We start from the raw sequence: 57,671 nt of genomic DNA on the forward strand, positions 1-57,671 counted from the left end.
AAGAAGTGCAGCAGGACAGCCCTTACCTAACGGCTCGCGTCAGCTACTTCCCCGAAACGTTTCCTAACAAGACCTCTAAGGAGGTAAAAGGCTTGGTGGCGTCGCTGAAAGATGCGGCTGCGAAGATGCTTAAGCTCAATCCTGAAATTCCACAGGAGGCCCAGGTAGCGTTGGATAACATCGAGTCGCCGGCTTTCCTTACCCATTTTCTGTCCTCGAATATTAACGTGGAGGTGGGGTTGAAGCAGAAGCTGCTGGAAATTAATGATGGCGTGGAGCGGGGCACGCGCCTGCTGGAAATGATGATGAAGGAGATTCAGCTGTTGGAAATTAAGCACGAGATCCAGAGCAAGGTTCATACAGACATCGATCAGCAGCAGCGGGATTATTTCCTGCGCCAGCAAATCAAGGTGCTCCAGGACGAGCTTGGCTTTGATGGCCCCGACCAAGAGCTAGAGAAGCTGCGTGCTCGTGCGAAGGATAAAAAATGGCCCCCAGCCGTTGCCAAGCACTTTGCTAAAGAGGTAGATAAACTAAGTCGCGTAAACCCCGCAGCGGCTGAGTACCCGATGAGCGTGAACTACGTGGAGTTTCTCCTCGATTTGCCATGGTCGGAGTACACTAAGGATAATTTCAATCTGACTCGTACCCGCAAAATCCTTGACCAAGACCACTATGGCTTGGAAAAGGTGAAGGACCGCATTATTGAGTATTTGGCTGTGCTGAAGCTTAAGCAGGACATGAAGGCGCCGATTTTGTGCCTCTATGGCCCTCCCGGAGTGGGTAAAACCTCTTTAGGACGCTCGGTGGCAAAGGCACTTGGGCGCAAATATGTGCGAATGAGCCTGGGCGGTGTGCGCGACGAGGCCGAGATTCGGGGGCATCGCAAAACCTACGTGGGCGCCATGCCGGGTCGTCTTATTGCCCAGATTAAGAAGGCGGGAGCTTCAAACCCGGTTATTATTCTGGATGAGATTGATAAAGTAGGCGCTGACTTCCGGGGCGACCCGCAGTCGGCACTGCTAGAAGTACTCGATCCGGAGCAGAACTCAACCTTCACTGACAACTATCTGGAGGTGGAGTACGACCTGTCGAAGGTGCTGTTCATTGCTACCGCTAATGCGTTGGACACCATTCATCCGGCGCTGCGCGACCGGATGGAAATCATTGACTTGACAGGCTACACGCTGGAAGAAAAAACGCAGATTGCTAAGAAGCACCTGTGGCCTAAAGTGCTCCACGAAAACGGCTTAACGCCAAAGGATGTGAGCATCACCCAGCCCGCTTTGCAGCGTGTTGTCGATGATTATACCCGCGAGTCGGGGGTGCGTGGCTTGGAGCGCAAGCTTGGATCGGTAGCCCGCAACATTGCCAAAAGCAAAGCTTTGAAAGAGGCACACGTTGCGGTGCTAGAGCCGAAAGATATAAGCCGCATTCTCGGGGCCGCTACTTTCGACCGGGACCTGTATCAGGACAACGAAACGGCTGGCGTGGTGACGGGCTTAGCCTGGACGTCGGTAGGGGGTGATATTCTCTTTATCGAAAGCCTGCTGAGTCGTGGCCGGGGCAAAGTGACGCTTTCTGGTCAGCTGGGCGATGTAATGAAGGAGTCGGCCGTTACTGCCTTGTCGTATTTGCGCAGCCGCGCCGATTCGTTGGGCATCGACCACCGCCTTTTCGACCAATACGATCTGCACATTCACTTCCCGGAAGGCGCCGTTCCCAAAGATGGACCGAGTGCGGGTATTGCTATTTTCACCAGCATTGCCTCAGTGTTTACGCAGCGTAAAATCCGTTCGCACCTAGCTATGACGGGCGAGATTACCCTGCGCGGTAAAGTGCTGCCGGTGGGCGGAATCAAAGAAAAGATACTGGCTGCCAAGCGGGCCGGCATTCGGGATGTTATTCTCTGCGATAAGAACCGAAAAGACATTCAGGAGATTTCGGCCGAGTATCTCAAGGATCTGACTATTCACTACGCTGCCCGCGTCGATGATGTGCTGAAAGTAGCGCTGCTGGACGAGTTGGTAGCTAATCCCATTAAGCTTACCGTGCGCGACGAGCCTGCGCCAGCCTTATATGGCCCAAGCGTAGAGGTATCATAAGAAAATAGAAAGAGCAGTGGCCTCAGAATGCTTCCTTACGATAGTTGGAGATTTTCCCCGACACGGTAAGGAAGCATTCTGAGGCCACTGCTCTTTCCAATTCATACATTGAAGTAAAGCCAGAGTAGCCTAATCGCTGTATCTTGGAACGATGATTCGATTGCTGCCCTCTCGTTTATTGCTCGGCTTCTCTGGTTTGGTGCTGGGAGCAATCTTAGCCAGCCAGCCGGTGGCCGCGCAGATTGGGGGCCAGCAGGCATTCACCTTTCTGAATTTGCCCCCCAGTGCCAAGCTAGCTGGGTTGGGCGGCGTAAACGTCAGCTCCCGCGACGCCGACGCGACCATGATTTACGGCAATCCAGCCCTGCTCAACGCTGACATGGATGGCCGCTTAGCACTCGGCTACGTTGATTACCTGTCTGATATCAAGCAGAGTACGGCCGCTTACGTTTTCAATACCAAATCATTTGGCCGACTGGGCGTTGGGCTCACGTATTTAAACTACGGCAGGTTTGAGCAGTTTGATGCTGCCGGTAATAGCCTAGGTGAATTCTCAGTCAATGAATACGCCCTCGGTGTGTCGGATGCTTACACCAGCGGCAACTTCACGCTGGCCGGTACGCTCAAACTCGCTGTGTCTGGTATTGCCGGCAATCATTCGCTGGCCGCGCTGGCTGATGTGGGGGGCATTTTTAAACATCCATCGCAGGATTTTACGGTCGGCCTCACGGTGCGCAATGTGGGCTACCAACTCCAGCCGTATGCCGGCGCCGACCGCGAACCCATGCCGCTCGATGTGCAGATTGGAGCTTCATTCAAACCGGAATACATGCCCTTGCGCCTCTCTATCACGGCGCACCATCTCCAGCAGTTGGATATTGTATACCTCGACCCAAACCAGCGCGGACAACTCGACGATAATGGCGTTGAAATCAAGCCTAAAAAGTCGCTCGGGGACAAAATAGCTCGCCACTTTGTGGTAGGGGGCGAAGTATTGTTCAGTAAGAACTTTCACCTGCGCGCGGGCTACAACCATTTGCAACGCCGCGAACTGCGCCTCGAAAACACGTCGGCGGGAGCAGGGTTAAGCTTTGGAGCAATGCTGCGTATCAGCGAATTTCAGCTCGACTATACCCGCGCTTACTATCACGCATCGGGGGCAGCCAACTACTTCACTGTGGCCCGTAATCTGGACTCGCTTTTTAATAAGCAGAATAGCAATTGACCTTGTTATCAAATTCTTACAACACCTTTTTATTTGCGCCAACAGGTAGCCTTTGGTCAGTCGGCTCCTGATGCCAGCTACACACTTTGTTCTACGGTAAGTCGTTTGGTAAGCGGAGTAACGCCGATAGCCTAACCCGTTAGCACGACGTATAAGAGTCCCGCTCACAAGCAGCAGTCCAACCTCACCACCTGTGGGTTTACACCTGCCCACGTTTCTTCTATCCCATGATTGAATCAGCTTCTTTTCTTACTCCGGCGCAAATAGTAGCCGAACTCGATAAGTACATCATTGGTCAGCATGATGCCAAGCGCCACGTGGCTATTGCGCTACGCAACCGCTGGCGCCGTTTGCATGCCCCTGCTGATATGCAGCGTGAAATTGTGCCCAACAATATTCTCATGATTGGCTCGACAGGGGTAGGCAAAACAGAAATTGCCCGCCGCCTAGCCAGCATTGCCGACGCGCCCTTCACGAAAGTAGAAGCTTCCAAGTTTACAGAAGTTGGTTACGTGGGCCGCGACGTGGAAAGCATGGTGCGCGACTTGGTAGAGCAATCGGTGAATATGGTGCGAATGCGCCGCAAGGAAGAAGTAAAGGTGCAGGCTGCTCAGGTAGTAGAAGATATTATTCTGGATGCGCTTATACCGCCCATTTCCAGCGGTGCCACTACGGTAGCTAAGCCTTCCGTCGGCTTCGGTGGTGAGGGCAGTGCCATGCCCGACAGTGACCATGAGCTAAACGAGCGTACCCGCGAGAAATTCCGTCAGAAAATTCGAGCCGGTGAGCTCGATGACCGCAAAATTGATATTAAGGTCCAGCAGAATAACACGCCCGGCATCGGAGTAGTAGGCGGGCCCGGCGGCATGGACGAAGCCTCGATGGCTGGCCTTCAGGATATGCTTAGCAGCATGATGCCCAAGAAAACCCGCAAGCGTAAAGTCACTATTGCCGAAGCTCGCAAGATTCTGCTCGATGAGGAAGCCGCCAAGCTCATCGATATGGATGAGGTGAAGGACGAAGCCATTCGCAACGCCGAAAACGCAGGTATCATCTTCATTGATGAGATTGACAAAGTAGCCAGTCGCAACGGCAAAAGTGGGGGCGGTGGGCCCGACGTAAGCCGCGAAGGCGTGCAGCGCGATCTGCTGCCCATCGTGGAAGGCTCGGCCGTCAGCACCAAGTATGGCGTCATCAACACTGATCATATCCTGTTCATTGCCGCCGGCGCATTCCACGTAGCTAAGCCCAGCGACCTGATTCCCGAGCTGCAAGGTCGCTTCCCGATTCGCGTAGAACTGCAAAGCCTCACCAAAGCCGACTTTTATCGCATTCTTAAGGAGCCCAAAAATGCCCTCACCAAGCAATATGAGGCACTCTTGATAGCCGAGGAAGTACAGCTAACTTTTGATGACGCCGCTCTAGAGCGCGTAGCCGAAATTGCTTTTGAAGTGAACGAGGAAGTCGAAAACATTGGGGCTCGGCGCCTGCACACCGTCATGAGCCGCCTGCTTAACGACATCCTGTTCGATGTTCCCGATCGTATCGGCGCCAATGCCCATATCCTCATTACCCGCGAGCTAGTAGAAGAACGCCTCAGTGATATGGTTCGCAACCGCGATTTATCGCAATATATCCTCTGATAAAAGGTAACGCCGACTGGTCAAGCTATCGGCTTCATACTTACTGTAGAAAAGGCGGCTTCCAGGAGTCGCCTTTTTGTTGGGTTTCCTCTGCGGATGATTTGCCCGTATAAGAACTTCCTTTCGACGGTCTCACCTCTACTTCCAATACCCAATGCATTATTACATCATTACGGGCGCAAGCCGAGGCTTAGGCAAAGCGCTGGCCGAAGAAGTACTGCGCCAACCCGATACGACGGTCATAGGAGTATCACGCCATGCTACCATTGAGCACGCGCGTTACCACCATCGCCCCTCGACTTATCGGATAACTTGGCCGTGGAGGCCAATCTGTACACCGTATTTGCCCCCCATCCGGATGCCGCTAGCCTCACGCTGATAAACAACGCGGCGGTATTAGGCCAAATCGGGTACGTGGGCGAACTTCCCAATGAGCACTTCACCTTTGCCTTCGATGTGAACTTGGTGGCCCCGGCTATGCTCATGAACACCTTTCTGAGTAAATATGCTGACATGACGTGCCCGCGCACTATTCTCAATATTAGTAGTGGTGCGGCCCAGCGGGCCGTGGATGGTTGGGCCGCTTATTCGGCCTCCAAAGCGGCCCTCGATGCGTTGACGCGCGCTATTCAGAAGGAGCAGGACTTGCGAGGTACGGGAGTGCGCGTGCAAACTATCTCCCCAGGAGTACTCGACACAGGGATGCAGGAACAGATTCGGAACACCGATAACCGGCAGTTTAGTGAAGTCGATAAGTTCGTAGCGTTTCACACCGAAGACAAACTCGCAGACCCAACCGAAGTAGCCCGCAAGATTTTAGCCTCGTTATAAGTGCACTAGCTTCTGCGTTATAAGCACTACGAATCATCCCTACCACGGCTAAGAGCCGGTTTAACTCAAAGAAGATATAAAAAAGCCCCCAGATATCGTCTGGGGGCTTTTTTGTGACTAGACTTTCAAGCAGCACTACTGAATAGTTACGATGCCCGAGAAAGGAGCATTCAGAAAAGTGGGATTATACTCGATGCGTGTGCCATCTTTCAACAGCAAGGCATACGTGAAGCGGAAGCCTTCTCCAGTCCGCAACGACGCTCGGGTGAGGGCAGTGCGAGCACCTGCTTGTGTAGCGCCCGTAGCCCGCGTCAAGCCTTGAATTACCTCGTCAATTGTCAGTTCAATCGTGCCCGAAGTAGGCGGAACTGTACGAAGCAATACCGTAGGACCACCCACGCCTAGTGCGGGAGCCGTAGTGCCAGCGGGTACGTTGAACCCCACAAACTGGCGGTATACTTGAATGGCTTCCACCTCATTCGCATTGCCGCCTTGTACCTGTATATCGAAACGAGCGGCGGCATTGCCCGTGCCTTGTACCTCTGTGAGCTTAAAGGCATTCCCAGCCGTTACGTTGGTATAGATCTGCGGATATTCCTTGGTTTTCGGGAAAGGTAAGTCTGGATCATCCTCGCAGCCCGACGCGCCTAGCGCCGAAATGACTACCAGCAAAGCAAAAAGAACCTTTTTCATTGTCTTAGTGAAAAGTGGTGATGCTACTACTTTATATAAAAGCAGGAGCTTATCTATCCCAGAAAACTTTGTCTGTGGTTACGTTTGGCTGCGCAGGAGCATTCTGGTTCGTGAGCAGGTCGTTATTACGATACGTGAGCCGAACCGGAAAAGCCCCCGTCTGCACAGTGCCTGGGTACGCAGGCAGGTCTGAATACGGAATGCGTGGGTAGCCCGTACGCCGGTAATCGGTGTACACATCAGTGCCCGTGCCATAGTTGGCAATGTACTTCTCCGTCATGATGACGTTGAGCTTAGCCTCATCCCCAACCGCCGCATCGTACCGAGCCAGCGCCGCCGTAACGTAAGCAGTGATGGTAGCCGCCGGAATTTGAGGTACAGTATAGGACTGCGCCGCATCCTGGGGGTTGGTCGTCGTGATGATAGAGTTGATTTTGTTAAATGAAGCCGTTACCGCGTCGCTAAAGGCCGTTCGGGCAGCAGCTTGGTTACCCAACACCATCAACTGCAACTCTGCCTCGATGAACTTACGCGCGAAGAAGGTGATAAAGCGCTGCGGTACGTTGCCTCTGGCTGAGGCACCCGTAGCACCAGCGGCCAAACCGGCTCCGTTGTCATAGCGGCCACCTATGGGGTACAAGCCCTGCAGTGTGCGCACGTTTGCATTGTTGGTGTTGGCCTGTGGGCCATTACTGCCAAACTGTACCGTAATGAAGCGACCTTCCTGGTAATCCGCAATGGCGGAGGGAGTGTTCAGCGTATACTGATTGAAGAAGTAGTAAGGAATCCGCGGATCTGGCGTAGCTCCTCCGGTAGTTCTCATCAGATCATAAAAGAACCGATTAACCCCATTCTCCCGGCCACTGCCCGCATAATCGCCTTGGAAGCCAGGATGGCGGTTTTCGGGGCCACTACCTGTACTAAAGCGAAACTCAAAATCGTCGGCGGCGGTAATCAGGTTCTGTGCCAGCAAAGGCGTAACCTGCGCTCGAACGTCCTGCACAAGACGCACTTGGTTGTAGAGCTTCAGCTTCAGCGTATTGCCCAGCCGAATCCACTTGTCGCGATTACCTCCGTAAATCAGATCGTCGCCGCCCAAGGGCCGACTAGCATCGGTCCGCTGCAGATTGGCGATGCCCTCGTCGATTAGACGGAACAGGTCGGCATAGATTTCCGCGTCGTCGTCGAAGCGGGGGGCATTAAAATTGGTCGCTGATGTTTGGGAGCCACGTAGCGCTTCAGAGTAGGGAATATCACCCCACATATCCACCATTTGGCTAACTACATGGGCCTTTTGAATCTGCGCTACGCCCACGTGCGTCCAAGCATTGGTAGCGGTACCCTTTTCAATTATAGCCTCATTATTAGACAGCGTGCTGATGTACAAGCCCTGCCAAGAGTTATTGAAGGTCTCGCCCGTAAGGCCATAGGTACCAACCCGACCATTAATAATCTGCTGCATAAGAGCGGAAGTATACTGACTTAGGCCTAGTACATTATGACCCAGGTAAATACCCATCGACGTCTGAGTTGTCGTCATGAGCAGGTCGATGTTGACATCTACCGGGTTGATGGGATCAGTGTTGACATCCAAAAACTTTTCGCATCCAGCCCCACCTGCCAGCACCCCAAGCAACGCCAGGGTGACAGGGATTTTAGATATTTTCATGAGAAGTAAGTTCTAAGTTGAACAGGAGGAAAAAGGCCTAGAACGTCACGCGCAAGTTGACCCCATAGCGCCGCGAAGACGGAGCATTTGTGAAGTCAAAACCCTGCGCGTTGCCAGCACCATACGAGCTGGTTTCTGGGTCAAAATTCATGTACTTAGGCAGGTTAGGTGTGATATAAAACAGGTTACGCCCCGACAAGCTGAGATTGGCCGCCCGTAATAGCTTCGTTTTTTCGAGCAGCTTGCTAGGCAAGTCGTACCCAAGCGTTATCTCGCGTAAGCGAATAGTAGTGGCATCGAAAACGACAAACTCGGATGCTGCACCACTAGCGAAAGAGCCCGCACCGAAATACAAATCGTTATAGGAAATAGCGGTCGTGTTTGGAGTAGCACTGCCATCGCTATTCAGAATAGGCTGGAAGGTGTTTGGGTTGCCGTACACACCATCAATCACTACCGTCTTCTCGCGGTCTTCGGTGTCTTTGGTTACCCCTCGCAAGAAATAGCTTTGGATTGTTTGAGACCAAATGTCCCCACCTTGGCGGTAATCAATAACCCCTTGCAACGACAACCCTTTGTAGGTAAAGGTGTTGGTAAAGCCCAAGGTGAAGTCGGGGTTTGGATTGCCGATAACATCCACGGTGGGCGAAATAATCATTCGGCCCGTAGCCTGGTTGATGAGCACCTTGCCCGACTGCGGGTCGCGGGCGGCCACTGAACCAACAAGCAGACCATAGGGCTGGCCAGGACGATGGATCGATTGGGGATCGGAGAAAAAGGCCCCCGTAACCCCATTCAACTGCTGCTGTACGCCCTCGGCCAGTTCCTCTACAATGTTGCGGTTACGGGTAAAAGCGGTGAACGTATTCCAGCGGAATCCGCCAGCATCAATGGGCACTACGGTCAGCGCAAACTCAACGCCTTTGTTGGATACTTCCCCGGCATTCGTAAGGAAAGAGGTGAAGCCCGTGGCAAAGGGTAGCGTTAGGTTAATGATCTGATCGGTTGTACGACGGTCGTAGTAGGTGCCACTCAGCACGATGCGGTCTGAGAAGAAGTTCAGGTCAGTGCCAAACTCCACCTCCTTGGTAAATTCGGGTGTCAACTCAGGGTTGCTCACTCGTCCGCCCCGCGCTGCACCAGCCACTCCATTGAAGGGGAAGGTGATAGAGGCGGCGTTATTACCAAAGGTTGGGTTTACCGTGAATACATTGTTGAGGGCGTTAATGGGCGCGTCGTTACCTGCTTTGGCCCAACTAGCCCGCACCTTACCCATGTTCAGTATGTTCGACTGGATACCAAAGGCTTCAGTGAAGATCAAGGAGCCGCTGAAGCTCGGGTAGAAGAATGTATTGCTGCCAGGCGAGAGTGTCGATGACCAGTCATTCCGACCTGTCACGTTCAGGTACACAAAGTCTTTATACCCCAGGGTAACGTCTCCTAAGACGCCAAATAAGCGACGTCTTTGTTGAATCGTGCCGTTTTGGGATACGTTACGAGCATTCGTAATATCATCGATATCAAACAGAATGTAATTGGTACCAAGTACGGAAGAGTTGTTGTAAACGCGCTGGTTCACATTGTAGCCGGCAATAGCGCGTAAGCTGATATCTTCCGTTAGGTTGTCATTGAACGTCAGCAACGCCGTGCCCTCGAGCTCAGTGTTAGTGATGTAATCCTGAATGATCTGGCCCGTACCGTTGGCTCCCGTTGAGCCAGGACGAATTACGGAGCGACGCTTATCATTATAGGTGTTCACGCCCCCAGTGAAGCTGAAGCTCAACCAATCAGTGAAGTCATAGCCCAGATTTAAGTTGCCCAGAACTCGGTCAACGCGCGAATTATATGTGTTATAACGTACTGACCAATAAGGGTTGTCTGCCCCGGTTTGTCCTGTTAGCCAGCCTAGCTCGGAGCCACGGGTGATGGGGTTTTCAGACGGTAGCCCTGAGAGGTCAAGGTTGCGGGGCAGGAATAGCAAACGGTTAAGGAAAGAAGCATTACCGACGGCGTTGGCGGCTCCCAGCGTCGGCCCATCCTGTTCGCTATTTACATAGGTTACGTTGGCGCCAATGGTGAACTTATTAAACTGGCCTGAGCCCCCTGTGCTGATGCTGGTGCGGTCAAAACTCGACTCTGGAATCATCCCATCCTGGTCGGAGCGCGATAACACAGCAGAGAACTTCGCGTTTTCACCCGTACCAGCAACGGTGACAGAGTTTTCAAATAAGGTCCCTGTTTTAAAGAAATCCTTAACGTTATCATCAAAGGTCTGATAAGGATAACGTGCGCCAACAAACTCCGGAAATGCCTGATTGAGTCGTGGTACATCAAATGGGTGCGGTACATCAACGGGTGCTTGTATACTGCCAAATGCGGGCCCCCACGAGCCATTCGCTTGAGAGTAGACGCCATTACCGCCTGAGCCATACTTGTTCTGAAATTCCGGTAGGCCCGATATCTGATCGGCGGAAAAAGAGGCATTGTATGTTACCTGCAACCCTTTATCACCGCGGTTCCGACTGCCAGTTTTCGTTGTTATGACAACCGCGCCATTTGCTGCCCGCGAACCATAAAGAGCTGTGGCGGCAATGCCTTTCAGCACGTTGATTGACTCAATATTATTAGGGTCGATGTCAACGGCGCGGTTGGAGTAGGGAGCACTGTTGCCAAGGGAAGCAACCGATTGATCTGAACGGTTGTCGAACGGAATGCCATCAATAACGAATAGCGGCTGGTTTTCATTAAGCAGCGACGAGTTACCCCGAATCGTGATACGGGTCGAGGCACCCGGAGCGCCGCTGGAGCCGCCAATATTGACGCCAGGAACCTTGCCTTGAAGAGTCCGCAGCACGTCCGGCTCCGATTTCTGGACTACTTGCTCACTTTTAACCTCTGAGACGGCGTAGCCTAGTGCGCGCGACTCGCGCTGAATGCCTAGTGCCGTCACCACTACTTCACTCAATTGCTTGGTGTCGGTTGCTAAGGCTACATTAATCTGATTTTCAGTTCCAATTGGCTGGTTGACGGTGACGTAACCAATAGAGCTAAAGGTGAGCATACCACCGCTGGCCGGCACAGTCAACGAGTAAGAACCATCTGCATTAGTTGAGACGCCATTGGTTGTGCCCTGAAGCAGAACCGTAACTCCGGGTAGGCCATCCCCAGATTGTCGATCAGTGACCCGGCCGGAAATGCTCCGGTCCTGAGCCCAAACTTGCTGTAGCAAGCCAAACATGAGCAGTAAGCTCATGAGTAAGGTTTTTTTCATGCACCAAAGAATTTAAAGTGAAAGCCTCTAGTGTGAATAGTATTTTGTTTTAAAAATATTTAAATTTTAGTTGATAATTTTGTGCCTTTTGCATAGCCTTATTACCCATCTTCAAGATGGTTTTTGCAATCACTTTTATTAAATTTTTTTTGTAATACATTAGTGTTCAGCTTGTTTGGTAACAAGTTGTTAGGTTTTGAACCTATATGACACGCAGGATTTCTTACCTGTTGCTTGGCGCGAAGAATAATTTTTGGAAAAAGTTTGGCACAATAAAAAAAGCCCCCAGAGCATTCCGGGGGGCTTTTTTTATTGTGCCGCATTACTACAGAGTAGTTATGTGTGTTTTGCTTGTATTTTAAGGTATCATATAGTTGATTATAAGCGGTTTGATGATTTTAATTTCTATGTGTTGGACTACTTAATTACCGCTTGCAGCCAGCTAATTAATACAGATAAGAAACCAATGAAAATAAAAAAGCCCCGGCTATGTCGCCGGGGCTTTTTGTTGAACCTAACCTGATTAGTACCCAGGGTTCTGCACTAGATTGGGGTTCTGTTGAATATCTACCAAGGGAATGGGTAGAATTGCTCTTTCTGCACCATACGCAATACGGCTGGAGTTACGCTTATAGCGCATCAGGTCGTAGTATCGATGGCCTTCAAAAGCTAGCTCCAAGCGGCGCTCCAACAGGATAGCTTCAATCAAAGCAGCCTTATTAGCAAAGTCAGCAACTGTGTAAGAAGGCGCAGTTGCGGGCTTCGAACGGTTGCGTACCAGATTCAGGAGTGTAACAGCCTCAGCACTTACGCCAGTGGCTGTTTGAGCTAGTCCTTCAGCACGGTTGAGCAAGGTCTCTGCATATCTTACTATCGGCACATAGTCAGCCGAGGCTTCGTTGTACTTCTTGGTAAAGATTAGAGGGCTGCTGGTGGAAGCAGGAATAGTGGTAGGCGTGAGCAACAGCAAACGGCGACGGTCATCAGCAGGAAACTGACTAGTCGGAATCAAAGCATAAGGGTTTACGCTTATGTCTGCGCGACGACCATAGTGCTGTCCCAAGGCGTTGTTCGTATTCGGGTTATCCGATACGTTCATGGCCACCGAGAAAATTGACTCAGCGTTTGAGAAAGTAGCAAGAGTAAACGGCACAGCGGGAGTAGCAGCCAAAGAATGACGTGCTCCGGTTACTACTTCACCTGCCAAGCGAGCAGCATCAGCATACTTACCTTCGTAGAGATACACGCGGGAAAGCAACGAGCGGGCGGCATCCTTAGTGGCACGCGCCGTCTTATCGAAGTTGGTGGTGTAAGTTTCTGGCAGCCCTGCAATGGCATCTGTCAAATCTGCCTCAATTTGAGCATAAACTTCCCGTACCGTAGAGCGAGGCTTGGCTTGGGTTGCATCGAAAGCAGATACAGCATCAGGTGCATCAAGCTGTAGAATTACGCCAGGGTGAGAAGCATCAGCCGTAAAATTGTAGGGTTGAGCAAACAGATTCACTAAGTGAAAATACACCAGCGCCCGAATGAACTTGGCTTCACCTATGTATTGCGCCTCTAGCTCTGGTGCCACTTTGCCCGTGTTCTTCGTCATATTTTGTATGAAGAAGTTAGCACCGTACAGGCTCCGATAACCGCCTGTCCAAGCGTTGGTTACAGTACCATCGTTGGCTAGCGCATTCAAAGTGCCAATACCACCGAAGAAGCCAGTGGGATTGGTGTCATCACTGCGTATATCACTATAGATAAGCGCACGACCACCTAAGAACTCGGCGTTCTGCAACTGGTCGTACATGCCAGTTGCAGTTTTTTGAATGCGATCTGGGTTTGCGAAAGCATCTTCCTGAGTTAATGCTTGCGGTGGAGTTTGTTCTACAATATCCTCACAGCTGGTAGCCGTGGCTAGCAGCAAGGTGCAAAGTACAAGCTGCCGTAGAGTGGAGTTATTAAACATGATTCTAAGAGAGAGCAAAATTAAATACCCAAGTTGATGCCGAAGGTGAAGCTCCGCGTAGGAGGAACAGAGCGGCCATCTGTGCCATAGGCAATGTTGGAAGTGATGTTAGAGTTCACCTCAGGGTCAAGCCCACTGTATTTCGTGAACGTATACAGGTTTTGCACAAGGCTATAAATTCGTACGTTGTTCAAACCTAAACGCTGAGCCACAGAAGCAGGCAAGTTGTAGCCTAAGCTAACCTGACGTAAACGCAGGAAATCACCTTTCTCCAACCAGCGAGTAGAAGCCTGAGTTGATACCACGTCACGTAATACAAGCTTTTGGATATCCGTCTCTTGACCAGGAGTAGTCCAACGATCCTTGATCTCTACGATATTATTCTGGAAGCTATTGCTTAGCATAGCAGAGCGGTAACCATTGTAGATATAGTTGCCGGCACTGTATTGCATGAAAATGCCCAACTCAACGCCCTTGAAGGCAAATGTGTTGTCAAAGCCACCAAAGAACTTGGCATAGCCTGTTTTGCCATCCTGATACTTAAAGTCAGCAGCACCAATAGGAGTGGTAGCCTCGCCATTTGCATCCAGCCAACGACCAGTTGTAAATACAGTACCGTTGCGAACAGTATAAGCAGCATCATACTGCTTAATGTTACCATCCTTATCGTAAAACTGAGCATTACCATTCTCAGGGTTTACACCAGCCCACTCAGGCAGATAATAGATACCAAGTGCCTTATCAACGCTGGCGCGCTGAACACCAGAGATGATATCGTTTGGCGTTGCCAACTCGGTTACGCGGTTCTTGATGATCGAGCCATTGAAGGAGGAACTCCAAGAGAAGCCATTATCCAACTTTACGTTTACCGTGTTCAATGTCAATTCGAAACCACGATTATACATCGAGCCGATGTTCCGGTTGATAGAGGCTCCGGGTACGCCCGTGCTACGCAATACGGGGGCTGCTAAGAGCAGGCCGCTGATATCATTGTTGAAGTAGTCAAAAACGACATTCACCCGATCATTGAATAAAGAAGCATCGAGGCCGATGTCAAGCTTCTTAGATGTTTCCCATCCCAAAGCCGGATTGCCTACCTGCGAGATAGTGAAGCCGTTTACGTCAGCATAAAGACCTCCACCCACTAGGGTACGAGAAGCATAGTTGCCTATACCATTAGAGTTACCTACCAAGCCATAGCTGGCGCGAACCTTCAAGTCGCCAATTGCAGAAATATTCTGTAAAAAGCTCTCTTCTGAAATACGCCAGCCTACAGAACCACCTGGGAATACACCACGACGGTTGTCTTCTCCGAATGCAGACGACTCATCTGCACGTAGTGAGAAGTTAGCATAGTACTTATTGCCGAAGCTGTAGTTTGCGCTACCATAGTAGGATTTGAAGCCAAGATTAGATAGCTGTCCTCCACCAGGAGCCTGTGAGGTGAAAACGTTGTCGATGATAGACTGGAACTTGTCGTCAGAGAAGCCGCCAGCAACCGTGTAAATACGACGGAGCTTCGTTTCTTGATATTCAACACCAGCAATCAATCCAACGGTGTGGTTCTCACCAAAAGTGCGGTCGTAGTTGGCGTAGTTCTGCCAGTTATACTGAGTACGGTCTGTATTGTAGTCCTGTACCAAGCCAAGCTGACCAGCGCCCAGAATGTTCCGGCCCAAGCCACCCAAGATACCGCTGCTATACTGCTCCTCAAAGTTGGTAGTATAGTCAATACCGTACTTTGTGGTTAGATAGAAGCCTTTAAAGGGCTCAACCGTCAGATAGCCGTTGCCTAATGTACGCTGCGACGTGTTGTCGTTTTTGTTTAGCGAAAGCGTACCTGGGATATGATAGTAAGCATTAGGAGCAATAGCAGCGTTTGGAATAGCGTTATTGCCATTGCCTAAGTTGCCCAAGTTGTTCAGATAATAGGTGCCGTCAGGATTGAATACGGGTACGTTTGGTGGAGCAGTGTAGCCCGATACCGTAGCACCTGCTAGAGCACCTTCGCCGTTGATGCCTTGGTTGTACGTCTTAGCATAGCTAAGGCTAACACCCGACTTCAACCATTTCTTCGGGGTTAGATCAAGATTCAAACGCCCGGAGCCGCGACGCAGCCGGTTTTTCAGGATGATACCTTTCTGGTCATTCCAGTCGCCCGAACCGTAGTACTTGGCGAATTCATTACCGCCTGATAAAGCTACTTGATAGTTCTGCTGAGTACCAGTTTGGAAGATCTCATCAATCCAGTTAGTCTCATCATCAATACCATCACCATTTACATCAATGGGTTTTGCAATGTCAATAGGGAAGGTAGTGTTGATAACGCCATTTGAGCTGCCGAAGCGGCTGTTATTAGCCTTTTCATTGCTGATGGTGGCGAAGTCAGCTCCATTTAATACTTCAGGCTTGCGGATAGCTTGCTGAAAACCATAAAATGAGTTCAGCGAAATGCGGTTTTGACCTGCTTTACCACGCTTGGTAGTAATTACAATTACGCCGTTTGCCGCGCGCGAACCATAAATAGCTGCTGCTGAGGCGTCTTTCAATACGTTAACTGACTCGATATCATTAGGGTTAATATCGGCCAAGGGATTGTAACGGGTGCTAAGAACGTTACCATTATTGGAAGTATTCAGAGGAATACCATCAACCACATAAAGTGGATCTGAGCTACCCGAAATAGAGTTAGCACCCCGAATACGGACTGCTGCTTGGTCGCCTAGAGTACCGCTGGTTGTGTTAACGTTTACACCGGCCATACGGCCTTGCAATGTCTGGTCAACACTTTGTACAGGCTGAAGAAGCAATTTCTCTTCTTTGACTTGTGCTATCGATCCCGTGATATCCTTCACTTCCTGCGAACCGCCATAGCCCGTTACAACTACTTCGCTCAGTGCTTTAGTATCAGCGGCCAACCCTACGTTGATCTGGTTGTTGGTGCCAATTGACTGCTCTTGTGTAACAAAACCAATCGAGCTGAACGTTAATATTCCACCTGAAGCCGGAACGGATAATGAAAAAGTACCATCCGAGTTGGTTGAAATACCATTGGTGGTACCTTTAAGTAATACAGTTACGCCGGGTAGACCTTCACCTGTCTGCCGATCTGTAACCCGACCGGAAATGCTCCGATCTTGTGCGCTCACCTGCTGCAACAGAGTGAGAATGAGTAAAAAACTCATTAATAGAATTCTTTTCATGCAATAGGTTTGTTAATGAAGGGTGAATACTAAAGACCAAGATATGCATAATTCAAATCTCATAACATTCTCATAACATGCTTTATGCAGAACGTTATATCGTATATGTTATATTTATTAGCTGCCTATGTATGATATAAGTGCTTTGCTAATCTTGTAGTTAATACATATAGTTGTGATTAACAATGATTTAAACTCATGAATTGACTTCCAGACTTTGGCTAGAATCAAGAATCGCTACATAGAGTTGGGTATAAATAAAAAAGCCCTCCATTAACTTATGGGGGGCTTTTTTTACAATGTGATCAAACTCTAATAACCAGGATTCTGAGTTATGTTCGGATTATTAACGGTTTCGCGGAACGGAATGGGGAAAAGCAATCGGTTAGGGTCTACAATACCTAGTAGCGATTGGGCTCTACCTGTACGCACTAAGTCAAACCAGCGGTGTCCTTCCATGGCCAACTCTACTCGGCGTTCCTGCGCAATAGCATCCAATAGTGCTGGTTGAGCTAAACCGACTCTGGGGGCTAGACCTGCACGTACCCGTACTCGATTTAAGAGTGTAAGCGACCCTGGTAGGTCTCCAAGCCGAGCTTTTGCTTCTGCTCCAATCAGCAGGATTTCGGCAAAACGGATAGCACGGAAGTTATCAGTACCTGTACCTGGGTCGGTATATTTAATACCCACGCCTGCTGCAACAGGTCGTGTGCCTAGTATGAAAGTACCGTTAGAAATTGATGCATCCTTGCGCTGGTCACCGGTTTCGTACGCTGTTGGCAGTGTACTGGCTGGGCCAGTGGGGCTCACCTCATTTCGGCCCCCATTAATACCAGGTAGAAAGAAAAAAGCAAGAGAACTCTGCGTATTGGCATCAAACTGAATTTCCCAAATAGACTCCGCCGAATTCTCCGTTGTGAAGACGCTCCTGTAGCTGGGTAAAAGTTGAAAACGGTTACTAGCTATAATCTGATCAGCTGCTGCGGCTGCACCTTGCCAGTTCTCGCGGTACAGTTCTACACGGGCCCGTAGCGCTGTAGCAGCCGATTTTGTGGCTCGGCCTACATTTGCCTCTGGCAAAGATGGTTCCGCTGCCGTTAAATCAGCAAGAACCTGCTCGTACACAGCAGCACGGGGCGAACGGGCTACATTTAATGTAGCGTCAGGCGTAGAGGTAGGGGTGAGTACCAACGCTACATCACCCCAATAACGAGTAGCATCAAAGTGGGCATAAGCTCGCAAAAACAAGGCTTCAGCCAGAAATGCATTGCGCTGCTCTTCGCTGATACTGGCTATAGCCGGAACCTGAGCGATGACGTTATTGGCGCGGTTGATCGTACGGTAGATGGCGAAGTATATATCCTGATTATTAACGTTATCGGTCAGAATATTACGGTTTTTGGTTTGAGCGTACGTCGGAAACGTACCGATGTGAGCCAAATTATCGGCTGCTAGGTCAGCGAAAACCGGATAAAGAAGGCCTAGGTAGTTAGCGCTCGTCAGAGCACCATAGATACCGATTACTGCCCCTCGCGCACCTTCTAAGTCAGTAAATACATCGTTTCGGTCAACGGAAGTTTGGGGAGTAGGTTCAAGAAAATCAGAGCAGCTACCTGCACTCAGGCTCAATAGCCCAAGCATTGCCAGCGTTGCAAATTTGGAACGAACATTCATATGATCAGAGAGTAAAAACAAGTTAGAGACCCAGGTTAATGCCTACCTGAACGGTGCGGGCTTGTGGGAAAGTGAGGAAGTCAGTACCCAAAGAAGTGTTACTGCCACTGAAGGTGTTGATCTCAGGATCTAGGCCAGAGTAGTCTGTAAAAGTTAATAGGTTCTGGCCTGAGACGTAAATACGAGCAGTTTGCAACCGCATCACTTTAGTAATGCCTTCTGGAATGTTGTACCCCAGCGTCAGCGTCTTTAAGCGTAGGTAAGATCCATCTTCTAGAAAGCGGTCAGAGGTACGACGGTTATTGTTGGGGTCACCCTGAGCGGCCCGGGGCATCGTAGTGCTGGGGTTCGTAGGCGTCCAACGGTCATTCACAGTTGCAAGCTGTCCAAACTGTCCATTCATTCCTTCTGCAAACGAGCGGGTATTGCTATATATCTCGTTGCCGTACTGAAACTGGAAGAAGAAGCCTAAGTCGAAGCCCTTAAAGCTTAACTGGTTATTAATGCCACCGAAAAAGTCAGGTTGTGCTGAACCAATTATAGTTTGGTCAGCTGCAGTAATAAGGCCATCAGGTTGTCCATCTGGACCCCCAGCAATATCGCGGAAGCGAATGTCACCAGGCCGAGTTCCTTGAACCTGATAAAAAACCGTTTGACGACCAGCAGCTTCACGGGCAGCAGCATTGTCAGCATCAATTTCCGCTTGGGTTTGATATATCCGGTCAACCTCATAGCCATAGAAGCTGCCTAGCGGGGACCCTACTTGGACGCGGTTAGCAAATCCAGAGAGGAAAGGTGCGTTATTCACCAACCCTGTTACTTCGTTACGAATAAAGGAAAGGTTGAAATTGGTAGTCCAAGAAAAGGCATCGCTTTTTACGTTCTGCGAGGTCAACTCAAGTTCCAGTCCTTTATTCTCAAGACTACCTATATTCTGGGTAACATCAGTAAAACCAGAAGTTAGCGGTAGCTGGCGGTTGAGTAGCAAAGCATTTGCCTGCTTTTTGAAAACGTTAGCTGAAAACATCAGGCGACTATCCAAAAAGCCTACGTCTAATCCAACGTTTGTTTCTTTCGACTTCTCCCAAGTCAAATCACTTACGCCAATTTGCGTGGGTACCAAACCAGCAAGCTGGTTGTAGTTGGCTAGGTTACCAGAGCCTACACCGTAGAGATTGCGCGAAGCAAAATTGCCAATTTCGAAGTTGCCTGTCTCACCATAGCCGCCCCGTAGCTTTAGCTCGCTTACGAATATCTCTGGGAAGAAAGCTTCCTCCGAAATACGCCAGCTACCAGAAACCGCCGGGAATATGCCATACTTATTCTCCGAGCCAAAACGTGATGAGCCATCACGGCGTATGGAACCACTCAGGATATAGCGTCCCTTATAGTCGTAGTTGGCGCGCCCAAAATAGGAGAGCAGGGTCCAGAGAGTACCGTCGGATGAAGCTTCCGTTCTAACCGAGCCAGCCGCTAAGCGGGTGATTTTATTGGTCGCAAATCCCGAGACAGTAGTAGTAATACCTTCCTGAGTTGACTTGATTGCGCTTTGTCCGGCTAGCAACGTAAGGTTGTGGTCACCGAATGATTTATTAAAAGTCAACGTATTTTCCGTCTGCCAGAGCACATCGTAGCGACTGTTTGCGTTACCTAAGCCATTACTACCTGTTGCCTGCAGCAAGGTGCTAGGTAAAAACCGGTCTTCTTTTAGGTTTAGATAGTCAGCCCCTAACGTAGTGCGAAACCGTAGGCTCTTTAGAATATCTGCTTCCGCATATACACTGCCGATTAGACGATTGTTTCGCGCTTCCAGAATAGGAAGAGTAGCGGCTGCTACAGGGTTTTCAACAGAAGAAAAACGGTCACGGCCAAAGCTGCCATCAGCGTTATATATAGGCGTCTGGGCACCCAACAATATAGCTGCACTTAGTACGCCGTATATATTGTTGTCGTTGGCAATGCGGTTATTGAGTGAGCGGCTGCCTGTTACGTTCATGCCGATCCGGACCCGATCCGAAATTTTATTATCAAGGTTGAAGCGTACGCTGCCACGCTTAAAGCCCGAACCAATGATAATGCCTTCTTGATCAAAGTAGCTGCCCGTAACTAGAAAGCGGGTACGCTCATCGCCTCCTGATGCTGTTAGAGTGTAACTGCCTATGCGAGCTGTGCGGAAAATTTCATCCTGCCAATTCGTGTTTGCTCCTGTGAACAGAGATTGATTTGCAGTAGGATTAGCCTCCACATATAGGGGCGCTTGACCAACGTTGGCGCGTTGTTCATTAATCAGATCCTGCGATTGTTGTCCAGTAAGAACATCTAAGCGCTTGATGGTCTGTTGTACCCCCTGATATGCATCAAGTGTGATTTTAGTGCGACCAGCTTGGCCACGCTTGGTTGTAATCAGAACCACTCCATTTGCAGCGCGTGAGCCATAAATGGCGGCGGCGGCGGCGTCCTTTAGAATTTCGATTGAAGCAATGTCATTAGGATTGATATCTGACAGTGCGTTCAACTGCTGGTTGCCTACGCCAATGTTGGAGTAGCTACCAGTATTGATAGGTACACCATCCACTACATATAGCGGGTCGCTACTAGCTGATATTGAGTTATTACCTCTGATACGCACGGCAATGCCACCACCTGGTGTTCCTGAGTTGGCTGTAACCTGTACCCCCGACGCCCGACCTTGCAGCGCTTGGTCAACTCCCGCTATTGGTTGCCCCTGAAATTCTTTCGCGTCAACCGATGTGATAGCGCCGGTAACTAGTGCCTTAGACTGACTACCATAACCGACTACAACTACTTCGCTCAGAGCTTTCGTGTCACTGGCAAGCGCCATATTTACCTGGTTGCTTGTGCCAATAGCTTGCTCCTGGGAAACGAAGCCAATCGAGCTGAATGTCAGCACACCTCCAGAAGCCGGAACTGATAGCGCGAAGGTACCATCAGAGTTAGTTGATACACCATTGCTGGTGCCCTTAAGTAAGACCGTTACGCCAGGTAGTCCCTCTCCCGTCTGCCGGTCAGTGACTCGGCCAGAGATGCTTCGATCTTGGGCTGTCACCTGCTGCAACAGGGTGACAATGAGCAGAAAGCTCATAAGTAAGATTTTTTTCATGCAAAGGGTGAAATGGTTAATGAAGTGAGTATCTGACTAATATATAAATTAAGTATTGGTGTATAACATTAAAAAAATATGTTTTTTATTAATTGCCACAACTTTTTTTATAAGTATAATTATATTTAGTGTAAAATTTAATTATTTTGATAAATCACATTTAACTTAGTGTCAGTACTTTGCTTAACGAGTATATCTATGTTTAATCAATATAAGTCACAGGTAACAGTAAAGCTTAGAAGTAAAAAAGCCCCCAGGATATCCTGGGGGCTTTTTTACTTCTAAGCTTTACTGTTACCTGTGACTTTCTATCAGCCTTACTATTGTACAATTACAGCAGTAAAGTAGCGTGTGGCCACACTAGCATCTGGCATAGTTGCATCAACTTTAAAGGTATAAGTGTTTGCAGCACGAGTCGAGGTAGGATTAGATCCTGCACCCACCACAGTGCCAGTAGTACGCACCGATCTTGCAGGGATACTCAGTGTAGCGCTACCATTAGCTATGGCTAGTGTGCCCAAGTCCTTTGAGCCCCCGGTGTAAGTGCTTAAAATACGCACAGTGCTCGCGCCAGGTGCAGAGATTTTCAAGTCAATATTGCCGGTTACTTTATAGTCAGCTGTGTTTTTGTCGATGAAGTCGTCAAAAATGATTTGAGTAGGAGGGGTAACTCTAAAGTTTTCTTCCTCTTTCTCGCAGCTGGCTAGTGTTATTGCTGTTACAAGCAGCAATAGCAGGTGATAAATGGTTCTTTTCATGAAATTAATCTTATTAAAGAGGAGGGAAAGTGCCTCGTGAATAGGTACATCTATTCACGAGGCGACTAATTATTAGCGGCCTGGATCCCAGAATACAGCTGGCGCCGTCAAGTCGGTGCGCTCAGGAGTGTTCGCTGGATTCGCAACGCGCTCCAAATCTGAGTAGGGCAGAACCCGGGGAATCTGAGGAATGACAGCGTTCGCAGCTGGGTTCAACGCAGGGTACTTAGTGCGGCGCCAATCAGTCCAGGGCTCCACGGCTACACCATAGTTGGCTACATATTTCTCCTCGATAATAGTGCGAAGAAGGCCTTCAGCTCCGCTAGAAGCAGTATTAGCAGCAATTTGAGCTGGTAAGCCCGCTACATACGTGTCGATTGCAGCAGTAGCTACGCCTGCCATTTGCATAGAAATGCGAACACCAGCCGTAAGTGAGGTAGTAGCACTTGCTACGTTACCCGTACGAGAATAGTATTCAGCCAGAATGAAATGATACTCAGGAGCAATCAACATTCGGATGGGAGCAGCTCCTGTATAGGTAGTCGTTGTTCCTGTTGTTGTTGCTTCACCCCGTAAGTAGGTATGCATCCGAGAGAAAGCAGTTGCAGGCGCACCAGTTGCTCCTGTGCCATTGCCAGCACCCGTATACTGACCAGCAACTGGGGAAGCCGTGAAGTAACTAGCACGACGTGGATCCGACTTCGTATTCATCAAGCCAACTAAGGTTGAGCTTGGGTAAAACTGGTTCGGACGACGACCCTCGAACTGATGAATAGGATTTTCGTTGTTAGAAACACCAGCGAAGTCCATTTGAAAGTTGTCAGCAGATGTGCTGATAAAATTCGCTGGTCCTTGAGCAATCAGAGTAGCAATATTGCTGGTAGCAGTAGCTGATACTTTGGGGTAGTAGTGCACATACAACCGTAATTTCAGCGTATTAGCAAGCTTTCTCCATTTAGTTACGTCTCCACCATAGATCAGGTCGTCGGTGAGAGGAGTAAACTCAGAGGCTTTTGCTAAATCCTCAACCCCTGAATCGATAAGAGCCAGAATGCTGGTGTACACAGCTTCTGAGTTATCGTACTTCGGCTGTACGTTACTAGCGAACTTTAGCGCGTCTGTTAATGGGATATCACCCCAGGCGTCTGTTGTTACAGCGAAGGTAAATGCCTGCATGATCTTGCTGATACCAGCATAACGCGGGCTGCTCGTTTGCGTCTGCTCAACGAGCTTCTGCAGATCAGCTAAGGCACCACCATAGATGTTTGAGCGCCAGGCGTTGTTCATGTCTGTTGCAGTTACATTGTAGCGGTCGTACTCAGCATTCTGAATACCTGCGCCACCCTGACCCGCGAATTGCTGGACGAATAGAGAACTGTAGCGGTGAATATCAGAGCCCATCAAGAAGCCAAGGTGCGTCTCAGCAGCTACCAACACGTTAGGTGCCGGAGCGGCCAGTACCGCGTTTGGGCTCTGGTTCACGTCTAGAAAATCGTCGCATGCACCCAGCAGCCCTAATGTGGCTGTGAATGCGACATATTTAGTAAAGCGGAAAAATCGCATGTTATGAGAAGTTAATCAATTAGAAAGTAAGGCGAATCGAAGCGCCATAAGTGCGTGCCTGTGGCAACGCGTTGAACTCCAGACCTTGCGAATTGCTTTGGCCCTGAGCGTTTACCTCTGGATCAATGTGAGGTACATTCGGAGCATACAAGAATACGTTGCGAGCATTGATGCCCAACTCAACATTACCTAGGAAGGTTCTGTCGGTCAAAGCCTTGGGCAGAGAATACGTTAAGGCAACCTCACGCAGGCGAATCCATGAAGCATCAAACACAACTAGCTCTGCTTTGCCGAAACCATAGAGGTCTTCGAAATAGTCTTCAGCCGTGATCTGAACATTGTTTGGAGCAAAGCTGCCGTCTGCCTGCTGAATTACACCCTTAATGACATATACATTGTCGCGGTCAGCAGTTTCTTCTGCTGCACCTTGACGACGCAAGTCACTTACGTTACGAGAAATGATGTCGCCACCATAACGAACGTCCAACAGGGTGTTCAAGGTAAGACCCTTGAACGTGAAAGTATTTGTAAAACCACCGGTCCAGTCTGGGTTTGGATCACCAACAATTTGGTTATCTAAAGCTAGCTGGGTACGACCTTGAGCATTCAGCAACAAGTCGCCTTGGGGCGAACGCTGGAATACGCTGCCGAAAAGAACACCATAAGGCTGGCCAGCAATCAGGCGCGTGCTTGGCGATACGAAACCACCCAGAGTAATTTGGTCTACACCTGGCGCCAATGATACAACTCTGTTACGGATGCGCGACCAGTTGATTGAGTTGCTGTATGTGAAGCTACCTACCTTAACTGGAGTAGAGGTAACAAGAATTTCAACTCCTTTTGCTTCTGACTTACCAATGTTCTGGAAGATGTTGGTGAAGCCTGACGCACCAGCTACTGGTACTTGGAAAATGATGTCCTTACTCTGTTGGTTATAAATAGTTCCTTCGAAGCCTAGGCGGCCACCAAAGAAGCTCAGGTCAAGACCACCTTCATAGGTAGTCGTAAATTCTGGACCCAGATCAGGGTTACCACCTACGTTACCTAGCGATTGACCCAACTGACCACGGAAAGGGAAGTTGATAGCAGGGCCGAAGCCGTCTGATGGGTTATTGGTAGATGCGTAGTATGTATCTGTGGAGTAAACAGGAGCTTCGCGACCTACAGTGGCAGCAGCACCTCTGATCTTACCTGAGGTGAAGATCTTGTTGTCTTTCAAGCCAGGTATGGCATCCGTGAATACAACGCTGGCAGATACACCAGGGTAGAAGTATGACCGGTTCTCTCTGCTGAATGTAGAAGAGTAGTCATTACGACCCGTCAAGCCAATGAAAGCGAAGTCTTTGTAGCCAACGTTCAAGTCACCATAAAAACCAATCAGACGCGTTGCAGTCTTGTTGCCGAAAGGAATGGGGGTTTTCGTATTGGTGATGTTATCAAAGCCGCGTATTTGAATATCGCTACCCGTAACACCTACATCGCTTGTCCGACGCTGGTTGATCTCATTACCTAACAACAAACGTACACTCAGATCTTCCGTGATGTTACGGTTCAGGGAGAGGTTCAAGTATGAGCTAACCTCGCGACGAGTGAAAGTCTCATCCAAGATGTTACCTACAACGGTGGGGTTCGTGTTAGATATGCTGGTACCGCGGCTATCCTTGGCGTTTACATATTTAAACTCCTGCGAATAAGTATCAGTACCCAATTTGTAGTCTAACGACAACCAATCAGTGAAGTCATAGCCAAGGCTAACGTTACCTACAACACGGTTAATTTCATCATCATACGTGTTGTTCTTAATCGTCCACAAGGGGTTGTCATCGGTGCTGTACCATGTGTTGGAAGGAATAAATGTTCCAGTTACAGCTGCAGCTTGCTGGCCACCGTTTGGCAACTCAAAAGGATACTTGTTTACGTCGAAGCTACGTGGCAAGAACCAAGTCCGGAAGAAAGGGTTGGACAACTGGTTGCCTTGGGGAGTACGTTGAGAAACGCTGTTTGAGAAAATGACGTTTACGCCCGTACGCAGCTTTTCAGTGAGTTGTGCGTTACCGTTGAAAGTGACGGTGTTACGCTTCAAGTCGTTTCTGTCGAGTACGCCTACCTCGTGGAGGTTACCGTATGAAGCGAAATAACGCGTCCGCTCAGTAGCTCCAGATAAGGAAACGTTGTTCTGGAAGTTAGAGCCGGTTTTGAAGATGTCTTCAATAACATCAGGGTTGATCGTCAAAGCTTCCTCTTCGCCGCGGAAGTTGGTGATTGTCTGACCCGTTGCACGAGGGCCCCATGAGCCTTGGCTAACTACGTTGAACAGGCCCCGGCTACCTTGACCATAGGTGTTCTGGTAGTCAGGTAGGCGACCCACTTTCACTACATTGTAGTTTGAGGTGAAGTTTACCGACTGCTTCTTAGAGCCTAAAGTTGCGCCTCTTTTGGTTGTTATAAGGATTGCACCTGATGCAGCACGCGAGCCATAAAGAACGGCAGCAGCAGGTCCTTTCAGGATAGAAACAGTCTCGATGTCATCCTGGTTGATGTCAATAGCACGGTTAGAGTTCGAAACACCACCCTGCAGACCATTGGTGCCGCCGCTGTTGTCGATCGGAATACCATCCACTACGAACAAAGGCTGGTTGCTACCATTAAACGTGGTTAGACCGCGAATGAAAATGTTGGAGGAAGAACCCACCATGCCGTTAGACGCCTGAACGCGTACACCAGCCACCTTGCCAGCTAGTGAGTTAACTACGTTGGTTTGACGCGCTTGCGTTAGTTCTTCAGCTTGAACCTGAGATACTGAGTAGCCCAGTGACTTCTTTTGTGTTTCCTGACCTAATGCTGTTACAACTACTTCGCTAAGCTGTTTGGTGTCGCCGGCAAGAGCCACATTTAGCTGGGTATTCGTGCCTATCTCACGCTCTAACTGTATATAACCGATAGAGCTAAATACGAGGATACCTCCAGTGGCAGGTACGGTTAAAGTGAAGGTACCATCAGAGTTAGTCGAAATGCCATTGTTGGTGCCTTTTAACAATACTGTTACACCTGGCAATCCTTCCCCTGATTGACGGTCTGTGACCCGTCCCGATACATTTCGGTCTTGAGCCGTGACTTGCTGTAGCAAGGTGAACATGAGCAATATGCTCATGAGTAAGATTCTTTTCATGCAAAAAAGATTTGGGTAAGAAGAATAGTGAAACTTAACTTTTGCTCGCTAAAAATAGCGATGAATTATGGAAAACAACATTTATAATAATTTTCCGTAGCGGTTAAATAATTGTGGTATTGTATTTAAATGGCATAAAAAATTGTCTTAACTATAATTTATCATAGCGAAAATTGTCAAAGTTATACAAGTAGGTTACAGGCTTAATTAAATTCGTTTTTCTTCATCTCCTTTTTCATAGGGAAGAAAAAGCATTATTAGATTCAGCATTTCGCTACGGCTCTCCATTAAATCCTGTGAAATAATGGTTCTGGGGGCGAAAAGGGATTGTTGGGATTGTTTGTCGTATTATCATAAGTGCCCTCCACTTGAATTACTGATCCTTTAGGAACTAGTGTTAAGCGTTTAAATTGATAAGATTCCTGCCAACGGAAGTCCCATTCCGGAATACTGACTAATGGAATTTGTTTTCCTTCAGGAGTTGTTGCCCACGCTTTGAATTTTTTACCAACCAAATGCATGTGCGGCCAGACGTAGAGCAAGGATAAGTCGGTGCTAGTCTGTAATTGAACCCGAAACTTTTTAACGCTATCAGCTGGGATAACCAGCGGTGGCTCAATGGTGCCTAAGCCGCCTGAACCGATACTGGTAGCTTGAATTTCCCTCTTAATAGGCGCCTTCGTGAAGTAGAGCTTTATTTGAGACCAATCGGTGGTATCTACGCCAGATGGGCCGTAGTGAGCGGTGAGGAGAATGACTCCCCGCTTAGGCATTGTAAAACCTATGCCGGCCGGAAACTCCTGCTTACTCGCTCCGGGTATCCAACCTCCATAATAAGCCACATGCTGCATAAGCGGTTGAAACTCCTGCAGGTTGGTGAGGAACTGATCAGACAACACGTAATCTTGGCCGGCATTGATGTCGATTTCGGGGCCCACCGATTGCACAGCGTAATTGGCGTGATGCACGAGAGCACGATTGCCGGGTACAAATTCTACCGCCTGCACATTTTGGTTGGCAGGTATCTCAAATGGAATTTTGAACATGACAAAGTTCTCGGCTCCATCCCCGCGAATAGCAAAGGCCTTTTTAGGGCGTAATATCAGATCTGGTTTACGCTGGGGGGCTTTTTCGGGGCTCGGGGCAGGCGTGGCACGTGCTACTTCAGGCCCACGCTTGGCACCTGACTCAGTCCAACGGCGAATGAGGGCAATCTGCTGTTCGGTCAGCCGCCGCTCATTGGCAAAGGAAACGTAATGTGGATCTGCCTTCCAGGGGGGCATATACCGGCTTTGCGTCACCGACTGAATGGTACGCGCACGTCGGGCCACATCCTGGAAGGTGAGCAATGAAAAGGGAGCGGCCCCGCCAGGTTTGTGGCAGGGGGTACAGTTGAGCTGGATGATAGGAGCAATGTGCTCAGTATAGGTTACAGCATTCTGCCCCAGAGCGCCTGAGTGACTTATGAAATTGAGCAGAATAAGAAGTCCTAGATAGGTAGCGCGTGTACGACGCTGAGCCGCACGACTAAGAAAGGGAAGATACATAAGGGGGAAGCAATTCTAGCCAGAAACAACAGCACACGGGAAATTTACGGACAAAAATTTAGGCTTCTGATTTCCATTAGGTCATACAGTAATGAGATTGAGGTTGAACAGCACAAAAAAAGCCCCCCAGATAGCTGGGGGGCTTTTTTATAGAGAAGGGAGATTAAAACTTATCCCACCAGAGTTTAGTCGTTAAGTTGTCAGCGCCTTGGTTAGCAACTGCCGCTTTATAGTTTGCCAAGTTCACCGACTGCTCGTTACCAGGATAGATGAAACGAGTTGGGAGCTTAGTTAAAGCAGCTTCTGGGCCGGGCTTCAAATCATTTGGGTAATCCAAACGACGGTACTCCGACCACGCTTCCAAACCTTGCTGAAACAAAGCAATCCATTTCTGATTGCCAATGCTTTGCTTGTAGTTGGCTGCGTTGTAAACAACAGTTGGTTGAGCCAAATAAGCCGTAATAGCTGCATTATCCGTAATACCAAACTGCTCCATAGACGCCCGAATAGCAGCGGTATAAGTAGTAGCAGCATTACCAGCAACGAGGCCACGAGCAATTGCTTCCGCTCTGAAGAACAACACCTCTGCGTAGGTCATCAGGACACCAGGTGCATCGGCACGTGTAAAGTAGTTGCCAAGTCTGGAAGTTTTGCTCAAACCTAAGCCGTTGGCGGTTTCAGCGTCAATTCCATTTGGTACACCTACATAATCACCGCCAGCTTCAGGCTTCTCGGCATAGATTGCCAAACGAGGATCCTTTAGAGCCGTGAGCTTACTCACCAACGTCGTGCTTACCCGGTGATCATCGCGTGTTTTGCGGTTTTCATTGATCGGGTTGTTGTTCGGAGCAGCAGTACCGTATTGAAGCTGTGCATTATCGGCATTGCTTTGAAACAAAGTAGCAGGGCTAGCTAATACTTCTTTGATGATAGGATCAGCTGTTGCTGGATCTGCATCTATAATACGCATTGCTAAGCGCAGGCGTAGCGAATTGGCAAACTTCAACCAATGCGTCATATCACCATCAAAAAGGATATCGCCAGAAATAGCGCTTCCCGATGGGTCAATTAGCGTAGTAGCTTGCTTCAATTCGCCCAAGATGCCTTTGTATACATCCTGTTGCTTGTCATACTTAGGTTGCAATACTCCCTCTTTTGCACGCAAAGCATCAGAGTAAGGAATGTCACCGTAAATGTCGGTTAGCAGAGAGAAGGTATAAGCCCGCATGATCAGACCAACCGCCTGATAATTAGGATTCTTCTGCTCTACACCCAGTTTTGAAATAAGGTTAAAGTCCTCTAGGCCTTGGGCATAGAAACCGTTCCATATATTCTGGTAGGTACCGGTGCGGAAGAAATATGCATCCTCATCTGGATACTGAATCTTCGCCATGTGCTGAACGATGATGTCGCCACCATCCATGCTGGCTTCTACTCCAAACTGACGGTCAATCGTCGACTCAAGTGCATTGGTCAGGACAAATGACGGCGTAGCAACCTCCGCTACGTTAGGGTTCTTATTGAGTTCTTCGAAGTCTTTTTCGCAAGCCCCCAATCCCAACATAAGTGTAAAAGGGACTATCAGAGTTAGCTTCCGATACTTAGAAATGTTCATATAATATTTGATTTAAGAAGTGATAACTAATTGTTGAGCTGGATTAATCGCATACAACAATCAGTCATTTATGATTCCTTACAGCGTGAGGTTTATGTTGAAGCCAAGGCTGCGTGTAGAAGGAATCTGACCGAATTCCAAGCCTTGAGCGTTGCCGCTGCTGAAAGAAGTCTCGGGGTCAATGTTAGGAGCGTTTGACTGCAGGATAGCTAGGTTACGGCCAACTACAGAAACTCCAATAGTGCTGAAAGGAGTTTTGCTGATCAAACCCTTAGGCAACTGGTAGCCAACCTTAATTTCACGGAGCTTAACGAATGAAGCATCGTAAATGCTAGACTCAGCAACGCTATTGCTATAATAGCGCTTCGTGTAGCTTTCAGCAGCTCTGCTAACATCATTCGGACGATAGGTGCCATCAGCGTTTGCAATTACGCCTTCGCCAATAATGCCAGTCTCACGGCCGCGCAAAGAGTTCTCAAACGTGCCAGCATAGTTACCCCAAGTGTTGCTTACTGAGTAAACATCACCACCCTGACGGGTATCGATCAGTACGCCGAGGTTGATGCCTTTAAAGCTGAACGAGTTGCTAATACCACCCGTCCAGTCAGGGTTTACATTGCCCAATACCTTACGGGTTGGGTCAATAATCGGACGGCCAGTGGCATCATTGATAATTTCACCTTTATATGGACCTTCTTCTACGCGGCGGAAGCCGTTGCCAAACAGTACACCATAAGGCTGACCTACGCGAGCTTCTACGTTAGCATTCCACTGCCCACCAAGTACTAGAGTTTGCAGGTCACCGTTTAACTCCTTCACCTCATTGCGGTTCAACGCGAAGTTAGCAGTCACATTCCACTGGAATGGGTTCTCTGGGTTCAAAGGAGCGAAGTTCAAAATAGCCTCAATACCCTTGTTTTGAATAACACCAGCATTAACAAGTGCAGTTGCAAAACCCGTAGAAGAAGACACTAGCTGATTGAAAATCTGGTCAATAGAGTTGGTGTTATAACCAGTCACTTCTAAACCAATACGATTCTCAAGGAAACGCAATTCAATACCAGCTTCCAGCGATTCCGTACGCTCGGGCCGCAGATCTGGATTCAGCAAGTCATTGCTGGTAGTAATAGCTGGGTTGCTGCCGAAAGGAGTGTTGAAAGGGTAGATGTTAACCAATTGGTATGGCTCTTGGCCACCATTACCCACTTCTGCATAGCTAGCACGCAGTTTGGCAAACGACAGGAACGAATTCTCAATACCAAGTGCTTCCGTCACGATCAAGCTACCGTCGATAGAAGGGTAAAACAGGCTGTTGTTCGCGTCTGCAAGCGTTGAATACCAGTCATTACGACCTGTTACGCCAAGGAAAGCAAAGTTCTTGAAGCCCAATTTAGCCGAGCCGTAGACGCTGTTTACACGCAGTCTGTTGTTTACGCCAGAAGGCTGAGTAGCAATACCAGAGTTCGACAAGTTGTAAATTCCGGGTACTGCTAGTTCTGGAGCAACACCACTAATCCGTTCTACCTTGTTGTCGCGACGGTTAGCGCCAAGAGCGAAGTCGATATTGAAGTTTTCATTCAAATCTTTGTTAGCAGTAGCCAGAATTTCCGAGTTACGCTCATTCACGTAATACTCATCTTCAGCGTAGCTACCCTTCAGGTTCTCGATATCACCTACAGCAATACGACGCTGACGCTTTTCAGTGTAAAGGTCGTTGCCAGTCCGTGCTGTAAGATTCAACCAGCTAGTCAGCATGTATGTGGCCGAAAGCTGACCGTTGATGCGGTCACGCCGATCATCGTTGGTGTTCTCGTTGAGCGTGAAGTATGGGTTGTTATGGTAGTTGTAGTTCCAGTTATACTTTTCTCCATCACGTTCGTAGTCTTTCAACTGCGAAATGTCTACTTGGCGACCAAACCAGCTGAACTGCTGCATTACGTTTTGGCCACTATAGCCTAGTCCGGGACGACGACCACGGTTCTGGGTATAAGTAATGTCAGTCGATACTTTGAATTTCTTGGTGATATCTGTGCCACCACTTACTGTAACGGTATTCCGCTTTAGAAAAGTGTTTTCCAAGATACCCGTCTGATCTAGGTTAGTGTAGGAAAGACGGAAATTAGCCTTCTCGGAAGAACCCGACAGGGATACGTTGTTATTGAGGGTACGGCCAGTGCGGAAGAAGTCACGCACATTGTCAGGGTGAGCTACCCAAGGAGTAGGAACCAAGTTACCAGCAGCATCTCTAGGTGAGTTGAATTGTGGGATCAAACGACCGTCGAGGCGTGGGCCCCAGCTTTCGTCCGAGCCGTCATTCGTACCACCACCAGCGCCATCAACGAATTCAAATTCGCCGCCGTTACCTTGGCCGTATTCATTCTGGAAGTCGGGTAATTTTAATACAGAATCAAAGGTAGTCGTGCTGTTTACGCTGATACCTAAGCCCTGCTGCTTACGACCTGATTTAGTCGTGATTAATACTACACCGTTAGCAGCGCGTGAGCCATAAAGAGCAGCCGCGTTGGCACCTTTCAGTACAGTAATAGACTCGATGTCGTCAGGGTTAATATCTGAGGCGGCATTGCCATAGTCTACACCACCGTTACCGTTGGCGGGAGCAAAGTTGGAGTTATCAATTGGCAGACCATTTACCACGAAAAGTGGCTGGTTGTTACCAGTAATCGAACGGTTACCGCGGATAACGATACGCGAAGAACTACCAGGTGAACCACCATTACTGTTGTTGATAGCAACACCAGCTACACGGCCCGCTAATGAGTTAACTACGTTTGACTCACGAGCTTGGGTTAAAACCTCACCCTGAACGTCCTGTACGGAATAGCCCAGAGACCTTTTTTCTTCAGTCCGACCAAGCGCCGTTACAACTACTTCGCCCAGTTGCTTGGTGTCTGTGCCTAAGCTAACATTGATAACTGATTCGGTACCAATAGCGCGCTCCACATTTACATAACCGATAGAGGAGAAAGTTAGAGTAGTAGCTGAAGCAGGTACGCTAATAGAGAAAGCACCATCAGAGTTGGTAGAGCCTCCTACAGACGTACCCTTCACAAGCACCGTAACGCCCGGCAAGCCTTCATTAGTGGTACGGTCCGTAACTCGACCAGTAACGGTTCTATCCTGCGCGACAGCTTGCTGCAACAAGCTGGTCATCAGCAGAATGACCATAAATAAGAGTTTTTTCATTGGGTTGATAATTTAGTGAGAGAAAGGGAAAATTGAATTAGTGAGTGAATAACTATAGCAAGTATAGGTTAAAATGATAACTCAACAAAGGTTAAAAGCTAAGGACTGTATTAACAGAGGCACTTTTCAGATTAAAAAATGCCAAGTTTATACATGGTATATAACTTAATGAATATTGAATATTTTAAATAATTACTAACCAGCTTAATATAACTTTCACTCGTCTCACCAATGACCATATAACTGAAGATTGAGGGGAAGTATTAGAACAGCGGGATTCTCGCAAACTTTTGCTTAGCTTGTCAAAGAAAACCATACTTTTTACTTATTTACTTCCATTCCTCCCACTAAACAGCTTTTTTACAAAATTTAAACAATCTCAACTCACATGAAAAAAACTCTATTAATCATCTTCTTGATGGTCACCGCCTTGTTGCAGCAGGTGGTGGCTCAGGATAGAAGTATTTCCGGAAGGGTAACAGACGCATCAAGCGGCCAGGGCTTACCCGGTGTAACGGTATTAGTGAAGGGCACAACTGTAGGTGTCTCAACTGATGCAGATGGAAGTTTTAGCGTAAATGCGCCAGCTTCAGCTACTACTCTAGCTTTCTCCTCTATCGGTTATCTAACTGTAGAGCGCGCTATTGGAAACGCTAGCACTATTAATGTGCAACTCGCAACTGATACTCGCCAACTAGAAGAAGTAGTTGTAACTGGTCTAGCGACCTCTATTAAGCGGTCTAACTTGGCTAACGCTGTAACTACTATTTCCGCGAAAGAGCTAGTGGGCAGTACGCGTCCTGTAACAGTGGACGCTGCACTGAACGGTAAAGTAGTAGGTGCTAATATTTCTCAGACATCGGGTGCGCCAGGTGGCGGCGTAGCTATTCAGTTACGTGGTATCTCCTCACTTACTGGCGGTACGCAGCCACTCTACATTATAGATGGTGTGTATGCAGTAAATGCTGAAGTTGGTAATGGCGCCGGCGCCGCTGCGTTCTCTGCGGCTGCCTCAACTACTGCAGGTCGTAGCACACAAGATAACCCAGTTAACCGCCTTGCTGATCTAAACCCTAATGACATTGAGAGCATTGAGGTGCTAAAGGGCTCCAGCGCAGCAGCTATCTACGGTACTCGTGCTAATGCTGGAGTAATTATCATCAAAACGAAGCGTGGTGTCGCTGGCCAAACCCGTGTTAGCTTCAACCAAGATCTAGGCTTTGCTAAGGCATGGAATCTTTTAGGTAAGGAAGACTGGAATAACGAGAAAATTGACCGTTTTTATACTAACGCCGCACGCGCTACCCTCGAAAAGCAGCGTTTGGCAGAAGCTCAAGCAAGTGGTCAGGTATACGATTATGAAAAGCAGATTTTCGGTAATACCGGTTTCCTGCGCAATACCTCGTTGAGTGTTTCGGGTGGTTCAGAGAAAACGAAATTTTACGTAGCTGGCACCAGTACTGACGAAGGCGGTATTGTTGATCGTACAGGATTTAAGCGCAACTCAATTCGAGCCAACCTTGACCAGAAAATTGGAGAGCGTATCGATATCGGTATTACGTCCAGTTTCATCCGTTCGCAGAACCGTCGCGGCTTTACCGGTAACGATAATCGCGGTGTAAGCTTAGGCTACACCCTTGCTTCTCTACCCAGCTATGCTCAACTGCAGCCAAATGAAGCAGGTATTTTTCCTGACAACCTGTACGGTGGCGACAATCCTTTGGCTATCGTAGCGCGCGGTGTAAACGAAGAGAACACCAATCGTACGGTGCAAGCTGTAAACGGTACTTTACGCATACTTGAGAGTGAGAAATCCTCACTCCGTCTGGCTGTACAGGGCGGCATTGACTATTCAAATAGTGATGCGCTATTGGCGTTGCCTTCTGATTTGCAATCGCAGCGTAGTCTGCCTAATCCAGGTGCAGTACGTGTGCTGAAAAACCAGTTCTTCAACTATAACCTGCAGGGGTTCTTAGTCTATGACTGGCGCTTGGGAGAAACTATTAATCTTACCTCGCAGGTTGGAACAGTGCGCTTAGGTCTGGATCGTAACTTAAGCTACAGCCAAGGCCAGAATTTGGCTCCTGGCGACCCATTGACTCCCAACCGTAGCTCACTGGTAACCCAAGAAGTGGAACTCGGCTCAGAGCGTGACATTGGTCACGTAGCGCAGCAGGAGGTTAATTTCAATGATCAAATCATTGCTACCGCTGGTGTGCGCTTCGACAAATCGAGCCGCAACGGTGACCCTAACAAGTACTATGCTTTCCCCAAGGCCTCTTTGGCTGTAAATATTGCCAAGTTTGGGTTTTTTGATCTACCATCAGTGAACTTGGTGAAGCTCCGTGCAGCTTATGGTGAAACCGGTGCTCCTGGCTTCTTCGGCTCTACTTTCTCACCCTTAACTAACACAAGTATTGGCGGCCGCGTAGGCTTTTTGCCTTCAACACTTGTAGGTAACCCCGACATCGGCCCGGAGCGCGCCACTGAGTTTGAAACCGGAGTAGACCTTGCCTTTCTCGATAGCCGCATCAGCTTTGAGGCAACCTTCTATAATAAGGTAGCAAAAGACCTTGTCAATTCGTTTGTACTGGCCCCAAGCACTGGCGTAACTTCTATTCGGGCTTTCCCAGTGGGTGACCTGCAGAACCGGGGTCTAGAACTGTCACTCGGTGTTACTCCGATACGCAGCGAAAACTTCAACTGGGTGTCAACTACTCAGTATTGGTTTAACCGTACGGAAGTAACCCGCATCGTGGTACCAGCTTTCAATACCGGTTTAGGTTTCGGTAACGCTTATGGCCGCAACGTATTCACTTTAGGCGAATCGCCCTCACGCTGGTACGGCTCACCAACTAGCGCCGTCGACAACCCTAATAATCCTAGCTTCCTGACGCGCTATGAGGAGGCTCAGCCTAAGTTCCAGATGTCTTTCCTGAACAATTTCACGTTGTTTAAGAATGTAGAAGTATCCTTCCTGCTTCACTGGCGCAAGGATTCGTATACAAGCAATCTCAGCCGTTTGCTACAAGATGAAGGTGGCACTACTGAGGACTGGAGTGAGAACAGTGGTGAAGTTGATGAAGCTGGTAACGTTTTAACTAACGGACAATACCGGGCAGGACTAACAGCTCGCGAATTCATCCAGAATTCGGGCTACGTACGGTTACGCGAGGCCAGCATTTATTATTCGGTACCAGCTAGCATTCGTACTGCACTATTCAAAGACTTCGTACGCAACATTCGGATAGGGGCGTCTGGGAACAATTTGATCACCTGGACTGATTATGTGGGTTACGATCCGGAAGTTTCCAACTTTGGTGCTACCTCCAATGGTGCTCAAGTGGATGTAAGTAGCTTCCCCAATACTCGGCGTGTGTTCTTTCACCTGAGCCTTGATTTTTAATCTTCACTCGCTTCAATCTTCCCATGAATATTATATTAAAATTTCAAGCGCGGCCCTTCCTGATGGCAGGCGCATTAGCTACTTTGCTTAGCGCGAGCAGTTGCAGCACTTTTGAAATTGATGAAGTAACTGATCCTAATAATGCGAGCATTGAGAGCGTGGTTGCTAATGCCAGCCAAGCTCAACTCAACGCATTGGCAGTAGGGGTGGAAGCTTCGCTTCGGCTTGGCCACGCAAATAATAGCTCCTACAACCAAGTAGTAGGTACGATGGGCCGGGAGGTAACTGTACTGAACCAAACGGAAGGACGTTGGTACTTAGAACTTCAAGGCCGGCGCGGAACTACTAATACTGTAGATGTACTCGATGATGCGGCATATTACAACGGGCAGTATACTGATTTTGCACGTGTAGGCCGTGCTGCCCGAGTTTTCCGCGCTTCCGCTGATGCAAGTAATGTCATTAATGCCGAGCAAAAGAGTGGTGTTGCTGGTTTTACCCGTACCTACGAGGCACTAAGCAAATTGCATCTGCTCAATTTACAGGGTGAGAATGGTATTCGAGTCGATTTGGACGATATCAGACGCCCTGGCAAATTTGTGACTCAAGCCGAAGCTTTAACTAATATCCGTCAACAGCTCGATCAAGCCGACCAAGACTTGGCTGCCGCTGGTGCTGCTTTTGCATTCCCGCTGTCAAGTGGTTACACTGGTTTCAACACGCCCGCTACCTTCCGGCGTTTTAATAGGGCACTAGCTGCTCGAGTGTCATTGTACCAGGCTGACTATGCTGCTGCTCTAACAGCTTTAAACGCTTCATTTTATGATCGGGCTGGTAGCCTTACGTTGGGTCCCAAAATGACATTTAGCCCAACTACGGCCAGCGACGTGGGTAACCCATATTTTCAGGTGCCAGATGGTGAGCCAAATAACTTAGTAACAGTACCTAGCAACTTTGTAACAGAGGCAGAAGCAGGCGACTTGCGCTTAGCCAAGGTTGCCCTGCGTACTACTCCTCGCACATTACAAGGTATAACCGGCAGTTATGAGGCTCGGGTATTTGCTTCGCAAAGTGCTACCCTCGATATTATTCGCAACGAAGAGCTTATCCTAATAGCAGCTGAAGCGCGGGCTAATACGGGTGATCTGACCGGGGCTCTGGCTGACATTAATGCTATTCGGACTCGGGCTGGAGGCTTACCTGCTCTCACGGCTGGTTCGCTTGCGGGACTACCTCAGTACATCAATGAAATTCTGAAGCAACGCCGGTATTCCTTATTCTATGAAGGCCACCGCTGGATCGATCTGCGTCGTTTGAATCGGTTGAATCCAACTCCGGCTCCTGGTCAGACATTGGCTTTCACAGCAGCTCCTTACAAATTGTTTACCCGTTTAGAGCGGCCTGCAGCTGAAAAGCAGTGGGACATTGCAAATCCTTAATCTGTAGCTTGTAATAACAAAAAAGCCCCCAGAAATTATCTGGGGGCTTTTTTGTGTCTGCCATTTTACTGTTCCATCAGGAAGCCCTTGATGTACTCGTCGAGGTCACCATCTAATACATTTTGGACGTCGGTGCGCTCTATGCCGGTACGCAAGTCTTTGATGAGCTTATACGGATGCAGCACGTAATTCCGGATTTGTGAGCCGAAGTCGATACGCTTTTTGCCCGCTTCCACCTTGTCACGTTCTGTGTTGCGCTTGTCAATTTCAATCTGGTACAGCCGTGACTTCAGCATACGGAGCGCATGCTCTTTGTTCATGAGCTGGCTGCGCTCAATCTGGCATTCGATGACGATGCCGGAAGGCGCGTGTTTCAGGCGAACAGCCGTCTCCACTTTGTTCACATTTTGCCCCCAGCACCACCGGCCCGGTACGTATCCCAGGTAATATCGGCGGGGTTTATCTGAATGTTGATGGTATCATCAACAACGGGGTAGGCGAATACCGAGGCGAACGACGTATGGCGCCGACCACTGGAGTCGAAAGGAGAGATGCGCACTAGTCGATGCACGCCAATCTCGCTTTTCAGGTAGCCGTAAGCAAAGTCGCCACTGATTTCCAGCGAAGCCGATTTAATGCCGCCACCTTCACCGGGCTGGTAGCTAACCTGCCGTACCTCAAACTTGTGCTTCTCGCCCCACATGATGTACATGCGCATGAGCATCTCAGCCCAGTCCTGGCTTTCGGTGCCGCCAGCGCCGGGGTTGATGTCAATAATGGCAGAAAGCTGATCCTCTTCATCAGAAAGCATGCGCTTGAACTCAAGCTCCTCCACCGCTTTCTGAGCCTTCTCGAACTCCCGCTGCATCTCCTGCTCGGTGGCTTCACCTTCGCGGTAAAAGTCGAACAGGACCTCCGTATCGGCGACGGTGTGGGCTACGGCTTCGTAGTCATCGGTCCAGACTTTAATTGACTTAATGTCTTTCAGAATAGCCTCAGCCTTTTTCGAGTCATCCCAGAAATCGGGTGCCGTTGTTTGCTGTTCGGCTTCTTCTATTTGGGCTTTGCGGTTATCGTAGTCAAAGATACCTCCTCAGGGCCTCAGCGCGGCCCTTCAATTCCTTAACCTGATCTTGGGTCATATGGGAACAGAAAAATGAATACTATTTATGAAAGCGGCAAAGGTCCGCAAAATAAAGCGGTCAGCCTTGTTATAGACTGACCGCTTTATGAATAAGCTGTAACTACCTGACCAGTGTATTATACGCTTACCATCCAGCCGTGGGTATCGGCCGCCTGGCCGTTGCGAATGGCATCCAGCGCCTTGGAAACCCGCTTGGAGATGGACTCGGGGCCGGTGGGGGGCAAATCGTAGTCTTGATTGCGGTAGCCAATGGTTGCAATGGGGGCAATAGTGGCCGCTGTGCCTACACCAAATGCTTCCTGCAACGTGCCTTCGGCCTGGGCTTTCAAAATCTCGTCAATAGAAATCTTACGCTCTTCTACTGGTAGATTCCAGTCGCGGGCTATCTGCAGCACGCTTTTGCGGGTGATACCGTCCAGAATAGAGGTACTGAGGGCCGGCGTAATGATGCGGCCATCAATGACAAACATTACGTTCATCGTACCCGATTCTTCTACGTAACGATGCTCTGAGGCATCGGTCCACAGCAGTTGCTGATAACCTTCTTGGTTAGCCTTTTTGGTGGGCAACATGGAGGCTCCGTAGTTGCCGGCTGCTTTAGCATAGCCCGCACCACCTTCGGCCGAGCGAACGAACTTCTCTTCAAACCGAACCCGCAGCGGCTTATTATAATACAAACCCACAGGGCAGGTAAAAATCATGAAGCGGTAGGAATTAGAGGGCCGAACCCCCACAAACCCATCTGTGGCAAACATAAACGGCCGGATATAGAGCGCACTGCCAGGGCCATCAGGAATCCAGGCAGAGTCGAGGCGCACGAGCTGGGTGAGGCCCTGCATGAATAGCTCCTCGGGAATAGTAGGCATGCACATGCGCTCGGCTGAGGCATTCAGACGGTGAAAGTTGTCGAGGGGACGAAACAATGCTACCTCGCCATCAGCATTTTTGTACGCTTTCATGCCCTCAAAAATTGCCTGCCCATAGTGTAGGGCCGAGTTGGCGGGGCTGACAGCCATGTCGCCGTAGGGCACGATCTGCGGTTCCTGCCACTCGCCGTCGTGGTAGTCGACCGCGAACATGTGGTCGGAGAAAATCTTACCGAACTCGAGCGTACTGGCATCGAGGTTCGACAGGCGAGAAGCTGTGGTACGCTGGGTCCGAATGGTCAAGGTATCAAGCATAGGGTGAGTAATAGAAAGGGTGGGTGGGTAAGGTATCAAACGGCGGACTGGGGTGGGCAGTTGCCGCCGCTCGGGGTGCAAAGATAAACGAAGATCAAGCCACGATCGGGGAGGCGTAGCAGGCAGACAAGAATAGGGTTGGGCGAGTAAGCTAACTACAATTGCCCCCCAGATAATTTCACGCGGTTACAGCCGTGCTTTCCAGGTTACTTCTTCAGAGCCAAGCTCTTGGGCCATCTTCCGACTGAGTACGAATAGATAGTCAGACAGCCGATTCAGGTATATAACGACCAGCTCAGCCACAAACGATTCTTCACTTAGATGAATCACCAAGCGCTCGGCGCGCCGACACACGCAGCGCGCTACGTGGGCATACGACACCGCTACATGGCCGCCGGGCAGAATGAAGGCGCGTAGCTCGGGCAACTCCTCATTCATCCGGTCCATCTCGCTTTCCAACAGCAACACATCTTCCTCGTGCAAATCAGGGATCTTCATCTTCGACTTCTCAGGGTCGGAGGCGAGTGAAGCGCCGATGGTGAACAGGCGGTCCTGGATTTCCTTGAGCAAGTCGCGGCGGGGGGCATTTATTTCCTGATCACGAACCAAGCCGATATAGGAATTGAGCTCATCCACGGTGCCGTAGCTTTCAATGCGTAGGCTAGCCTTGGAAACGCGGGTGCCGCCGATAAGAGAGGTAAGCCCTTTATCGCCGGTTTTGGTATAAATCTTCATGCTTGGTCAATCAACAATAGCGCAACAAGTAATGCCCTTATAAGAGTACCGGGGGGCAAAAAGTTACTTGCTTATCGCTACTTGTTCATTGTTAGCTGGTTAGCGTGGGTGGCAATTTCGGTATTCTCTACATCCGACTCCACCAGTCCATCGCGCAGACGCACGATGCGGTGTGCGTAGTGGGCAATGTCCTCTTCGTGCGTCACCATGATAATGGTGTGCCCTTTGGCGTACAGCGCCTCAAAGAGGTCCATGATTTCGTGGCTGGTTTTGGTGTCGAGGTTACCCGTTGGTTCGTCGGCCAGCAGAATACTAGGGTTATTAACCAAAGCACGAGCAATAGCTACCCGTTGCCGTTGACCACCCGATAGCTCATTAGGCCGGTGCTTAGCCCGGGTATCGAGGCCCACACTGCGCAGTGATTCCATGGCTTTTTCTTCCCGGTCGCGCTTATTGTAGCCAGCATAAATGAGCGGCAGGGCCACATTATCCAGAGAGCTGGCGCGGGGCAGCAGGTTAAACGTCTGAAAAACGAAGCCTATTTCCTTATTGCGTACTTCAGCCAGCTCGTTATCCGACATCCGGCTTACATCTTGGCCATTAAGAATATACGTGCCATCGGTGGGCGTATCAAGACAGCCGACGATGTTCATGAGCGTCGACTTGCCAGAGCCCGAAGGACCCATAAACGCTACGTACTCGCCCCGCTGAATGCTAATCGTAACGGACCGGAGCGCGTGAATACGCTCGGCACCCATTTGATAGATTTTGGAGATGCCAGTAGTTTCAATAACAGGAGGTAGCATGTGCAGCAGGCCAGGTTAGTTCCAAGGAGCAAGAGCAGCGGCCTGAGCGGCCCGCTGCGCCTCGTATTTACTACGAAAGGTAACATATTCCGCTGGTGCGAGCAATGTGCGCAATTTCTCGAGAGGTTCCTTGGCATAGGCCTCCAATCCTGCCTGTACAGCCCCTATCACATAGGCCTGTAGCAACGGCGTTGATTCCGGGTTGTAGTCCAGTCCTTTGAGCAGTACATCGTATGCTGCGGCATAATTCTGCTGGCGGGCATGGAAATCGGCGGCGGCCAACACTCCTTCTGTCAGGAAAGGTGCTTCCTGCGCAAGCTTCGCATAAAGACGTGCAGCATCGGTGGGCTTGTTGGCGAGGGCAGCCTGAAAATAAAGCCGGTGCGGCTGGTGCTGGGGGGCAAAATAAGCTGTGCTTACCAATTGGCGAAGGTCGGCAGGCTGCTTGGCTTGCACGTAAAACTTGCCGCGCAGCACATTCCAGTCAGAGGCTACTTCATTTTTAGTGGTCGGCGAAGGTGCGTGTCGCTGTAAAGCTGCGCGCACTGATTCTGAGTTGCCTGAGGCTAATACGCGTGGCAGTTGAGCTAGCAAAGCTGCCTGCCGCGCCTTAGGATCAGCAATAGCTTCGGCGGCGCCCAGCAAACTCAGATGATCAGCATTTGGAACTGCGCTGCGCAGTATGATATACTGAGCTTTTAAAGAGTCAGAAGCCGACGGGTATTGGGTGGCAAAATCCAGCGCAAGAATGTTTCGTAACCGTTGGCCCTGCCGAGCTAATGTAGGATTTGGGTCGCGGGCGGCCACGGCAGCTTGTGCTTGGGCCGAATCAGGCTGACCGGCTAAAGCGAATGCGTAGGCGCGTGGGAGCGCGGCCTCGGTAAATCCATTTCGGGCAGCCTCCGCAAAATAGGCTGCTGCTGTAGCGTAAAGCCCTTGGTCCAGCAGCCACATAGCCCGCACTTGCTGGTAATAGGCTGCGCTGGGTGAGTTGCCAATAACCAAGGGAAGCAGCGTAGCCTGTGCCGCTACCGGTCGGCCACCATAGTATTGCGTTAAAGCGCGCAGAAATGTGAGTTGCTCAGAATAGGCACTATTACCCGGACGACTATTTGCCTGAGTGAGAGCGGGGAGCAGCGCCATATCGCGGGCGGCGAGTCGGCGAAGGCCCATATGGTAAAGACGACCAAACTCAGCAGCGCTTAGGTCCTGAGCAGTATCGGCAGATGTTGGGGTACTTTCCTTGTCGCCGGTAAGGCGGGCCAAAAGGAGCGTATTGCTTTGCAAAGCCACATCATCGGTCTGGGGGGCATTTTCTCGCAAAAAGTCCTGCGCCGCTTTCAGTTCTTGATTTTGCACCAAAAAGGCCAACTGGTTGGCTCGCACAACGGCATTATCGGGAGACAGCGCCGCAGCTCGCTGCTGATAAAACAAGACGGAGTCGGTGAGGGCGGAGCGGGAGTATAGTTGTGCCAGGTCGTTTGCCAAACGTGCACTCTGGGGGGCATTTTTGATGCCTTCCTGCAACGTTTTCTGACGGTCGAAGAAGTCGGTAGGCTCGTTGAATAAAGCGGCTAACCGCAGGGAGATTTTCTCCGAAGGCGCACGGCTCAAGGCCCGACGAAGAGCATTAATTTCATTCTGACGTTGGCTCCGAAACCGATAGAGCGCCGCCCGGCCCAAGCTAGCGCGATGGTTGAAGCGGTCGTACACATCGCTCTCAGCGTAATAGCGCTCCGATAAAAGGGCCAAACCATCGTTGGTAGGCTGTTCTTCGCTTTGCAGCCGACTCAAGTCGCCAAGGTTATTGTAGAAAGCCGCTCGTACCTGATCAAGCACATAGAAGTTATTGCGCATCGACACAATCCCCAATGCCCCAATACCAATGATATAGACGGTGTAAAAAGGCAGCCGACGCGGCTCGTACACTACGCGGTACACGCGCAGCCGCTGCCGGATAAGAGGGGCAAAATTGAGTAAGATATACAGCAAAAAAGCCCCCCCACAGGTCAGCAGGGTCAAAGCCGTGAAGTCGCGACCAGCAGTGATAAGCGGGTCATTAGCCGTAGCAAGCGCATAGCCTAGGCTGCCGGCCGCCAGCGCCACCAGCACCAGATAAATATGCGCGGCGCCGGGCCAGTAGCCAACCCAAGTGCCGTAGGTAGCCGCCCGACGCCGCAGCCCCAGCCAGCCCACCAGCACTGCTGGCAGTAGTAGCAAGTAGGGCTCCAAACGGACGTTGGGCAGAATCATAAGTTCGCCGTCGTTCAGATAATACAGAAGCAGGGTGCCTAGATAAAGCACGCTAGCCAGCACAAATGGTAACAAGCCAAACCGGCTACCCGGGTTTTCAGCCTGCGTATTCAGCCACAATAGCCCGTGAATATTCTCGAAGGCCACCCACAGTACCAGCAAAGCAAAAGCCACTGCTCCACTAATGGTCGCGTAGCTAGTCAGATGCAAGGCAGTGAAAGCAGGTGAGAAGTTGCTTTGTAGAAGTAGAATGGCGCTCAGCGCGCCTACCAATACCGCAAACGTGAGCAGCCGCTGCCCAAGCGAGGCAGCGGGCCAGAAGGCGTGAAAAGCAAAAGCCGGTAGCCCTAGCATCGCCAATGCCAGTACTAGGAAATACTGTTGCAAGGAGTCGAACACACCGAGTAAATCGGCATTGAGCGACATGAGCAGGAAGATAACCAGCGCCATGCCCACAACGAAGGCCGGGCGGGCCAGGGTACTGACTACCGCCAGAAAATATACGAGACAAACCGCCAGCAGACCCAGCCAGGCCATAGCTGCCTCGGGCTGAATATATGGCCCCGCTACATCATACGTCTGCGTGACCAGGTAGCCGTTAAGCCGTAGGGCTAGCTCGTCGAGGCCAATTTTGAGTGGCGCGAGCGTGGTGGGTACGGCCGTGAGTTGAGGCACCGTAACTACGGGCAGCGTCCGCTCAGAGCCGGTGAAGTAATGAAACAAGGCTAGGCCAACGGCCAGCAATGCCACTAAACCTAGAAGTAGCAGGGCAACACGCCGGCGCGGAGCGGGCGGCAAAGCAAGGGGAGTAGGCACCAACGGTTATTCCAACACTTTTGGAACGCGGAAGTAATCCGAATCTTTGCGCGGGGCGTTGCGCAGCCCATCCTGATGATTGATGGTGTTCTGTGCTTCGTCGGGTCGCAATACGTTGATTTCCTGAGATAAATGCACTAAAGGCTCCACATCGGTGGTGTCGAGTTCGCGCAGTTCAGCTACCCAATCCAGAATTTTATTGAGGTCACCGAGCATTTCCTGCTCCTTAGTAGCGTCAAACTCAAGGCGGGCCAGATGGGCAAGTTTGCGTAGGGTGGCAAGATCAGTACTCACTATAGAAAGAAATTAAGAGGGATACTTATGAATTGGGAAGGCTAAGCTCGGCGTTGCCGTTCGTTAGCGTATTATCAGTATTCGGCCCTGAGGTAGTAGCCTGCTGGGGGGCTTTTTTAGTTGCTTCCGATTTACCGGAGCGCAAAAACGGTCGGGGCGAAGGTTCTGGCAGGCCAGCTGCATCGGGGTGAAACTCGCTAGCAATAATAGCGAATGCGCGCTGCTTGAGCGTTTCTACGTCAGCTAGCGTCATGCCATGCGTTGGAATCGGGTCGTGAAGAACAATGCGCAAGGGCGAATAGCGCACCCGTAGTTCTCCATCCAAGTCAGGCAGAAAACGATGATTAAGGGGCATCGAGACGGGTACAATAGGAACGCCTGCGCTGATAGCGAGCTGAAATGCGCCGTCTTTAAAGGGCAGCATTTCCTCGCCGGGCTTCTTTGAGATTGTGCCCTCCGGAAAAATAACGACCGAGCGGCCCTGTGCCAGCCCGTTGCGAGCGTGCACAATAGCTCGCCCCCGGCTCAACGCACTCTCCCGGTTTACAGTGATATACACGCGCCCAAATAATGGCCCCCAGAACGGCACTTTGGCCAATGAGCTTTTACCCACGATGTTCAGAAAGCCAGGAATAGCTTTGAACAGCATCGGAATGTCGATATAAGAGCTATGGTTGGCCACGTACACACACGGCTGGCTGGGGGGCAATTGGTTTTTGCGCACTACCTCCACAGGCATACCCCACATCCGTATCGAAATGATAGACCAGCTCCGATTAAACGTGTGCAGGTGCCGGTACCAAGCAGGCCGCCGCCCCAGCACCCACTGTGCCGGGTACGTAACCACGAAGGGCATCACAAACCAAAACGTACTCCAGGTAGTGTAAAGCCGATGTCCGAGAAAACGCAGCAGGTCACGCATAGCGCAAATTTAGGAGATAGGAGTTAGAAGCGCGGAGGTAAGCTTCTTTTTAGGAGAACGAGAGCAAGTTTACTCCCCTTTGCCCACGCGGATTACCGAGCTAATCAGGGAAATAGTTCCTAGCCAAGCGTTAACGAGAAAACTACCGTATTCAGCATGTAACCTCAAGTACGGACTTTCGCGACCTACTTTCTACTGGCCAGTACTTTCTCGGCTTTAAGCAAGCCAGCTACGCTGATGGCATCGGTGATGCGGTCGTCCATCACCATCTGGATGGCTTCGGCCAAGGGTAGCTTCCACAGCCGCAGATCTTCGGTTTCCTCCGGCTCTACCTCGCCCTGCTCCAAGTCTTCAGCCAGAAAAATGAAGCCTTCCTCATCCGTAACTGAGTTGGAAGTATGAATACGCGAGATAGTAGTCCAGCGCTTAGCAAGCAGGCCGGTCTCTTCGCGCAACTCCCGCTGCGCCGATTCCAGCACATCCAGCTCAATTGGTCCGCCACCCATTGGTATTTCCCAGGAGTACTCATTCAAGGTGTAGCGGTATTGGCCCACCAGCCAGGTATTGCCTTCCGCATCCACCGGGATAATACCGATGGCTTTGTTTTTCATGCTTACTACCCCATAAATTCCCCGGCCGCCCCCGGGTTAATTACCTGGTCCTCCCGAACCGTAATCCACGGATTCTGGTACTGCAGCGCGGTGCTTATTACTTGCCAGGGATTATGATTTGGATCGAAGTCGGAAGATGCGGAGTGCGACATGGGGTAGAATAAATACAACGTATAGGAGCGCAAAGGTAAGACAAGGCCCTAAGAGGGACCAAGCATGAAGTCTATCGGGGGAAAGAGCCGGTTGGACGAGCAGTAGCCGGAGTTGATCCAAAATATTTGGGTTAAATGGCTGATGGATAATACTTTTGCATCAATATTATAAGTACCTGCGGGGGGAGGTTGTGGAAAGGAAGAATCTTCCCGTGGGGCGCCGATCGGACCTAGGAGTAGGGTGAATAACAATAAACCATCGACGCACAAAAAAGCCCATTGCATAATGCAATGGGCTTTTTTGTATTTAAAAGCCAGCTAGCCGGGTGGCCGTAATCGTGCACTAACCTCGCGTAGGGGATGCGCGTACCAAGTATATAATCGCCCGCTTACATCCCGGGCGGTCCCCTATATTTTTATGGCTAACCAACCCAAAAAGCAAGCAGCTCAGCCCCAGCCCGGCGACCCGCTTTTCAACCTCAAACACGCGCAAGCAGAAGCCGAACTGGCCCAGAAAACCGGTGGCCTCGGCCCACTCACCAACGAGTATATTACCACTGACGAAGATGAAGCCCTCGACGAAGGCCCACGCGATAGCCAAGGTTTCCGGCGTGGCGAAAATGATGCTCCCGTAATCGGTAGCAACGCCGGCGACCATAAATAAACTTATCTGCCCTGCGGCAGAAACATAAATGAGTATCTAAAAAGGCTTTCCCCGCGGCGCTACTGGCCGTAGGGAAAGCCTTTTCTGTGGGCCTGAATGCCACAACCAACGTTGGGTTCTTACTTTCGCGGCTACTATGCTTCTCATTTCTCACACGCACGAGCCGCTCGAAGCGGGCCTCGACGAAGCTGGCCGGGGCTGTCTGGCCGGGCCGGTGTTTGCGGCGGCGGTAATTTTGCCCCCCAGCTTCACCTCCGCATTCCTCAACGACTCTAAACAGATGACGGCCCGTCGCCGCGAACTAGTAAAGGCGGAAATATGCGCGGGGGCGGTGGCGTGGGCGGTAGCTGAAGCTTCACCAGCGGAAATTGCCAGTATTAATATTGCGCAGGCCAGCTATTTAGCCATGCATCGGGCAGTAGCAGCGCTTCCAATGGTACCTACGCATCTGATTGTGGATGGCAACCGGTTTCGGGCCTACCCAAGTATTGAGCATACGTGTTTTGTGGGCGGCGATGGGCGCTATGCCAGCATAGCCGCCGCTTCGGTGCTAGCCAAAACGTTTCGAGATGAGCGAATGCGGACCCTAGCGGCAGAGTTTCCGGAGTATGGTTGGGAGCAAAATGCGGGCTACCCCACCAAAACGCACCGCGACGCCATCCGAAAATACGGGCCCACGGAGCATCATCGAATGGGCTTCCGGCTATTGTAGGGCAATTGATTTAGCAGTCTGAAACAAAAACTGAAGTTCTAGCTCTTCATCTGCAGCAAATCCAGAAAAAGGCTGAATCCATCAACCGTAGTAGCGCCTTCCCCAAATTTGTCAAAGCTCAGGGGCTTTACAATGTAGCCGCTTACGGCCAGCTCGCTGGCTTTGAGCCGGTCGGCTTCGAGGTCGGAGGTGGTCATAATGAACACGTTCAAGCCCACGAATTCGGGATCGGAGCGGAGCGTTTCGAGCAGCTCCAAGCCGTTCATGCGTGGCATATTAATGTCGAGCATCACCACGTTGGGCTTGGTAATTTTGTCCTGGCCATTTTCGCCGCGCAGCAAATTAAGCGCCTCACGGCCGTTACGAGCTAAGTGAAGCGGCACGTCGATATCATGCTTACGCAGTTCACGCTGCACATTCATGACGTCCATCTGGTCGTCTTCAACGAGCAGGATACTGGGGGTAGTAGTGGTTTCGAGCGACATAGAACACAGAAACTAAAGCGGTAAAACAGACTCGTTTCTGGCTCCCTATACGACTGGGGGGCAAATTAGGCTGTCCGAATGCCAGTTTCGATAGCGCGGCCTGTTTCGGGTACGGCCAATTTGGGCCACGTAAACGTAAAAATTGCCCCCTGACCTTCCGCCGATTCTACCTTGATAGTGCCTCCCTGGCGCTCCACTATCTTTTTTACGATAGCCAGCCCTACGCCAGTGCTCTCCAGCGTGTCGCGGTCAGTGAGGGTTTGAAAAATCACAAATATCCGCTCATGGTACTCCGGATCGATGCCCGGCCCATCGTCGGCAATGGAGAAGGTGTATTGTTGGCGGTCTTCGCGGCAGCCAATGCGGACGGTGCCCGTTTCGGGATGATCGTGGTATTTGAAGGCGTTGCTGATGAGGTTGGTAAATACCTGTTGTAACTGTACCCGGTTGGTAATAAGCGTAGGCAGATAACTTGGCAAATCAACTGTAAACCCATCCGGTGGAGCCAAAGAGTCAACAATTTCGGTGAGCAGCTCCCGCACGTTTACACGCTCCTGAGCCTGAGTCGTGCGGCCTACGCGGGCTAGCTCCAGAATTCCGCTGATCAGGTTTTCCATGCGGTGCACGCGAGTCCGCATAAGCTGCAAGAACTCGCGGATATGATCGGGCAGTTCCTGTCCCAGATCTTCCTCAATCCAGCGGGAAGCGCTTTCAATGCCACGCAACGGCGCTTTCAAATCGTGAGATACGACGTAGGCAAATTGGTCCAGCTCGTTGTTGCGCCGCTCCAGCTGCGTGATGGTAGAACCGATGGTGCGCGACATCATATTGAGCGAGGTTACCAGCTCGCTCAGCTCATCTTGGTCGGTGTCCTTCAGCTGGGTCTGATAATCGCCCCCCGCCACGCGCCGCGACAAGTCCAGCATCATGGCAATGCGCTGAGCCAGCAGCCGGGTGATATAGGTAGCCCACACAATGCCCATGGTAATGGCAATGATGGTGAGCGAGATAGACAGCATGCGCGTCTGCTGAATACTATCGGTGAGCTTGTCGCGGCGCTCCAAGCGGGCCGCCAGTTCATCGGCTTCGAACCCATTAAACAAGGCTCGAATCTGGTCCATGAGCAGCTTGCCCGTCAGGCCTTCCGCCAGCAATCTGTGCTCTAGGCCTTCCAAGGCCACCTGATCGGGGTTGCGGCGCAACGCCTCGCGCTTCTCACTGATCATTAAGTGGGAGTAAGACGCCCACTGTTGAAATAAGCGCTGGGCCCGCTCTAGGCGTCCGCGCTGGGGGCTGTCGAGGGGCATTTGTTGGCGCAGATTCACAAATCGGCCTAGCAGGTTGCGCTCGCCCATATGGTAAGGCTCCAGCATGGCCTCATTGCCCACCAGCATATAGCCGCGAAAGCCCGTTTCCATGTCAATAATATTGCGGAGCAGCGTGGTGGCTTCTTCCGTCCGCAGCTGCGACTCTTCTACCCGCAACGAGTTGCGCAGCACTTTGCGCGACAGCTGATAATTGATAATTACCACTGCGGCAAACAAAACGGAGATGGCCAGAAAGCCGGCGAAGAGTTTGGTAGAAAGCTTGAGCTTCATGCGGGGCGGTAACAAGAGGAACTACCGGCCCAGACCTGGGCTTTCGGCGCGCAATTTCTGCTCCATGGTACGTAGCAGGCGCGTAATTTCGTCGACGTAGCCTTGTACGGAGGTCAGGCCGGCAATGGCTTGCTCCACCTTGCCCTGTTGGTGCAAATCAAGTAGGCGGTTGGCTTCCTGATGAATCTGCTGATGCACTTTGTCTAGCTCGCGGCTTTCGGGCAGATGGGCATAGGTTATTAAAGCCCGCTCCCGAATCCAGACACCGAGCGCGCAAACTTGCGCATCGCGTATGGGTGCCTCATCGGTGCCGCTGCCATAGAGGGCGGAGCGGAGCTTTGACTTAAACAGCAGGTGCCGAACCTGCGCCATTTCAAAGTCCTGTTTTAAATCTTCATGCATAGAAACCTTGCCCATGAAATGCCAAAGTCTCACTGGGCTGATGCAGACTTTCCATACAGATGCGCCCCGACCAACGAGAAAAACAGGGTCTTTGTTCACGCGTTGGGCACTCTGGCTATAATAACTCAAAGGTAGTGGACGCACGTACGCAGCCCAGCCGATAGAATTGGCTAGTTTTGCCCCCCAGAACCCACCCTCGTACCTCTACTTATTTACCGATGGCCGAAGACCTCAAAACCGTTACCCTCAACGACGTACACCAGCAGCTGGGGGCCAAAATGGTGCCCTTCGCGGGCTACAACATGCCCGTGCGCTACTCTTCCGACCTCGACGAGCACCACACGGTGCGTCGGGCCGTCGGTATTTTCGATGTGTCGCACATGGGCGAATTCCGGGTGCGCGGCCCTAAAGCACTTGACCTGATTCAGCGCGTGACCAGCAACGACGCCAGCAAGCTCGTGGACGGCAAAGCTCAATATGCGTGCTTGCCGAATAACGAAGGCGGTATTGTGGATGATTTGCTCGTGTATCGCCTGGCGGAGAACGATTACCTGCTGGTAGTAAACGCCTCCAACATTGACAAAGACTGGAACTGGATCAGCCAGCACAACACCGAAGGTGTAGAGATGGAAAACATCTCGGACCAAATCAGCCTGTTTGCCGTGCAAGGCCCCAAAGCGGCGGCTGCGCTGCAAAGTCTGACCGATGTTGATCTGAGCAGCATTCCGTACTACTCTTTCGTGCAGGGCACGTTTGCCGGTGCTTCTAATGTCATTATCTCGGCCACCGGCTACACCGGCGCGGGCGGCTTTGAGCTGTATGTGCCCAATGAAAGCGCCCGCGACGTGTGGGAGAAAATCATGGCTGCCGGCAAAGAATTCGGCATAAAGCCCATCGGCCTCGGTGCCCGCGACACACTCCGCCTCGAAATGGGCTATTGCCTCTACGGCAACGACATCGACGACGCTACTTCGCCCTTGGAAGCGGGTTTAGGTTGGGTAACCAAGTTTACCAAAAACTTCACCAACGCCGAAAACCTCAAAAAACAGAAAGAGCAGGGCGTGAGCCGTAAGCTGGTCGGCTTTCTGATGGATAGCGGCGGCATTCCGCGCAGCCACTATGAGCTGGTAGACGAGGCTGGCAATAAGATCGGGGACGTGACCTCTGGCACGCAGTCGCCTTCATTGGGCAAAGGTGTTGGCTTAGGATATGTAAAAACGGAGTTCAGCACGCCCGGCAGTAAGGTGTTTGTACAAGTACGCGGTAAAAACCTGCCTGCTACCGTGGTGAAGCTACCTTTTGTAAAAGGCACCGAGGAGTAAAAATCTGTGCTGTATATGAACGTCATGCTGCGCTACCGCTCGGCATGACGTTCTAATTTATTGATAAATAGCAATGCCCACTCTCGACGTTTGTTTTTCGCCTGAGCTACTGTCGCTATATAATCTGCGGGGGAAGGTGGCCGTGGTGGTCGATATTTTGCGCGCTACATCCTCTATGGTTACGGCGCTGGCGGCGGGCGTTACGCATATTATACCCGTAGCGGAGTTGGCTGAATGCCGCGAATTTGCCCCCCAAGGCTACCTGACCGCTGCCGAGCGTGATGGCGTACAAGCCGATGGCGTAGATTTAGGCAATTCCCCTTTTGGTTATCTCGATGGCAAGGTGTCAGTAGGTGAGCGGGCCGTAGCGATTACGACGACCAACGGCACCCGTGCCATTCATCTTTCCTTGAGCGCCGATGCGGTGGTACTGGGAGCCTTTTTGAATCTGGAAGCAGTAGCCCAATTTCTACGCCAGCAGAACAAAGACGTAGTAGTGGTATGCGCCGGGTGGAAAGGCATGTTCAACTTAGAAGACACCCTTTACGGTGGCGCTTTGGCCGAACGCTTAGCTGACGACTTCGATACCAGCAGCAGCGACGCGACCCTGGCCGCGCAGCATCTGTGGCAGCTCGCTAAACCGGACCTCGCGGGCTATCTGCTGCAATCGTCCCACGTCCGCCGCCTCAATAGTTTGGAAGTGAATCAGGATATGGAATTCTGCATTCGCCTTGATAAGTACAATATTGTCCCTATCTGGCAAGAAGACCGAATCGTAGCCTTATAACGCGAAACTTCAATTTCGCAGACTATAAAAGCGAGAAGCCATGCACTACAGGTGCATGGCTTCTCGCTTTTATAGTCTGTCACTAACGCAGCTTCTCGTTGTCGTGGTGACGCGTGGCGTCGCGATTTGTTTTCTTCTCCAGATTCTTCGCTAGCGCTTCAGTCAGATTGACGCCGGTTTGATTTGCTAGGCAAATCACCACGAACAGTACATCGGCCAGCTCGTCGGCCAATACTTTGTCTTTGTCGGATTCTTTAAACGATTGCTCGCCGTATTGCCGCGCAATGATGCGGGCCACTTCGCCCACTTCCTCGGTGAGCATGGCCATATTGGTCAGCTCGTTGAAATAGCGCACGCCCGTAGTCTGAATCCAGGTATCGACGGTTTGTTGGGCTTCTTCGATGGTCATAAGGGGAAAGAAAGGTTAAGTTTAATTAGCTCGGGGGCGAATCGAGCACGAGCGTTACGGGTCCATCGTTGAGCAAACTTACCTGCATATCCGCCCCAAACTCGCCGGTGGGCACAGGCTGACCTAACAGGCCTTCCACTTGCCGCACAAACTGCTGATACAGCGCGTCGGCCAGTGGAGGCGGGGCGGCGCCTATGTAGCTGGGGCGGTTGCCTTTGCGGGCATCGGCGAGCAGCGTAAATTGGCTGACCACTAATATTTGCCCCCCAATGTCCTGCACGCTACGATTCATCTTGCCTTCCTCGTCGGAGAAAATGCGCAGTTGCACAAGTTTACGCGCCATCCAATCGAGGGACTTTGTATCATCGTGGGGGGCAAATCCGGCCAGCACCAGCAGCCCTGGCCCTATTTCCCCTACTGTTCGGCCCGCCACTACCACGCGGGCCTCCTGCACCCGCTGCACTACTACACGCATCTGAATTTTTGAATTAAGAAAGAGGCAATACGCCCCGAGTCGCAACTGATAAGCAAGTAAACCCTTAATCTTGCCTTCTCAAATGAAAGGGCCTGATTTGGGCCGCTCATCGCTAACCGTTCGGCGTCCTTGAATCAGCGTTCGTGGCTACTTTTCCTGGCTTTACTGGTGATAGCGGCCGTGCGGCTGTACGGACTGGCCGGTGCCGCCTTGCCCGATTATGACTCGGTATATAATTGGCAAACCGTACAGGAAGTAGCGTCGGGCAACCTTACGCATTTATTTCATCAGGGCGCTCCGCTGTTTTATCTGGTTTTCGCGCCTTTAGTCTGGCTGGGGGGCAATTTTCATATTTTACAATACGCGAATGCCTTATTGGCCGTGGCGGCAGTGGGCAACCTAGCCGCCTTTGTGGGGCGCGAAGCTCGGTTATCGGCTTGGCAAACGGCTGGCTTAGTGCTGTTTATTGGCACATCCGTATTCCTGACTTTCTCTGGCCGCGACTTCACCATGAACTCCGGCAATCTGCTACTGTTTGCCGGCTTGCTACGGGCATATTATCGTCGTTTGCAAACGCCCAACCGCCAAAGCCTGCTGCGCGCAAGTATCTGGCTTATGCTGGGAATCAGCTTTAATTACCGCTTTTTATTTACCGTTCCGATTTTGGTTGCCTTCGAGTTGCTGGCCGCCGATGGCTTGCTGCTTCGGCGCGGGAATGCATGGCGAGTATTGGCAGTTTTGGCTGCGCCCTTTGTGGTGCTGGGCTTGGTGAGCTGGCTGGTGGAGTTGCCCTTGCAGCGCCAATGGCCAGCGGTGTATTACGGCCTCATTATGCGTGGCGAGCCTAATTTGGCCGGCAACGTCGGCATCTTTCGCTTCGATCTGCTCTACTACATTTACTTCCTGCGCGATTTTGAGTCGCCGCTGGTGCTGCTGACGCTGCTGATTACGCCGGTGCTGTGGCGGCGCGAGCTGTTTCAGCAGCTGCGGCAGCCGAATCTGGTGCGCTACCTAGCCGTGTGGGGCTACTGCTTTCTGGCAGGCATGTCGGTGCTTATAAAAGCCCCCGCGGGCTCCTGCTGGCTTACGGCGTGCTCTATGCCCTGGCCTTTCTTAGCCTGCGTCGACTGGTTTCTGGTAGCATGTTGGGCGTATTGGTGGCGCTGGCGATAGGGTTCAATTTGTACCGCATTGAACGGGAGGTGTATGCATATACCCCCACCAATTATCCGCAGGTGGCCGCGTGGCTACAGCACCAACGAGTTGATACGCTGATCAGTACGATAGGGCAGGGCGCGGCACCCTTCGTTGCGCCAGTGCCAGTAGCTGTTATTACCGATGAAAACCAATTGCTGGCGTTGCGCCAACAAGGTCACCAGTATGTGCTGCTAGATGCTTATTGGCGCGTAGCGGGCGTTCATCGGTTTGAAGCATTGCGTCGCCAGCCAGTGGTAGCGGCTTGGCGCGAGTTACAGCTCACCTCACCTTTGCTTTTCCTAGAACATTCCGAATATACTGGCTTAACGTATCACCAAACGCTAGCCAGCCAGCAAGCCGCCGCCCGCGACTCCTTTCAACTGCGGCTGATTAAGCTTGATTGAATAGATAGTGAGAAGCTAATTATTTAAAGGCCGTCATGCAGAGCGGAGCGAAGCATCTCGCGTGTTTAGTGGGATTACTAATCCTGCGTCAGCGCGCGAGATGCTTCGCTCCGCTCTGCATGACCGTTAGGAGTGTGATTCTAGTGATTACGATCTTCAGATAATCTACCGCCGAATCTTTAAGCTGTCGAGCGTGCGTTGGTAGCGGCGGGCGTTGCGGCGGTGTTCGGCGTAGGTGGCGGCGAAATCAGAGTAACCGCTAAAGTCGGGGCGGGCGCAGAAGAAAAGGTAACCGTGCGCGGTGGGCTTGAGCACAGCATTCAAACTCTGTCGATTGGCTGAAGTGATAGGGCCAGGAGGCAAACCTTTGCGCTTGTAGGTGTTGTAGGGCGAATCCACCAATTTGTCCTTATTGAGCACACGGCGCACGCCAAAGTTACCAATGGCCCACAGCAGCGTCGGGTCGGCCTGTAGGCGCATGCCTTGGCGCAGCCGGTTGAGATACACGCCCGCAATAATGGGCTTATCCTCCGGCTTGGCCGTTTCACGCTGCACGATGCTTGCCAGCACGTGCACCTCCACGGGTGAAAGCTTTAAAGAGTCAGCTCGTTTCTGGCGCTCAGGTGTCCAAAAGCGACGATGCACGGCCGCCGCCGAATCTAAGAACTGCTCGGCTGAAGTATTCCACAGGAAGCGGTAGGGGCCAGGCAAAAACATGGTCAATACCGTCGTGGTGTCGAGTTGATAGCGGCGACGTAGAAAGCTGTTGTCCTGTAACAAAGCACGCAGCTTTGCCGAGTCGGCTTCTATCTGGGGGGCAATTTGACCTACTAGCTGCGGCTTGTATTTGAACGCGTTCAGCTCAAAAGCTACCGTATCCTGCTGGCCATTCATCAGCTTATCGAGCAAGGCCGCATTGCCAAGGCCAAACTCCAGCCGGTAGCGGCCTGGTTTTACCTGCCGCGGATACTCCCGATGCTCGGCCAGCCAAGCAAAAGTCTCCGTATCAATGAGTAGCTCTTGCCGCTGAATAGAGTCGAGTACCGCCTGAAACGAGGAGCCCGTTCGGATGTATAAATAAGCGGGCCCGAAAGGTGAAACGGCCATGTTGGGTTTCCACCACACGCGCCAGGCTGCAACTAGCCCTGCGCCACCCAACACTAAAATGATGACCAATAAAAAGCCCCCCAGCCAGCGCCAGCGCCGTAGTGAGGAGTGGGAAGAAGCTACTTTATTCAAACCTAATGGGTATCAACTAATGCGTACAAGCATGGGCAGTTAGCCAAGCTTTTCTGCTTTCGCAACGAGGCGCTGCCACACAAAAGTATAATCATCGGGCGGTGCTACCCGAATCTGAAACGCCTCTACAGCTGCGGCCGGCGCTTCCGCAAAGGCCTTTCGCACAGCAGCGGCTGGCTCGTTCACACAGCCCGCTTTCTCCAGCCAGTCGTTCAGCGACATAGGTATAGTGCTGCTAGCTAAAGTCATTGCCTGCACCGTAAGGCCAGCATTGGTCAACGCCTGCTGCCACTCGCTCGGAGCCAGATTGCGGGCGTGTGATGGGTCGCGGATGGCTTCCACACGGTTCTGCCATTGGCCCGTTGCGGGGTCATTGTCGGGAATAGTCGTGTCAGCCAGCAAAAAACGTCCCCCAGGCATCAACACCCGATTAACTTCAGCTAAAAAAGCCGGTACGGACTGGAAATGGTGGGGCGCAATCCGACACGTAACCACGGAGAATCTGGCGGCCGGAAAAGGCAGCGCTTCCGCCGCACCTTCCTGCCAGCGCACATTCGTAAGGCCGCGGGCAACTTGGTTCTGCTGTGCCTGCGCCAGCATCCCTGATGAGACGTCTACTCCTACCACCGACTGCACGTGGGGGGCAAACGCTAGGGCCGTGAAGCCCGTACCGGTGGCCACATCCAGTACTGTATCGGTGGGCTGGCATGCGGCCTGCGCCAGCAGCCAGTCCAGCGAAGAGGCCGTCCAGGAGTTCCACTGTGCATTGTAGTGGATTGCTTGGCGGTCAAATTGTTCTTTTGCGGAAGTAGTGGGCATCGAATTAAGCTTTAGGCATTATTCTCTTTTACGCGCCGTGCACCAGCGCGGCTACAGCTTCAGCGAGTTGCTGTTGCCGTTGCTGCCGCTCAATTTCCACGGGTGGGGCCGAGCGCACTTCGCAGTCAGGAATGGGGCACCGCTCACAGGT

39 protein-coding genes and 2 pseudogenes (2 of these 41 cut by a window edge) are annotated in these 57,671 nt (G+C 50.8%); 12 read left to right on the plus strand and 29 right to left on the minus strand.

Translation table 11 applies throughout. From position 1 onward, the window contains the following. The 4 genes from lon to EPD59_RS05445 form a co-directional block, all read left to right on the plus strand. A protein-coding gene (gene lon / locus EPD59_RS05430; protein ID WP_133271899.1) for an endopeptidase La crosses the window boundary here: on the plus strand, positions 1 to 2,105 show its 3' portion. The gene continues 355 nt to the left of window position 1, outside the view; only the last 2,105 of its 2,460 coding nucleotides appear in the window; the start codon falls outside the window, past its left edge; its stop codon occupies positions 2,103 to 2,105. A gap of 151 nt (positions 2,106 to 2,256) precedes the next feature. Beyond that, positions 2,257 to 3,330: a type IX secretion system protein PorQ gene (gene porQ, locus EPD59_RS05435; protein WP_133271900.1), complete on the plus strand. Its 1,074-nt coding sequence runs from the start codon at positions 2,257 to 2,259 to the stop codon at positions 3,328 to 3,330. A gap of 227 nt (positions 3,331 to 3,557) precedes the next feature. Continuing rightward, complete coding sequence (gene hslU / locus EPD59_RS05440) at positions 3,558 to 4,973, plus strand: ATP-dependent protease ATPase subunit HslU (protein WP_133271901.1); 1,416 nt, start codon at positions 3,558 to 3,560, stop codon at positions 4,971 to 4,973. Between the two features lie 318 nt (positions 4,974 to 5,291). Next, positions 5,292 to 5,804: an SDR family NAD(P)-dependent oxidoreductase gene (locus EPD59_RS05445; RefSeq protein ID WP_165963486.1), complete on the plus strand. Its 513-nt coding sequence runs from the start codon at positions 5,292 to 5,294 to the stop codon at positions 5,802 to 5,804. A 135-nt stretch (positions 5,805 to 5,939) separates the two neighbouring features. On the opposite strand, the gene EPD59_RS05450 is transcribed toward EPD59_RS05445, so the two are convergent. From EPD59_RS05450 to EPD59_RS05510, 13 genes are all read right to left on the minus strand, one after another. Beyond that, complete coding sequence (locus tag EPD59_RS05450) at positions 5,940 to 6,497, minus strand: hypothetical protein (protein ID WP_133271903.1); 558 nt, start codon at positions 6,495 to 6,497, stop codon at positions 5,940 to 5,942. A 49-nt stretch (positions 6,498 to 6,546) separates the two neighbouring features. Further along, positions 6,547 to 8,166 carry a SusD/RagB family nutrient-binding outer membrane lipoprotein gene (locus EPD59_RS05455; RefSeq protein ID WP_133271904.1) on the minus strand — a complete coding sequence of 540 codons (1,620 nt, stop codon included), beginning with the start codon at positions 8,164 to 8,166 and terminating at the stop codon, positions 6,547 to 6,549. A 37-nt stretch (positions 8,167 to 8,203) separates the two neighbouring features. Further along, positions 8,204 to 11,437, minus strand: a complete 3,234-nt coding sequence (locus EPD59_RS05460) for a SusC/RagA family TonB-linked outer membrane protein (RefSeq protein WP_133271905.1) — start codon at positions 11,435 to 11,437, stop codon at positions 8,204 to 8,206. Between the two features lie 523 nt (positions 11,438 to 11,960). After that, complete coding sequence (locus EPD59_RS05465; protein ID WP_133271906.1) at positions 11,961 to 13,394, minus strand: RagB/SusD family nutrient uptake outer membrane protein; 1,434 nt, start codon at positions 13,392 to 13,394, stop codon at positions 11,961 to 11,963. A gap of 20 nt (positions 13,395 to 13,414) precedes the next feature. Beyond that, positions 13,415 to 16,597: a SusC/RagA family TonB-linked outer membrane protein gene (locus EPD59_RS05470; protein WP_133271907.1), complete on the minus strand. Its 3,183-nt coding sequence runs from the start codon at positions 16,595 to 16,597 to the stop codon at positions 13,415 to 13,417. 312 nt (positions 16,598 to 16,909) lie between these two features. Continuing rightward, positions 16,910 to 18,271, minus strand: coding sequence for a RagB/SusD family nutrient uptake outer membrane protein (locus tag EPD59_RS05475; RefSeq protein WP_133271908.1), 1,362 nt, complete (start codon positions 18,269 to 18,271; stop codon positions 16,910 to 16,912). Between the two features lie 22 nt (positions 18,272 to 18,293). Beyond that, positions 18,294 to 21,392, minus strand: coding sequence for a SusC/RagA family TonB-linked outer membrane protein (locus tag EPD59_RS05480; protein ID WP_133271909.1), 3,099 nt, complete (start codon positions 21,390 to 21,392; stop codon positions 18,294 to 18,296). Positions 21,393 to 21,712: 320 nt separating this feature from the next. Then, positions 21,713 to 22,150: a hypothetical protein gene (locus tag EPD59_RS05485; protein ID WP_133271910.1), complete on the minus strand. Its 438-nt coding sequence runs from the start codon at positions 22,148 to 22,150 to the stop codon at positions 21,713 to 21,715. 72 nt (positions 22,151 to 22,222) lie between these two features. Continuing rightward, positions 22,223 to 23,713, minus strand: a complete 1,491-nt coding sequence (locus EPD59_RS05490) for a SusD/RagB family nutrient-binding outer membrane lipoprotein (RefSeq protein ID WP_133271911.1) — start codon at positions 23,711 to 23,713, stop codon at positions 22,223 to 22,225. A 19-nt stretch (positions 23,714 to 23,732) separates the two neighbouring features. After that, positions 23,733 to 26,882, minus strand: a complete 3,150-nt coding sequence (locus EPD59_RS05495; protein ID WP_133271912.1) for a SusC/RagA family TonB-linked outer membrane protein — start codon at positions 26,880 to 26,882, stop codon at positions 23,733 to 23,735. 287 nt (positions 26,883 to 27,169) lie between these two features. Next, the gene (locus EPD59_RS05500; RefSeq protein ID WP_133271913.1) at positions 27,170 to 28,429 is read right to left on the minus strand and encodes a cytochrome c; all 1,260 of its coding nucleotides are present in this window, start codon (positions 28,427 to 28,429) and stop codon (positions 27,170 to 27,172) included. A 163-nt stretch (positions 28,430 to 28,592) separates the two neighbouring features. Further along, the gene (locus EPD59_RS05505; protein ID WP_133271914.1) at positions 28,593 to 30,044 is read right to left on the minus strand and encodes a SusD/RagB family nutrient-binding outer membrane lipoprotein; all 1,452 of its coding nucleotides are present in this window, start codon (positions 30,042 to 30,044) and stop codon (positions 28,593 to 28,595) included. A gap of 78 nt (positions 30,045 to 30,122) precedes the next feature. Then, a complete protein-coding gene (locus EPD59_RS05510) occupies positions 30,123 to 33,248 on the minus strand; it encodes a SusC/RagA family TonB-linked outer membrane protein (protein WP_133271915.1) in 3,126 nt (1,041 codons plus the stop codon). Positions 33,249 to 33,636: 388 nt separating this feature from the next. Between EPD59_RS05510 and EPD59_RS05515 the strand changes: the two genes are divergently transcribed. Continuing rightward, positions 33,637 to 36,654, plus strand: coding sequence for a SusC/RagA family TonB-linked outer membrane protein (locus tag EPD59_RS05515; RefSeq protein WP_133271916.1), 3,018 nt, complete (start codon positions 33,637 to 33,639; stop codon positions 36,652 to 36,654). 23 nt (positions 36,655 to 36,677) lie between these two features. Next, positions 36,678 to 38,093 (plus strand): RagB/SusD family nutrient uptake outer membrane protein, encoded by a 1,416-nt coding sequence (locus EPD59_RS05520; protein WP_133271917.1) that lies wholly within the window; start codon positions 36,678 to 36,680, stop codon positions 38,091 to 38,093. 65 nt (positions 38,094 to 38,158) lie between these two features. Here EPD59_RS05520 and prfB read toward each other — a convergent pair. From prfB to EPD59_RS05560, 8 genes and pseudogenes are all read right to left on the minus strand, one after another. Further along, positions 38,159 to 39,235, minus strand: a pseudogene (gene prfB / locus EPD59_RS05525) (peptide chain release factor 2). A 118-nt stretch (positions 39,236 to 39,353) separates the two neighbouring features. After that, the gene (locus tag EPD59_RS05530) at positions 39,354 to 40,418 is read right to left on the minus strand and encodes a branched-chain amino acid aminotransferase (protein WP_133271918.1); all 1,065 of its coding nucleotides are present in this window, start codon (positions 40,416 to 40,418) and stop codon (positions 39,354 to 39,356) included. A gap of 186 nt (positions 40,419 to 40,604) precedes the next feature. Then, on the minus strand, positions 40,605 to 41,153 hold the full coding sequence (locus EPD59_RS05535) for a cob(I)yrinic acid a,c-diamide adenosyltransferase (protein ID WP_133271919.1): 549 nt from the start codon (positions 41,151 to 41,153) through the stop codon (positions 40,605 to 40,607). 77 nt (positions 41,154 to 41,230) lie between these two features. After that, the gene (locus tag EPD59_RS05540; RefSeq protein ID WP_133271920.1) at positions 41,231 to 41,959 is read right to left on the minus strand and encodes an ABC transporter ATP-binding protein; all 729 of its coding nucleotides are present in this window, start codon (positions 41,957 to 41,959) and stop codon (positions 41,231 to 41,233) included. A 15-nt stretch (positions 41,960 to 41,974) separates the two neighbouring features. Then, the gene (locus EPD59_RS05545) at positions 41,975 to 45,028 is read right to left on the minus strand and encodes a tetratricopeptide repeat protein (protein WP_133271921.1); all 3,054 of its coding nucleotides are present in this window, start codon (positions 45,026 to 45,028) and stop codon (positions 41,975 to 41,977) included. A gap of 6 nt (positions 45,029 to 45,034) precedes the next feature. Next, the gene (gene gatC, locus EPD59_RS05550; protein ID WP_133271922.1) at positions 45,035 to 45,322 is read right to left on the minus strand and encodes an Asp-tRNA(Asn)/Glu-tRNA(Gln) amidotransferase subunit GatC; all 288 of its coding nucleotides are present in this window, start codon (positions 45,320 to 45,322) and stop codon (positions 45,035 to 45,037) included. Positions 45,323 to 45,347: 25 nt separating this feature from the next. Continuing rightward, positions 45,348 to 46,244 (minus strand): lysophospholipid acyltransferase family protein, encoded by an 897-nt coding sequence (locus EPD59_RS05555; protein WP_240731631.1) that lies wholly within the window; start codon positions 46,242 to 46,244, stop codon positions 45,348 to 45,350. Positions 46,245 to 46,429: 185 nt separating this feature from the next. Next, positions 46,430 to 47,007: pseudogene (locus EPD59_RS05560) on the minus strand (NUDIX domain-containing protein). Between the two features lie 418 nt (positions 47,008 to 47,425). Between EPD59_RS05560 and EPD59_RS05565 the strand changes: the two are divergent. Then, positions 47,426 to 47,671: a hypothetical protein gene (locus EPD59_RS05565; RefSeq protein ID WP_133271923.1), complete on the plus strand. Its 246-nt coding sequence runs from the start codon at positions 47,426 to 47,428 to the stop codon at positions 47,669 to 47,671. A 136-nt stretch (positions 47,672 to 47,807) separates the two neighbouring features. Continuing rightward, the gene (locus EPD59_RS05570; RefSeq protein ID WP_133271924.1) at positions 47,808 to 48,383 is read left to right on the plus strand and encodes a ribonuclease HII; all 576 of its coding nucleotides are present in this window, start codon (positions 47,808 to 47,810) and stop codon (positions 48,381 to 48,383) included. 38 nt (positions 48,384 to 48,421) lie between these two features. On the opposite strand, the gene EPD59_RS05575 is transcribed toward EPD59_RS05570, so the two are convergent. From EPD59_RS05575 to EPD59_RS05585, 3 genes are all read right to left on the minus strand, one after another. Next, positions 48,422 to 48,868 carry a response regulator gene (locus EPD59_RS05575; RefSeq protein WP_133271925.1) on the minus strand — a complete coding sequence of 149 codons (447 nt, stop codon included), beginning with the start codon at positions 48,866 to 48,868 and terminating at the stop codon, positions 48,422 to 48,424. Between the two features lie 65 nt (positions 48,869 to 48,933). Beyond that, positions 48,934 to 50,466, minus strand: a complete 1,533-nt coding sequence (locus EPD59_RS05580) for a sensor histidine kinase (protein ID WP_133271926.1) — start codon at positions 50,464 to 50,466, stop codon at positions 48,934 to 48,936. Positions 50,467 to 50,487: 21 nt separating this feature from the next. Then, a complete protein-coding gene (locus EPD59_RS05585; protein ID WP_165963487.1) occupies positions 50,488 to 50,868 on the minus strand; it encodes a CZB domain-containing protein in 381 nt (126 codons plus the stop codon). Between the two features lie 218 nt (positions 50,869 to 51,086). On the opposite strand from EPD59_RS05585, the gene gcvT reads away from it, so the two are divergent. After that, complete coding sequence (gcvT, locus tag EPD59_RS05590; RefSeq protein ID WP_133271928.1) at positions 51,087 to 52,190, plus strand: glycine cleavage system aminomethyltransferase GcvT; 1,104 nt, start codon at positions 51,087 to 51,089, stop codon at positions 52,188 to 52,190. A gap of 73 nt (positions 52,191 to 52,263) precedes the next feature. Further along, positions 52,264 to 52,977, plus strand: coding sequence for a 2-phosphosulfolactate phosphatase (locus tag EPD59_RS05595; RefSeq protein ID WP_133271929.1), 714 nt, complete (start codon positions 52,264 to 52,266; stop codon positions 52,975 to 52,977). A gap of 82 nt (positions 52,978 to 53,059) precedes the next feature. Here the strand turns inward: EPD59_RS05595 and EPD59_RS05600 are convergent, their stop codons facing one another. Beyond that, positions 53,060 to 53,386, minus strand: a complete 327-nt coding sequence (locus tag EPD59_RS05600) for a nucleotide pyrophosphohydrolase (RefSeq protein ID WP_133271930.1) — start codon at positions 53,384 to 53,386, stop codon at positions 53,060 to 53,062. Between the two features lie 25 nt (positions 53,387 to 53,411). Then, entirely contained in the window at positions 53,412 to 53,861 is a 450-nt protein-coding gene (gene dtd / locus EPD59_RS05605; protein ID WP_133271931.1) for a D-aminoacyl-tRNA deacylase, read from the minus strand. Positions 53,862 to 53,990: 129 nt separating this feature from the next. On the opposite strand from dtd, the gene EPD59_RS05610 reads away from it, so the two are divergent. Both EPD59_RS05610 and EPD59_RS05615 read left to right on the plus strand, forming a co-directional pair. Continuing rightward, positions 53,991 to 55,034 (plus strand): hypothetical protein, encoded by a 1,044-nt coding sequence (locus EPD59_RS05610; protein ID WP_133271932.1) that lies wholly within the window; start codon positions 53,991 to 53,993, stop codon positions 55,032 to 55,034. Next, on the plus strand, positions 55,004 to 55,462 hold the full coding sequence (locus EPD59_RS05615; RefSeq protein ID WP_133271933.1) for a hypothetical protein: 459 nt from the start codon (positions 55,004 to 55,006) through the stop codon (positions 55,460 to 55,462). Before EPD59_RS05610 ends, EPD59_RS05615 begins: the two co-directional genes overlap by 31 nt. A 165-nt stretch (positions 55,463 to 55,627) precedes the next feature. On the opposite strand, the gene mltG is transcribed toward EPD59_RS05615, so the two are convergent. The 3 genes in view from mltG to EPD59_RS05630 are tightly spaced (at most 39 nt apart) and all read right to left on the minus strand, a layout consistent with a single transcriptional unit that may run on beyond the window. Further along, complete coding sequence (gene mltG / locus EPD59_RS05620; RefSeq protein ID WP_133271934.1) at positions 55,628 to 56,701, minus strand: endolytic transglycosylase MltG; 1,074 nt, start codon at positions 56,699 to 56,701, stop codon at positions 55,628 to 55,630. Between the two features lie 39 nt (positions 56,702 to 56,740). Continuing rightward, positions 56,741 to 57,520, minus strand: a complete 780-nt coding sequence (locus EPD59_RS05625) for a class I SAM-dependent methyltransferase (protein WP_133271935.1) — start codon at positions 57,518 to 57,520, stop codon at positions 56,741 to 56,743. Positions 57,521 to 57,548: 28 nt separating this feature from the next. Further along, a protein-coding gene (locus EPD59_RS05630) for a helix-turn-helix domain-containing protein (protein ID WP_133271936.1) crosses the window boundary here: on the minus strand, positions 57,549 to 57,671 show its final stretch. It continues 1,365 nt past the right edge of the window; the window shows 123 of its 1,488 coding nt (coding positions 1,366-1,488); the start codon falls outside the window, past its right edge; its stop codon occupies positions 57,549 to 57,551.

It is taken from the genome of Hymenobacter radiodurans (genome assembly GCF_004355185.1).
Taxonomy (GTDB): domain Bacteria; phylum Bacteroidota; class Bacteroidia; order Cytophagales; family Hymenobacteraceae; genus Hymenobacter; species Hymenobacter radiodurans.

Coding starts and splice junctions, on each gene's coding strand:
- porQ (WP_133271900.1), top strand. CDS start 2,257: ATGATTCGATTGCTGCCCTCTCGTTTATTGCTCGGCTTCTCTGGTTTG.
- hslU (WP_133271901.1), top strand. CDS start 3,558: ATGATTGAATCAGCTTCTTTTCTTACTCCGGCGCAAATAGTAGCCGAA.
- EPD59_RS05450 (WP_133271903.1), bottom strand. CDS start 6,497: ATGAAAAAGGTTCTTTTTGCTTTGCTGGTAGTCATTTCGGCGCTAGGC.
- EPD59_RS05455 (WP_133271904.1), bottom strand. CDS start 8,166: ATGAAAATATCTAAAATCCCTGTCACCCTGGCGTTGCTTGGGGTGCTG.
- EPD59_RS05460 (WP_133271905.1), bottom strand. CDS start 11,437: ATGAAAAAAACCTTACTCATGAGCTTACTGCTCATGTTTGGCTTGCTA.
- EPD59_RS05465 (WP_133271906.1), bottom strand. CDS start 13,394: ATGTTTAATAACTCCACTCTACGGCAGCTTGTACTTTGCACCTTGCTG.
- EPD59_RS05470 (WP_133271907.1), bottom strand. CDS start 16,597: ATGAAAAGAATTCTATTAATGAGTTTTTTACTCATTCTCACTCTGTTG.
- EPD59_RS05475 (WP_133271908.1), bottom strand. CDS start 18,271: ATGAATGTTCGTTCCAAATTTGCAACGCTGGCAATGCTTGGGCTATTG.
- EPD59_RS05480 (WP_133271909.1), bottom strand. CDS start 21,392: ATGAAAAAAATCTTACTTATGAGCTTTCTGCTCATTGTCACCCTGTTG.
- EPD59_RS05485 (WP_133271910.1), bottom strand. CDS start 22,150: ATGAAAAGAACCATTTATCACCTGCTATTGCTGCTTGTAACAGCAATA.
- EPD59_RS05490 (WP_133271911.1), bottom strand. CDS start 23,713: ATGCGATTTTTCCGCTTTACTAAATATGTCGCATTCACAGCCACATTA.
- EPD59_RS05495 (WP_133271912.1), bottom strand. CDS start 26,882: ATGAAAAGAATCTTACTCATGAGCATATTGCTCATGTTCACCTTGCTA.
- EPD59_RS05500 (WP_133271913.1), bottom strand. CDS start 28,429: ATGTATCTTCCCTTTCTTAGTCGTGCGGCTCAGCGTCGTACACGCGCT.
- EPD59_RS05505 (WP_133271914.1), bottom strand. CDS start 30,044: ATGAACATTTCTAAGTATCGGAAGCTAACTCTGATAGTCCCTTTTACA.
- EPD59_RS05510 (WP_133271915.1), bottom strand. CDS start 33,248: ATGAAAAAACTCTTATTTATGGTCATTCTGCTGATGACCAGCTTGTTG.
- EPD59_RS05515 (WP_133271916.1), top strand. CDS start 33,637: ATGAAAAAAACTCTATTAATCATCTTCTTGATGGTCACCGCCTTGTTG.
- EPD59_RS05520 (WP_133271917.1), top strand. CDS start 36,678: ATGAATATTATATTAAAATTTCAAGCGCGGCCCTTCCTGATGGCAGGC.
- EPD59_RS05530 (WP_133271918.1), bottom strand. CDS start 40,418: ATGCTTGATACCTTGACCATTCGGACCCAGCGTACCACAGCTTCTCGC.
- EPD59_RS05535 (WP_133271919.1), bottom strand. CDS start 41,153: ATGAAGATTTATACCAAAACCGGCGATAAAGGGCTTACCTCTCTTATC.
- EPD59_RS05540 (WP_133271920.1), bottom strand. CDS start 41,959: ATGCTACCTCCTGTTATTGAAACTACTGGCATCTCCAAAATCTATCAA.
- EPD59_RS05555 (WP_240731631.1), bottom strand. CDS start 46,244: ATGCGTGACCTGCTGCGTTTTCTCGGACATCGGCTTTACACTACCTGG.
- EPD59_RS05565 (WP_133271923.1), top strand. CDS start 47,426: ATGGCTAACCAACCCAAAAAGCAAGCAGCTCAGCCCCAGCCCGGCGAC.
- EPD59_RS05570 (WP_133271924.1), top strand. CDS start 47,808: ATGCTTCTCATTTCTCACACGCACGAGCCGCTCGAAGCGGGCCTCGAC.
- EPD59_RS05575 (WP_133271925.1), bottom strand. CDS start 48,868: ATGTCGCTCGAAACCACTACTACCCCCAGTATCCTGCTCGTTGAAGAC.
- EPD59_RS05580 (WP_133271926.1), bottom strand. CDS start 50,466: ATGAAGCTCAAGCTTTCTACCAAACTCTTCGCCGGCTTTCTGGCCATC.
- EPD59_RS05585 (WP_165963487.1), bottom strand. CDS start 50,868: ATGCATGAAGATTTAAAACAGGACTTTGAAATGGCGCAGGTTCGGCAC.
- gcvT (WP_133271928.1), top strand. CDS start 51,087: ATGGCCGAAGACCTCAAAACCGTTACCCTCAACGACGTACACCAGCAG.
- EPD59_RS05595 (WP_133271929.1), top strand. CDS start 52,264: ATGCCCACTCTCGACGTTTGTTTTTCGCCTGAGCTACTGTCGCTATAT.
- EPD59_RS05600 (WP_133271930.1), bottom strand. CDS start 53,386: ATGACCATCGAAGAAGCCCAACAAACCGTCGATACCTGGATTCAGACT.
- dtd (WP_133271931.1), bottom strand. CDS start 53,861: ATGCGTGTAGTAGTGCAGCGGGTGCAGGAGGCCCGCGTGGTAGTGGCG.
- EPD59_RS05615 (WP_133271933.1), top strand. CDS start 55,004: ATGTTGGGCGTATTGGTGGCGCTGGCGATAGGGTTCAATTTGTACCGC.
- EPD59_RS05625 (WP_133271935.1), bottom strand. CDS start 57,520: ATGCCCACTACTTCCGCAAAAGAACAATTTGACCGCCAAGCAATCCAC.